The sequence below is a fragment of the Williamsia muralis genome, from assembly GCF_051487485.1.
In the GTDB taxonomy this organism is placed as follows: Bacteria; Actinomycetota; Actinomycetes; order Mycobacteriales; family Mycobacteriaceae; genus Williamsia; species Williamsia muralis_B.
In genome coordinates this window covers 55571-112866 of record NZ_JAHVCV010000011.1, presented here as the reverse complement: position 1 = coordinate 112866, position 57296 = coordinate 55571, and the positions used below count along the sequence as shown (strand labels likewise).

General features: G+C 63.2%; 56 protein-coding genes and 1 pseudogene (2 of these 57 running past the window's edge). 29 read left to right on the top strand and 28 right to left on the bottom strand.

Features of this window, described 5'->3' with window-relative positions:
• Both KXR83_RS24115 and KXR83_RS24110 read right to left on the bottom strand, forming a co-directional pair.
• Window positions 1-1589, bottom strand: the 5' portion of a protein-coding gene (locus KXR83_RS24115; RefSeq protein ID WP_437427022.1) for a class I adenylate-forming enzyme family protein. It extends 46 nt beyond the left edge of the window; only the first 1589 of its 1635 coding nucleotides appear in the window; the start codon lies at window positions 1587-1589; the stop codon falls past the left edge of the window.
• Between the two features lie 73 nt (window positions 1590-1662).
• Window positions 1663-3180 (bottom strand): class I adenylate-forming enzyme family protein, encoded by a 1518-nt coding sequence (locus KXR83_RS24110; protein WP_437427021.1) that lies wholly within the window; start codon window positions 3178-3180, stop codon window positions 1663-1665.
• Between the two features lie 286 nt (window positions 3181-3466).
• On the opposite strand from KXR83_RS24110, the gene KXR83_RS24105 reads away from it, so the two are divergent.
• The 15 genes from KXR83_RS24105 (at window position 3467) to KXR83_RS24035 (ending at window position 17330) form a co-directional block, all read left to right on the top strand.
• Window positions 3467-4237 (top strand): SDR family NAD(P)-dependent oxidoreductase, encoded by a 771-nt coding sequence (locus KXR83_RS24105; RefSeq protein WP_437427020.1) that lies wholly within the window; start codon window positions 3467-3469, stop codon window positions 4235-4237.
• Window positions 4238-4242: 5 nt separating this feature from the next.
• Window positions 4243-5493, top strand: coding sequence for a thiolase family protein (locus KXR83_RS24100; protein WP_437427019.1), 1251 nt, complete (start codon window positions 4243-4245; stop codon window positions 5491-5493).
• Window positions 5490-6689, top strand: coding sequence for an acyl-CoA dehydrogenase family protein (locus KXR83_RS24095; RefSeq protein ID WP_437427018.1), 1200 nt, complete (start codon window positions 5490-5492; stop codon window positions 6687-6689). Before KXR83_RS24100 ends, KXR83_RS24095 begins: the two co-directional genes overlap by 4 nt.
• A complete protein-coding gene (locus KXR83_RS24090; protein ID WP_437427017.1) occupies window positions 6686-7702 on the top strand; it encodes an acyl-CoA dehydrogenase family protein in 1017 nt (338 codons plus the stop codon). Before KXR83_RS24095 ends, KXR83_RS24090 begins: the two co-directional genes overlap by 4 nt.
• Window positions 7695-8483: an enoyl-CoA hydratase/isomerase family protein gene (locus KXR83_RS24085; RefSeq protein ID WP_437427016.1), complete on the top strand. Its 789-nt coding sequence runs from the start codon at window positions 7695-7697 to the stop codon at window positions 8481-8483. The genes KXR83_RS24090 and KXR83_RS24085 overlap by 8 nt, the downstream gene beginning before the upstream one ends.
• Window positions 8484-8543: 60 nt before the next feature.
• Window positions 8544-9572 carry an MBL fold metallo-hydrolase gene (locus tag KXR83_RS24080; RefSeq protein WP_437427015.1) on the top strand — a complete coding sequence of 343 codons (1029 nt, stop codon included), beginning with the start codon at window positions 8544-8546 and terminating at the stop codon, window positions 9570-9572.
• A gap of 201 nt (window positions 9573-9773) precedes the next feature.
• Complete coding sequence (locus tag KXR83_RS24075) at window positions 9774-10532, top strand: SDR family NAD(P)-dependent oxidoreductase (RefSeq protein WP_437427014.1); 759 nt, start codon at window positions 9774-9776, stop codon at window positions 10530-10532.
• Window positions 10529-11674: an acyl-CoA dehydrogenase family protein gene (locus tag KXR83_RS24070; RefSeq protein ID WP_437427013.1), complete on the top strand. Its 1146-nt coding sequence runs from the start codon at window positions 10529-10531 to the stop codon at window positions 11672-11674. The genes KXR83_RS24075 and KXR83_RS24070 overlap by 4 nt, the downstream gene beginning before the upstream one ends.
• Entirely contained in the window at window positions 11671-12750 is a 1080-nt protein-coding gene (locus KXR83_RS24065; RefSeq protein ID WP_437427012.1) for a CaiB/BaiF CoA transferase family protein, read from the top strand. The genes KXR83_RS24070 and KXR83_RS24065 overlap by 4 nt, the downstream gene beginning before the upstream one ends.
• 5 nt (window positions 12751-12755) lie before the next feature.
• Window positions 12756-13727, top strand: coding sequence for a zinc-binding dehydrogenase (locus KXR83_RS24060; RefSeq protein WP_437427011.1), 972 nt, complete (start codon window positions 12756-12758; stop codon window positions 13725-13727).
• 51 nt (window positions 13728-13778) lie between these two features.
• Window positions 13779-14942 carry an acyl-CoA dehydrogenase family protein gene (locus KXR83_RS24055; protein ID WP_437427010.1) on the top strand — a complete coding sequence of 388 codons (1164 nt, stop codon included), beginning with the start codon at window positions 13779-13781 and terminating at the stop codon, window positions 14940-14942.
• Window positions 14943-14954: 12 nt separating this feature from the next.
• Complete coding sequence (locus KXR83_RS24050) at window positions 14955-15392, top strand: hypothetical protein (protein ID WP_437427009.1); 438 nt, start codon at window positions 14955-14957, stop codon at window positions 15390-15392.
• Window positions 15389-15802, top strand: coding sequence for a MaoC family dehydratase (locus KXR83_RS24045; protein ID WP_437427008.1), 414 nt, complete (start codon window positions 15389-15391; stop codon window positions 15800-15802). The genes KXR83_RS24050 and KXR83_RS24045 overlap by 4 nt, the downstream gene beginning before the upstream one ends.
• The gene (locus KXR83_RS24040; RefSeq protein WP_437427007.1) at window positions 15799-16563 is read left to right on the top strand and encodes an SDR family NAD(P)-dependent oxidoreductase; all 765 of its coding nucleotides are present in this window, start codon (window positions 15799-15801) and stop codon (window positions 16561-16563) included. The genes KXR83_RS24045 and KXR83_RS24040 overlap by 4 nt, the downstream gene beginning before the upstream one ends.
• A 92-nt stretch (window positions 16564-16655) precedes the next feature.
• Window positions 16656-17330 (top strand): TetR/AcrR family transcriptional regulator, encoded by a 675-nt coding sequence (locus KXR83_RS24035; RefSeq protein WP_116916734.1) that lies wholly within the window; start codon window positions 16656-16658, stop codon window positions 17328-17330.
• Window positions 17331-17411: 81 nt separating this feature from the next.
• On the opposite strand, the gene KXR83_RS24030 is transcribed toward KXR83_RS24035, so the two are convergent.
• Complete coding sequence (locus KXR83_RS24030) at window positions 17412-17729, bottom strand: hypothetical protein (RefSeq protein ID WP_437427006.1); 318 nt, start codon at window positions 17727-17729, stop codon at window positions 17412-17414.
• 59 nt (window positions 17730-17788) lie between these two features.
• Here KXR83_RS24030 and KXR83_RS24025 point away from each other — a divergent pair.
• A pseudogene (locus KXR83_RS24025) lies at window positions 17789-18394 on the top strand (DUF5996 family protein); the annotation flags it as partial.
• Between the two features lie 23 nt (window positions 18395-18417).
• Here KXR83_RS24025 and KXR83_RS24020 read toward each other — a convergent pair.
• From KXR83_RS24020 to KXR83_RS24010, 3 genes are read right to left on the bottom strand one after another with little or no spacing between them, the layout of a single operon-like run.
• Entirely contained in the window at window positions 18418-18909 is a 492-nt protein-coding gene (locus tag KXR83_RS24020; RefSeq protein WP_437427005.1) for a hotdog fold domain-containing protein, read from the bottom strand.
• Between the two features lie 26 nt (window positions 18910-18935).
• Window positions 18936-19595 carry an enoyl-CoA hydratase/isomerase family protein gene (locus tag KXR83_RS24015; RefSeq protein WP_437427004.1) on the bottom strand — a complete coding sequence of 220 codons (660 nt, stop codon included), beginning with the start codon at window positions 19593-19595 and terminating at the stop codon, window positions 18936-18938.
• A gap of 16 nt (window positions 19596-19611) precedes the next feature.
• Window positions 19612-20247, bottom strand: coding sequence for a TetR/AcrR family transcriptional regulator (locus KXR83_RS24010; RefSeq protein ID WP_437427003.1), 636 nt, complete (start codon window positions 20245-20247; stop codon window positions 19612-19614).
• Between the two features lie 369 nt (window positions 20248-20616).
• Between KXR83_RS24010 and KXR83_RS24005 the strand changes: the two genes are divergently transcribed.
• The 8 genes from KXR83_RS24005 (at window position 20617) to KXR83_RS23970 (ending at window position 29022) form a co-directional block, all read left to right on the top strand.
• Window positions 20617-21651 carry an extracellular solute-binding protein gene (locus tag KXR83_RS24005; protein WP_437427002.1) on the top strand — a complete coding sequence of 345 codons (1035 nt, stop codon included), beginning with the start codon at window positions 20617-20619 and terminating at the stop codon, window positions 21649-21651.
• Window positions 21652-21698: 47 nt separating this feature from the next.
• Window positions 21699-23033 (top strand): FAD-dependent oxidoreductase, encoded by a 1335-nt coding sequence (locus tag KXR83_RS24000; protein WP_437427001.1) that lies wholly within the window; start codon window positions 21699-21701, stop codon window positions 23031-23033.
• A gap of 144 nt (window positions 23034-23177) precedes the next feature.
• Window positions 23178-23405, top strand: a complete 228-nt coding sequence (locus KXR83_RS23995) for an alpha/beta fold hydrolase (RefSeq protein WP_437427000.1) — start codon at window positions 23178-23180, stop codon at window positions 23403-23405.
• Window positions 23406-23479: 74 nt separating this feature from the next.
• A complete protein-coding gene (locus KXR83_RS23990) occupies window positions 23480-24517 on the top strand; it encodes an ABC transporter substrate-binding protein (protein ID WP_437426999.1) in 1038 nt (345 codons plus the stop codon).
• Window positions 24518-24561: 44 nt separating this feature from the next.
• A complete protein-coding gene (locus KXR83_RS23985; RefSeq protein WP_437427061.1) occupies window positions 24562-25341 on the top strand; it encodes an SDR family NAD(P)-dependent oxidoreductase in 780 nt (259 codons plus the stop codon).
• 1 nt (window position 25342) lies between these two features.
• Window positions 25343-26506, top strand: coding sequence for an ABC transporter ATP-binding protein (locus KXR83_RS23980; protein ID WP_116916722.1), 1164 nt, complete (start codon window positions 25343-25345; stop codon window positions 26504-26506).
• Window positions 26506-28233, top strand: a complete 1728-nt coding sequence (locus KXR83_RS23975; RefSeq protein WP_116916721.1) for an ABC transporter permease — start codon at window positions 26506-26508, stop codon at window positions 28231-28233. The genes KXR83_RS23980 and KXR83_RS23975 overlap by 1 nt, the downstream gene beginning before the upstream one ends.
• Before the next feature lie 24 nt (window positions 28234-28257).
• Window positions 28258-29022, top strand: coding sequence for an SDR family NAD(P)-dependent oxidoreductase (locus tag KXR83_RS23970; protein ID WP_437426998.1), 765 nt, complete (start codon window positions 28258-28260; stop codon window positions 29020-29022).
• A gap of 55 nt (window positions 29023-29077) precedes the next feature.
• On the opposite strand, the gene KXR83_RS23965 is transcribed toward KXR83_RS23970, so the two are convergent.
• The 14 genes from KXR83_RS23965 to KXR83_RS23900 all read right to left on the bottom strand — a co-directional run bounded on the left by KXR83_RS23965 (window position 29078) and on the right by KXR83_RS23900 (window position 42329).
• Window positions 29078-30025 carry an MBL fold metallo-hydrolase gene (locus KXR83_RS23965; RefSeq protein ID WP_437427060.1) on the bottom strand — a complete coding sequence of 316 codons (948 nt, stop codon included), beginning with the start codon at window positions 30023-30025 and terminating at the stop codon, window positions 29078-29080.
• 68 nt (window positions 30026-30093) lie between these two features.
• Window positions 30094-30426, bottom strand: coding sequence for an EthD domain-containing protein (locus tag KXR83_RS23960; protein ID WP_437427059.1), 333 nt, complete (start codon window positions 30424-30426; stop codon window positions 30094-30096).
• Between the two features lie 71 nt (window positions 30427-30497).
• On the bottom strand, window positions 30498-31121 hold the full coding sequence (locus KXR83_RS23955; protein ID WP_116916718.1) for a TetR/AcrR family transcriptional regulator: 624 nt from the start codon (window positions 31119-31121) through the stop codon (window positions 30498-30500).
• A gap of 42 nt (window positions 31122-31163) precedes the next feature.
• Complete coding sequence (locus tag KXR83_RS23950; protein ID WP_399510375.1) at window positions 31164-32657, bottom strand: class I adenylate-forming enzyme family protein; 1494 nt, start codon at window positions 32655-32657, stop codon at window positions 31164-31166.
• A 17-nt stretch (window positions 32658-32674) separates the two neighbouring features.
• Window positions 32675-33760 carry an NAD(P)-dependent alcohol dehydrogenase gene (locus KXR83_RS23945; protein ID WP_437426997.1) on the bottom strand — a complete coding sequence of 362 codons (1086 nt, stop codon included), beginning with the start codon at window positions 33758-33760 and terminating at the stop codon, window positions 32675-32677.
• Window positions 33760-34548 (bottom strand): SDR family NAD(P)-dependent oxidoreductase, encoded by a 789-nt coding sequence (locus KXR83_RS23940; protein WP_437426996.1) that lies wholly within the window; start codon window positions 34546-34548, stop codon window positions 33760-33762. Before KXR83_RS23940 ends, KXR83_RS23945 begins: the two co-directional genes overlap by 1 nt.
• A gap of 14 nt (window positions 34549-34562) precedes the next feature.
• The gene (locus tag KXR83_RS23935) at window positions 34563-35321 is read right to left on the bottom strand and encodes an SDR family NAD(P)-dependent oxidoreductase (protein WP_437426995.1); all 759 of its coding nucleotides are present in this window, start codon (window positions 35319-35321) and stop codon (window positions 34563-34565) included.
• Entirely contained in the window at window positions 35318-36520 is a 1203-nt protein-coding gene (locus KXR83_RS23930) for an acyl-CoA dehydrogenase family protein (RefSeq protein ID WP_437426994.1), read from the bottom strand. The genes KXR83_RS23935 and KXR83_RS23930 overlap by 4 nt, the downstream gene beginning before the upstream one ends.
• Window positions 36521-36544: 24 nt before the next feature.
• On the bottom strand, window positions 36545-37513 hold the full coding sequence (locus KXR83_RS23925) for a phosphotransferase family protein (protein WP_437426993.1): 969 nt from the start codon (window positions 37511-37513) through the stop codon (window positions 36545-36547).
• Complete coding sequence (locus KXR83_RS23920) at window positions 37510-38712, bottom strand: acyl-CoA dehydrogenase family protein (RefSeq protein ID WP_437427058.1); 1203 nt, start codon at window positions 38710-38712, stop codon at window positions 37510-37512. The genes KXR83_RS23925 and KXR83_RS23920 overlap by 4 nt, the downstream gene beginning before the upstream one ends.
• A gap of 2 nt (window positions 38713-38714) precedes the next feature.
• Window positions 38715-39866 (bottom strand): thiolase family protein, encoded by a 1152-nt coding sequence (locus KXR83_RS23915; RefSeq protein WP_437426992.1) that lies wholly within the window; start codon window positions 39864-39866, stop codon window positions 38715-38717.
• A complete protein-coding gene (locus KXR83_RS23910; protein ID WP_437426991.1) occupies window positions 39863-40240 on the bottom strand; it encodes a Zn-ribbon domain-containing OB-fold protein in 378 nt (125 codons plus the stop codon). Before KXR83_RS23910 ends, KXR83_RS23915 begins: the two co-directional genes overlap by 4 nt.
• A gap of 38 nt (window positions 40241-40278) precedes the next feature.
• The gene (locus tag KXR83_RS23905; protein ID WP_317712850.1) at window positions 40279-41067 is read right to left on the bottom strand and encodes an enoyl-CoA hydratase/isomerase family protein; all 789 of its coding nucleotides are present in this window, start codon (window positions 41065-41067) and stop codon (window positions 40279-40281) included.
• 116 nt (window positions 41068-41183) lie between these two features.
• A complete protein-coding gene (locus KXR83_RS23900) occupies window positions 41184-42329 on the bottom strand; it encodes an acyl-CoA dehydrogenase family protein (protein WP_437426990.1) in 1146 nt (381 codons plus the stop codon).
• A 92-nt stretch (window positions 42330-42421) separates the two neighbouring features.
• On the opposite strand from KXR83_RS23900, the gene KXR83_RS23895 reads away from it, so the two are divergent.
• Together KXR83_RS23895 and KXR83_RS23890 are read left to right on the top strand one after the other, a co-directional pair.
• Entirely contained in the window at window positions 42422-42805 is a 384-nt protein-coding gene (locus tag KXR83_RS23895) for a nuclear transport factor 2 family protein (protein WP_437426989.1), read from the top strand.
• 44 nt (window positions 42806-42849) lie between these two features.
• Window positions 42850-43176, top strand: a complete 327-nt coding sequence (locus KXR83_RS23890) for a hypothetical protein (protein WP_437427057.1) — start codon at window positions 42850-42852, stop codon at window positions 43174-43176.
• Window positions 43177-43194: 18 nt separating this feature from the next.
• Here KXR83_RS23890 and KXR83_RS23885 read toward each other — a convergent pair whose 3' ends face one another.
• Entirely contained in the window at window positions 43195-44232 is a 1038-nt protein-coding gene (locus KXR83_RS23885) for an NADP-dependent oxidoreductase (protein ID WP_437426988.1), read from the bottom strand.
• Between the two features lie 123 nt (window positions 44233-44355).
• Between KXR83_RS23885 and KXR83_RS23880 the strand changes: the two genes are divergently transcribed.
• Together KXR83_RS23880 and KXR83_RS23875 are read left to right on the top strand one after the other, a co-directional pair.
• Complete coding sequence (locus KXR83_RS23880; protein ID WP_437426987.1) at window positions 44356-45930, top strand: MFS transporter; 1575 nt, start codon at window positions 44356-44358, stop codon at window positions 45928-45930.
• Between the two features lie 35 nt (window positions 45931-45965).
• A complete protein-coding gene (locus KXR83_RS23875; protein ID WP_437426986.1) occupies window positions 45966-47906 on the top strand; it encodes an FAD-dependent oxidoreductase in 1941 nt (646 codons plus the stop codon).
• Between the two features lie 146 nt (window positions 47907-48052).
• Here KXR83_RS23875 and KXR83_RS23870 read toward each other — a convergent pair whose 3' ends face one another.
• Window positions 48053-48718 carry a TetR/AcrR family transcriptional regulator gene (locus KXR83_RS23870; RefSeq protein ID WP_437426985.1) on the bottom strand — a complete coding sequence of 222 codons (666 nt, stop codon included), beginning with the start codon at window positions 48716-48718 and terminating at the stop codon, window positions 48053-48055.
• 100 nt (window positions 48719-48818) lie between these two features.
• On the opposite strand from KXR83_RS23870, the gene KXR83_RS23865 reads away from it, so the two are divergent.
• Window positions 48819-49979 carry an acyl-CoA dehydrogenase gene (locus KXR83_RS23865; protein WP_437426984.1) on the top strand — a complete coding sequence of 387 codons (1161 nt, stop codon included), beginning with the start codon at window positions 48819-48821 and terminating at the stop codon, window positions 49977-49979.
• A gap of 67 nt (window positions 49980-50046) precedes the next feature.
• Here KXR83_RS23865 and KXR83_RS23860 read toward each other — a convergent pair whose 3' ends face one another.
• From KXR83_RS23860 to KXR83_RS23835, 6 genes are all read right to left on the bottom strand, one after another.
• Window positions 50047-51390, bottom strand: coding sequence for an FAD-binding oxidoreductase (locus KXR83_RS23860; RefSeq protein ID WP_437426983.1), 1344 nt, complete (start codon window positions 51388-51390; stop codon window positions 50047-50049).
• 174 nt (window positions 51391-51564) lie between these two features.
• Window positions 51565-52872, bottom strand: coding sequence for an NAD(P)/FAD-dependent oxidoreductase (locus tag KXR83_RS23855; protein ID WP_437426982.1), 1308 nt, complete (start codon window positions 52870-52872; stop codon window positions 51565-51567).
• 231 nt (window positions 52873-53103) lie between these two features.
• Window positions 53104-54447, bottom strand: a complete 1344-nt coding sequence (locus tag KXR83_RS23850) for an MFS transporter (RefSeq protein WP_437426981.1) — start codon at window positions 54445-54447, stop codon at window positions 53104-53106.
• Window positions 54448-54787: 340 nt separating this feature from the next.
• Window positions 54788-55966, bottom strand: a complete 1179-nt coding sequence (locus KXR83_RS23845; protein WP_437426980.1) for a PucR family transcriptional regulator — start codon at window positions 55964-55966, stop codon at window positions 54788-54790.
• Between the two features lie 178 nt (window positions 55967-56144).
• Complete coding sequence (locus KXR83_RS23840) at window positions 56145-57017, bottom strand: alpha/beta hydrolase (protein ID WP_437426979.1); 873 nt, start codon at window positions 57015-57017, stop codon at window positions 56145-56147.
• On the bottom strand, window positions 57014-57296 hold the final stretch of the coding sequence (locus KXR83_RS23835; protein WP_437426978.1) for an amidohydrolase family protein. It continues 941 nt past the right edge of the window; 283 of the gene's 1224 nt are visible here — the last part of the coding sequence; its start codon lies beyond the right edge, outside the window — the gene reads right to left on this strand; its stop codon occupies window positions 57014-57016. Before KXR83_RS23835 ends, KXR83_RS23840 begins: the two co-directional genes overlap by 4 nt.

The window sequence follows — 57296 nt, the reverse complement described above, 5'->3', positions numbered from 1 at the left end:
CGGTGCTTCTGGATCTTCGTGGCAGACATCGGCCATGTGTCGACAAAACGAAAGAGCTTCGGCACCTTGTACTTTGCGAGTCCGACCCGCGCGAACTCGGTCATTGTCGACTCATCGACGTGGGCACCGGGTCGAACTTCGACGAATGCTGCCGGGACCTCACCGTATTTCGCGTCCGGAACTCCGACAACTGCTGCGAGCACGATATCGGGGTGAGTCATCAGGTACGCCTCGACCTCCAGGCAACCGACATTCTCGCCGCCGACCTTCAGCATGTCCTTGGTGCGTCCGCGGAAACTCATGTTTCCACGTTCGTCGATCGATGCGAGATCTCCGGTGAAGAACCATCCGGCGGAGTCGAAACTGTCGGCTGTCTTCTGTGGGTCGTTGTGGTAGCCCGAGAACAGGTTGTAACCGCGCATGTGCAGAGCGCCGGTTTGACCGACCCCCAACTCGTCGCCGGTGGCGACATCTCGGATCTGAATCTCGATCCCTTCGAACGGCTTTCCGCACGTGATTCGATCTTCCGGCGAGTCGGTGAGTTTGCCCATCACTGCGATTCCGCCGGTTTCGGTTGACCCGTAACAACTCACGTGGCTCGTGTGAGGCAGCTGCGCTTGGTACTCGGCCAGTAGTTCTGGCGGTCCGACGGTCAACAACCCCCGCACCCCGGCAAACGTGTCGGCGTTGTATCGAGGATGATTGAGCAGAGGTCCGGTGATCGTCGGGTACGCCGGATAGAGCAAGGTGGCCTTCTCTCGCTCGATGAGGTCCATCGCCTCCGTCGGATCGAAGTGCGTCATCGAGATGAAGGTTGCCCCAGCGTTGAGAATCCCGATCATGGGCGCCTGCGCGCTGACGTGGAACATCGGCAGCGGGTTCCACATCCGGTCGGTTTCGGTTATCCGGAAAGCCTCCTCGCCGACTGCGGTTCCGAGTCTGACCACGGCTTCGTGGGTGAGGGGGCACCCTTTGGGTACCGACGTGGTGCCGGAGGTGTACATCATGATGTACGGGCTGTCGGGACGGATGGCCGATGCTCTCGCTCTCACGTCATCGGCCGAGACCAGGTCTGCCAGGGCGAGGAACTCTTGTTGGGTCTTGAAGCCTGGTGCTGACCGACTTCCGAGGACCACTGCCGTGACGAGGGAAGGCGCGCTCGGTATTTCGGGAGTGCTCCCGACTGCTGCCGAAGCCAGTTGCGGAAAGGCGGCGTGCAGCCGCGCGACGTAGTCCACGTGTTCGTCGACGACGTCGGTGGTGAAGATCAACTTGATGTCGGCGTCGGGGATGACGTAGGCGAGCTCGCGCGGAGCCAGCCGCGAATTGATCGGTACGAACAAGGCGCCGATCATGGCCGTGCCGAACATGACGTGCAGGAACTCGGGGCAGTTCGGCATGATCACCCCGACTGCATCTCCGGGGCCGATCCCCATGGCTGTCATCGACCGTGCCACCTCGAGCGCCGAGCCCTCCAGTTCCGCGTACGTCTGTCGGCTCTCGGGGAAGACAAAACTGTCGTTGTCAGGAAACAGCTGTGTGGCCCGCTGGATGAGCGCAGGCACGGTCGCAGTTGTGGCTTCGGTCACCGGTTCACCATACAATCGTTTGATTGGGGCAGCAAGACGTTCACGAACAGGTTTGCTCTGCAAGGTGTGCCGCTCATTTGAGGGCCGCACTGATCTCGTCGCGCAGCGCACGTTTTTTCACTTTTCCACTCGTTGTCCGGGGAAGAGCCGTCATGAAGTGGACCCGCTTGGGAACCTTGTATGACGCAAGGTTGACCCGACAGAACGCGATGACGTCCTCGTCGCTCAGTTCCACCTCCGGTGACCTCACCACCGCGACATTGAGCTCCTCGCCCCATGTCTCATGCGGCAGTCCGAACACTGCGCAGTCGAGGACGCCGGGGAGGGCAATGAGGGCGCGCTCGACTTCAGCGGGATAGATGTTGAGCGCGCCGGAGATCACCACATCCTTCTTGCGATCGACCACCTCGAAGAATCCGTCGGCGTCGCAGCGGGCCAGGTCGCCCGTGTGTAGCCATCCATCGATTACGGCACTCCGCGTCTCAGACGGGTTGTTCCAGTATCCCTTGAACACCAAAGGGCCTCGGATCAGGAGTTCGCCGACTTCATCGGTCGCAGCCCTCGAGCCGTCCTCGGCCTGGATCATCGCCTCGGTGTACAGGCAAGCCCGGCCCGCGCTGCCCAGTCGCTGGGCGGCTTGATCGACCGGGGTGACCATGGCGAATCCGCCGGCCACCTCGGTCATGCCAAAGCTGCTGATGAACGCCACCCCCCGTTCTGTCCAGGTCTGGAAGACGGACATCGGTACCGGTGCGGCGCCGCAGAGCACCATGCGCATCGACGACAGGTCGCGGGTGGCGAAGTCGGGGTGACGCATCATGGCCAGGGCCATGGTCGGAACGGCGACCATGAACGTGGTCCGCTCGACCTCGATCAGCTCGAGTGTTCGCGCAGCGTCGAAGCTGCGTTCGAGAATGATTGTTATGCCGCCATGCAGCGCCGGTGCCGCGATCGCCATCGCGCCGGTGAAACACATCGGCAGATTCAGCAAGAACCGGTCGTCCTGAGAAAAGCCCAGATCCACAAGCCAATTGAGCGTCGCGAAGTGGATGTTGCCGTTGCTGATGACGGCGCCCTTGGGAAGGCCAGTGGTGCCGGATGTGTAGTAGATGCAGACGGGGTCGTCGAAGCCCCTCGCGACAGAGTCGTACGAGGTGGGCGCGAGACGGCACAGGCCGTCGAGATTCTGATGCCCGTTGTCGAGCCTCCCGTCGACATCGATGATCATCGTCCGTGTCGCCTCGAGCAGTGGGCCGAGGATCCCGGAGAAGGTGGCGTCGGTGAAGATTGCCCGGGCGCCGCAGTCGTTGACCACGTTGGTCAGTTCCGGCGCGGTGGCCATGGCGTTGAGCGGGACAAAAATCGCCCCCATTCGGGTGACGCCCGTCAGGATCTCGAAGTACTCGACACGGTTGTTCAACAGGCAGGCCACGCGGTCTCCGGGCGAAATGCCGAGATCTTCGAGTGCGTGGGCGATCTGCGAGGCCCGCTGATCGAGTTCTTGCCAAGTGAGTACTCGGTCCTGGCTCCCGACCGCCACGGCGGTCGGTTTGATTCGAGCCCACCCGCTGACCCACTCCGAAAGAATCATCTCAGCTCCAGTCCGTTTTCGCTGCACTCGCGTGTAGAGGAGCTTAGACAAACAACCGTTTGACCGCCTGGGTTTTCGAAAACTGAGCATGCAATCTGTGTCGGACTGCGGTGAACAGGTAAATAACCGCCTCGGACTACCAAACGAATGGTTGCTATCGGCCCGGGTTTGATGCATTCTCGATTGACGGTGTACTCCACGGTGCGTGATGCCCGAAGTACTCGCCGGAAGTTCATATCCACGCCGGTCATCAGGTGTTCGGACAGTTTCGACAAAGGGAGTTGACGTGCAGATCGAAGGTTCGGTCGTCTTGGTCACCGGCGGGGCCTCGGGCCTCGGAGAAGGGGCTGTGCGCTTTTTGTCCGAACGCGGAGCAAAGGTGGCCATTCTCGATCTGGGTCGCTCCCGAGGCAAGGATGTCGCGGAAGGGTTGGGTCGAGGCGCCGCTTTCTTCGAGTGCGATGTCACGGATCCGGATGTGGTCGAGAGCGCAGTGCAATCGGTGGTCGATCATTTCGGCCGCATCGACGTGAGTGTCAACTGCGCCGGCGCCGGGCCGGGTGCACGCATGCTCGACAGGGCGGGGAACCCGCATCCGCTTGACCTCTACCGGAAGATCGTCGAGCTCGACCTCATCGGGTTGTTCGACGTGAACCGTTGGTCTGCAGCCCATATGGCTCGAAACGAGCCGGGTGAGAGCGGGGAGAGGGGGCTGATCATCAATACGGCCTCCATCGCCGGGTACGAAGGCCAAGTGGGTCAGGCGGCGTACGCCGCTGCCAAAGGCGGAGTGATCGCGATGACGTTGCCGATGGCTCGAGATCTGGCCACCAGCGGAATCCGGGTGATGACCATCTGCCCCGGCATCATGGATACGCCTGCCTTCGGCGACGTAGACGACTCGCTCAAGCAGAAGTTGGCCGACATCCACGTCTTTCCCAAGCGTCTTGGAACCCCCTCAGATTTTGGGCGACTCGCCGCGAGCTTCCTGGAGAACACGTTGCTCAACGGAGAAGTCGTCCGACTCGACGCCGCGACGCGACTGGCTCCGAGATGAGCTCGATGGCAGGTTCCGCGCTGCACGGTGACGCCGGCAGAACCGACCTCGACGACGTCGTGGTGGTGGGTGGGCTACGAACGCCTTTCTCGCGCTTCGGCGGCGCGCTCAGGCAGGTTTCCAGTATCGATCTCGCAGCGCATGCGCTGCGTTCGGTGCTCGACGAGTTCTCGATTGCGCCCGACCGCGTCGATGAGGTGTTCCTCGGGTTCACCATGCCGGCGGAGTATGCGATCGACGGCTCGATCCCAACCCGCTCTGCGACCATCCGAGCCGGGCTGCCGGACACCGTCCGGTCGATGACCATCGATCGAGCGTGCTGTTCCTCGGCGACGGCAATCCAGTTGGCTGCCAAGTCGATAACGCTCGGCGAGGCGGACATCGTCCTCGCGGGCGGTGCTGACAACATGGGCCGATCGTCGTTCATGTTGTCTGCAGATCAGCGATGGGGCCACAAGCGGGGCGCCCTGTCGATGAAGGACCCGATCGACAGCCCCGGAGCGGATATCGGTGGCAAGCCGGTGTCGGTCGACGCCGGGGAAGTAGCCCTCGAATACGGCGTGGACCGTACCCAGCAGGACCGTTGGGCGATGCGTTCGCAAGAACGCTATTTCGCCGCGCTCGACGCCGGGTTCTTCGATGAGGAGTTGCGAGGCATCATTGTTGCCGGTCCGCGGGGAACCGAGGTGCTGGTGGACCAGGACGAAGAGCCGCGCTGGGGCGTGACGCTCGAGGCGTTGGGCAAGCTGAAAACCGTCTACAACAGCCCGACGGTCACCCCCGGGAATGCACCCGGGTTATCCACTGGCGCTTGCGTTGTCGCGTTGGCGCGGCGCTCGCGTGCCGAAGAGTTGGGATTGCCCATCGCGGCGACCATCCGAGGGTGGCACTCCATTGCGAGGAACCCTCGAGAGATCGCTGTGGCACCCGCCCCGGCCATCTCGGGGGCGCTGAAGAAGGCGGGTTGGACCCTGTCGGACGTGGACCTGATCGAGATCAACGAGGCGTTCGCGGCGGTTCCACTTGTCTCGGCTCTGGAACTGGCCGAGGGTGATCGCGACCTGGCGGAGAAGATCCTCGACAGGACGAACGTCAACGGCGGCGCCATCGCGGTCGGGCACCCGCCAGGGGCATCCGGCGCACGGCTCGCACTGACGGCCATCCGCGAACTGACCCGACGATCCGGGGGCCGGGCCGTGATCGCCATTTGCGGTGGCCTCGGGCAGGGCGATGCGCTGGCGGTCAGCGTTCCATGACGCAATCCGTGGCCGACGCTGGGGCACTTGATTTCTCGCGCAGGGCTGAAACCTGGCTGGCGACGAATGCGCCCGGTTTCGAGGACCCCGACCCGAGGTACACCGGCTTTCCGAACCGCTCCATCGAGGAGCAGGCAGACGTCGTGGCAAACGCGCGGGCGTGGGAAGCGCTCAAAGCGGCGCAGGGCTGGGCCGGGCTGGCAGTTCCGACCGCTTGGGCCGGACAGGGCATGACCGCATACGACGCCGAGGTCTTCCGTGAGCTCGAGTCGCGGTACAAGCTCGACTACGAGACCTTTGCGATCGCCAAGATGATGATCACACCGACCCTACTTCGGTGGGGTAGCAACGAACAGAAGATGCGTTACCTGCCACGGATACTCGATGGCCGCGATGTCTGGTGCCAGTTGTTCTCCGAGCCCGCCGCCGGTTCGGATCTGGCGGCGCTGACCACGCGCGCCGAACGCACCGGTCATGGCTGGAGGTTACGGGGCCAGAAAGTCTGGAACTCCGGGGCGAACTTCGCCGACCGCGGCTACGTGCTCGCGAGAACCGCCGTGGACAAACCAAAGCATGACGGTCTGACCGCCTTTGTCATCGACATGACCGCACCGGGTGTGAGCGTCCGCCCGATCCGGCAGATTCCGGGCGGCTACGGCTTCTGCGAGGTCTTTCTCGACGACGTCGAGCTGGGCGACGACGCTGTGGTCGGTGCCGTCGACTCAGGATGGAAGGTCGCCATAACCACCCTGATGAACGAGCGCCTGGCGATGAGCGTCGCGAACGTGCCCTGGCCGGGGCTGTTGGCACTACTGGCCGAAGGTGCAGTGCACCAGGCTGATCGCGTTCGTGCCGCACGCATCTTCGCCGACTACCGGGCCGTGGAGCAGATCCACCACGAAGAGGTCCTCGCTCTGCGGGGTGACACGGCGCAACCCGGCCCGGAAGGTTCGATTCTGAAGCTGATGATCGGGCGTCTGCAAACCGAGATCGGCCGGCTGGCATGCGATGTGCTGGCTTCCCGGGGGCAGATGTCCGATCGTTGGACGGAATCGTTCTTGGGATCGTTCGGTACTCGTATCGGCGGCGGCACAGACGAAGTGCTGAAGAACGTCATCGCCGACAGGGTGCTGCTGCTCCCCAAGGAACCCCGCCACGACCTTGCGCCGGGACCATCAAACGGAGCGAGGCCGTGAGTACCGACACTGTTTTACGAGACGGACTCCGCCGGTGGCTGGCAACGCCTCCGCCGCCGCGGTCGGGGCCGCTACCCGATGAGCAGATCCTCGACGATCTGGGCCTGGGCGGTTTGATGGTCGGCCAGGACGTCGGTGGCGATGGTGGAACGCTCGGCGATGCAGTGGCCGTGCAGGACGAGCTCGGACGCGGACACGCAGAGACATCCTTTCTGGTGAGTTCGGTGATGGCCGCGACCGCATTGAATTGCGCGGGAACCGACGTCGCAAAAGAGCTTGCCGGTCTGATCGCACAGGGCCAGGCGATCGGCGCACTCGTTCCACCCGAAACATGGGACCCCGAGCACGAATCGGTCGATCGTCTGCGCATACACAACACCGTTGCGGGACCCGTTCTCGCTCATGGCCAACAGGCAGACAAGCCGATCTGGGTACTGAGCACGGTGCGACGCGATGGTGTGCTGATCCTGGAAGGTGAATTGGCGCACGCTGGGTCCGGAGGCCTTCAGGAGCTCGCCCGGGGCCGCGATGCCGAACACGCCATGGCGCGAAGCTTGTCGGCGGGCAAGATCGGCATCGCGGCGGACGTGAACGGCTCCAAAGCCAGGGCTCTGGAGATCACGGTGGGGTACGGGGCGCAACGATCTGCATTCGGTCGCAAGGTCGGCTCGTACCAAGCCTTTCGGCACAACTGTGCAGAGAGCTGGATGAGAATCCAATTGGACCGGGCTCTGGTTCGCGCGGCGGTCAATGAGTGGGAGGCCGCGAGCGGCAACTCTTACCCTCTGTCCACTGCTGCTGCCGTCGCTGCCGTCGAAAGTGCTCGTGCCATAGGCGAATCGGTAATACTGCTGCACGGCGGCATCGGCTTCACCTGGGAACACGAGGTGCACTGGCATGTCAAGCGAGCTGCGCAAGCCATCGTTCACCTCGGTGGGCCCACTCGACAGTGGGACGCGGTGTACGGCCTGATGGACCAGCGCACGGGCGCATCGCGGAGGACACATGATTGAGTTCGGTCCGGTCTCAGTGGATGTCCATGACGGAGTGGCCACGGTGCTCGTCTCCAACGGGCCGGTGAACGCGATGAGCCAGGCGGTGCTCGACGGGTTGCTCGACGCCACACACCACATTCGGGATCAAGGTGTGAACGTCAGGGTGGTGGTGCTGACGGGCGCGGGCACGAAGGCCTTCCTGGCCGGTGCTGACATAGCGGAGTTCGAAGCCATCCTCAGTCGACCTGGTGGTGCCGAGAAGCATTCCAGGGCAGCGCGAGCGGTGTTCGACGCTTGGAGCCATCTCGAACAGCCCATCATTGCGGCTGTACAGGCAACTGCTGCCGGAGGGGGATTGGAGGTCGCACTCATCTGCGACCTGATCGTCGCTGACCCGGACGCCCTTCTCGGCTTGCCCGAGGTCAGACTCGGCCTCATTCCGGGTGGTGGCGGAACCCAACGCCTTCCGGCACGAATCGGCGCTGCGGCCGCCGCTGAACTCATGCTTCTGGGAACGCTGGTGCCGGCCGAGCGAGCCTTCGAGCTCGGGCTGATCAACAGGGTCTCCGCCCCAGGACACGCGCTCGGCGAAAGCGTGGAGATCGCACAGAAAATCGCCGGCCTCCCGTGGCTCGCCGTCCGAAACATCAAACGCGCACTCAGTGTTCACACCCGCGTGGATCCGAGTCGACTCGATCACGAACGAGGTCTCTTTCTCGAAGTCTTCGACTCGGCCGACATGAGGGAGGGTATGGCGGCGTTCCTGGAGAGGCGCGACCCGTCGTTTGTGCATCGCTGACACCCCATCAAGCGCATCGGCGATCAGATGCCGAGTAGATACCCAGAGGAAGTGCAACAAGTGATTGGCAGAAACGATGACTGGTATCGCGGCGGTGTCGAGGTGATCTCGCCCAACACCTACCGAATCCCTTTGCCGCTGCCCGAGTCCGGTCTGGCTGCCATCAATGTCTATGCGCTGGTCGATGATTCCGGCGTAGTTCTGATCGATTCGGGCGCTGACACGAGCGAATCACGAGCTGCGCTGACTGCTGGACTGTTGACGTTCGGGGGCACGTTGCAGGACATCAAGCAAATTCTGGTCACGCATCTGCACTACGACCACCTGTCGCAGGCGATAGCGCTCCGCGAGGAGCTGGGTATCCCACTCGCGCTGGGGATCGGCGAGAAGGAAGGCGTGCTCGACATGGTTGCGGCGCCCGTGCAGATGCCGCAAAATCTCGCGGTCAGGCTGCTCAGCGCGGGACTGGGGGACGAGGTCACCTCGCTCCTGGACGCCGGCGGCCCGATCGAACATGGCCTTTGGGGTCTACCAGATTCCTGGATCGAGGACGCTGCGCAGCTGGCGATCGGTGATCAGCGTAATCTGCTGGCGCTCAGGACACCTGGCCACACGAGAGGCCACGTGGTCTTCCACGAACCCGCCACCGGGCTGTTGTTCGCGGGTGATCATCTCTTGCCGGCGATCACCCCGTCGGTCGGATTCGAGCCGGTGCCCGCGCGCTTTCCCTTGCGCGACTACCTCGCCTCACTCGATTGCACAAGCGAGGTGGCCGATTCCCGGGTCATGCCGGCACACGGCGCCTGCGGATTCGCATCACGTCAACGAGTCGAGGAGATTCAAGCCCATCACCGTCACCGCCTCGACGAAATCTACCAAACGGTAGATGGTCGGACAAATGTATGCGCCCTCGAATCGGCGCGAATGCTGCCGTGGCGGAGTAAGCGGGTGTCGTTCGACTCCTTGGAGGGCATGGACCGCCTACTTGCTGCCAGTGAGACTCTCGCTCACCTGGACGTCTTGGTGGACCAAGGCCGGTTGACCAGGCGACTGATCGACAATGTGTGGCGGTTCAGTGCGGCGGCTTGACCTGCGTCCTCTGCTTTTCGCAGCGATGGCTTTTCTGACCGCAAACAAGCCTGATTCGGCTGGAAGACTGCTGGAACTACCAACCGGTCGTATGGTAAATTATCGACATACCGGGACGCGAGTGGACTTGTGGACCCAAGAGTGCCCATTGCGCATCGATCCCTTTCGGATCAGACGACTGCGATCAAAAGGAGCAGGAATATGAAGGTGGCCGGCGCTGTCGGAGTTGTCACGGGCGGTGGGGGAGGCCTCGGGGCCGGGGTGGTTCAGATGCTCGTCGACAACGGCGCGCAAGCGGTCATCCTCGACCTGGAATCGAGTCCGTCGGCTCAGCTGGCCGCGACGTCTCCGGCCATCACCTTCATCCCGACCGATGTCTCCGACCCGTCGGCGGTCGAGGCAGCCGTCGAGCATGTGATCGCTGACAAGGGTCGAATCGACCTGTGCGTGAACGCTGCCGGCATCTCGCCCGCCCAGCGGGTTGTCGATCGCAAGGGACGCCTGCATTCGCTGGACACGTTCTCACGGACCATCGACGTCAACCTCGTCGGGACGTTCGACGTGATCCGACACGTGGCGGGAGCCATGGCCAAGAACACCCCGGGCGTCGACGGCGAGCGCGGGTTGATCGTCAACGTCTCGTCGGCCGCCGGTTTGGAGGGCCAAACCGGCCAGGCGGCGTACACCGCGAGCAAGGGGGCTTTGATCGCGCTGACCCTGCAGCTGGCGAGAGATCTTTCGATCCACGGAATTCGGGTGATGTCGGTGGCCCCCGGGATCATGGATACGCCGATGCTGGCAGGTATTGATGAGGAGCGGCGCGCTGCCCTGGTCGATCTGCACACTTTCCCCAAGCGCCTGGGAACACCAGCCGACTTCGCGACGCTGGTGAAGTGCTTCATGGAGGTCACCCTTCTCAACGGCGAGTTCGTACGCCTCGACGCTGCGACTCGGCTATGACCCTGCGGCGCAGATTGTTCGACGCAGAGCACGATGCCTTCCGCGATTCCTTTCGCCGGTTCATCGACGCGGAGGCAGTTCCGAATGTGAACCAATGGGAGGCGGCGGGCGTCACGCCCCGTGAGTTCTGGAAGAAGGCAGGCGCACTCGGGTTCCTCGGGTTCGAGGCACCAGCGCAGTTCGGTGGAGTCGACATCCACGATTTCCGGTACAACGCGATCATCCAGGAAGAGGTCGCAGCGAGTGGGATCGCAACCGACGGTTTCGCTTTGCACAACGACATCCTCGCGCCCTATTTGATCGAGTACGCCGATGAGGATCAGCGGAGTCGTTGGCTCCCCGGTTTCGTCTCAGGTGAACTGGTCACTGCCATCGCGATGACGGAACCCGGAACCGGTTCGGACCTTGCTGCCATCACCACGAAAGCGACGTACGACGGACACCACCTTGTTGTGGAGGGCTCGAAGACGTTCATCACCAACGGGTCTTCGGCCGACCTCGTGCTGGTACTTGCGCGCACCGGCGAGCGTGAGGGACGAGGCATGACGCTCGTGGCGATCGAACGCGGCACCAGAGGACTGATCCAGCAAGCACCGTTGAAGAAGGCCGGACGCAAGGGGCAGGACACCGCCGAGATCGTGATCGAGGGGTGCCGGGTGCCGCGCGCCAACATCGTGGGTGTCGCGGGCAACGCGTTCGATCTCGTCAAGCGAAGCCTTGCTCGCGAACGCCTGTCGATAGCGGTGTACGCAGTGGCGAGCGCCCGCGAAGGACTGCGACTGGCACTGGAACACACCCGTGCACGCAAGACATTTCGACAGCCGATTGCATCTCACCAGGCAGTTCTGCACGGGCTGGCGAGCATGCACACCGACATCGAAGTGGCGCAGAGTCACGTCGATGCCTGTGTTGTCGCGCTGAACGACGGGGAGCTGACGGCGCACGATGCCGCCGGGATCAAGTACTGGGCCACTGATTTGGAAAGCCGAGTGCTCGACCAGTCCTTGCAGTACTTCGGGGGTTACGGCTACATGGACGAATACCCGATCTCGCGACGGTGGCGTGACGCGCGCGTTCAGCGAATCTACGGTGGAGCCAACGAGATCATGCGAGATATCGTCGGACGGCAGCTGATCCGATGACCGAGGCCGAACAGGTGTGGTCACCCCTACGTGGTGTGAACGTGCTGGACCTGACAAGCATGCTTCCGGGTGGGACGGCCACGCGATTGCTCGCCGACCTGGGTGCCGCGGTGACGAAGATCGAGCCCCTGGCCGGCGATCCGGTCAGAGCGCTGCACCCGAGGGTCCTGCCGGACTCGTCTGTGCAGCATCAATACCTTGATGGCGGAAAGCGCTCTGAACGACTCGACCTGAAGGACCGTGCTGGGCGCGAACGGGTCCGGGAGTTGGCGGCCGGTTCACACGCGGTCATCGAGAGTTTTCGGCCGGGAGTCGCCGATCGACTGGGAGTCGGTTATTCGGACCTGTCGGCGGGCAACGATCGACTTGTCTACGTGTCGTTGTCCGGTTACGGGCAGAGCGGGCCACGGGCCGCCGCCGCGGGGCACGACGTCAATTTCGTGTCGCTCACGGGAGTCCTCGGTGGCGCCGAACAGATGCCGACAGTTCAGATCGCGGATGTGAGCGGCGGGATCCTGGCGGCGTTGGGCGTCGTCACGGGCTTACATTCGGCGCGCACACACGGCGCCGGCGTCCATATCGATCTGGCCCTCGCTGATTCGGCGCTCCTGGTCGCTGGACTGCAGACCGTCGCTGCCCTGGCAACCGGCGGTGACGGGAGCACCGGCGCGCCCTTGGACGGCAGCCTGCCCTGCTACCACATCTACCGTGCACAAGACGGGCGCAACGTATCGATCGGGGCTCTCGAGCCCAAGTTCTGGAGGCGTGTCGCCGAACTGCTCGACGAGCCGGATTGGGTTGCGCGGCAATTCGATCCCGAGCTCGCCGCCGTCGTCGGCTCGCGTATTGCCACACAGCCGGGTGCTCACTGGAAAGATCTCCTGGAACGAGACGACACCTGTGTCACCGTCGAACAGACGGCAATCGAGCTGATCGAGGACGCGCATTTTGTCGGACGTGGCGCCGTGCACTCCGACTCCGCGGAGGGGTCGCCCCGGTGGACGCTCGGGTCGCCTTTTCATCTTGTCCCCACGACGAACGCTCGTACGTCACCCATACCAATCGAAGGGCAGTGAGTCAGATGAGGAAAGCTATCGCGCGGGAGATCACTGGCGAGAACCTGAGTTCGACTGTGGCGGTCGTTGACTGCGCCGAACCCGAAGACCGCGCCGGGTGGACCCGCATCACTGTGCGCGCTGCGGCACTGAACCAACACGATCTCTGGTCGATGCGCGGTGTGGGTACCGCCCCCGCGGATTTTCCTCTCGGATTGTGCTCGGACATAGCCGGATCGACGCCGGATGGGCGGGCGATCCTTGCACATTCGCTCGTGTCGGACCCAGCTTTCTCTGGTGGTGAGTTGTTGGATCCGAACCGGAAGATGCTTGCCGAGGTCACCGGCGGAGGCGCTGCTCAGTACGTGATGGTGCCCGACCGCAACGTGGTGGACAAACCGGAGTCGTTGAGCTTCGAGCAGGCCGCGGGTATACCGACGGCGTGGCTGACCGCCTACCGGATGTTGTTCATCGCCGGGCACGCCAAACCTGGTGAGACGGTGTTGATCCAGGGAGCCGGTGGTGGAGTTGCGTCCGCAGCGATCACGCTGGCCTCCTCTGCCGGACTTCGGGTGTGGGTGACCACCCGCGACGAGGTGCGAGCCAAGAAGGCCGAGACCATCGGGGCCTCACAGACGTTCGAGTCCGGCTCACGTCTGCCCGCGCGGGTCGATCTGGTTCTCGACACCGTGGGAGCCGCCACGTGGGATCACTCGATGCGGTCGGTGAAACCTGGTGGAACAGTGGTGGTCAGCGGCGCGACCACCGGCTGCAAGGTCACGCTCGACCTCAACCGGGTGTTCTTGCCTCACGTCCGGATCCACGGTTCGTCGTTGGGAACTGTCGCGGATCTGCAGGCGGTGGTCTCTTACTGTGCGGTCAAAGGTATTGCGCCGGTGATCGATTCGACATACCCGTTGGACAGGGCGGCGGATGCGGTTGCGCGCCTCGAGAGTGGTCAGGCTTTCGGGAAGGTGATCATCGCACCGTGGCAGTAGCCATCGGTACAACACAAGCATGAGCAATTCTCAACAAGGGAGCTGGAAACAATGGAATTCGGATTGACCGACGAACAACAGGATTTTGTCTCATCGATTCGTGACTGGGTGGACTCAGAGGCGCCGAAATCGGCGGCCTTGGCATGGGAGAAGGACGAGTCCAAGTTTCCCGAAGAGCTGTGGGACAAGATGAGCAAGGCCGGGTTCCACGGCATCGGCTTGTCAGAAAAGTATGGTGGCCAGGGTGGAGACATCGTCACGCAGATGTTGTTGGCGCGTGGGCTGGCTCGGTCCCTGGCGGGTTTGACCTGGGTCTGGGGCATCACCTCGTTCGCCGGCGGCAAGTCCGTCGGCATCTACGGAAACGAAGAGCAGAAGAGCTACTACCTGCCGCGAATCTGTGCCGGCGAGGACAAATGGGCCATCGGTTTCACCGAACCCGGTGGTGGGACAGACCTTCTCGGGTCCATGAAGACCAAAGCACGCAAGGTCGACGGCGGCTGGGTTCTGAACGGCCAGAAGACCTGGAGCTCGATGTCGCATGTGGCCGACTACATCTTGCTGCTGGCTCGAACCGACGACACCGTCAGCAAGCGAACGCAAGGCCTGACGCTCTTCATCCTCCCGACAGCCAGCGACGGTGTGAAGATCAACGAGATCCCGAAGCTGGGTATGCGTTCGCTCGGGTCCTGTGACGTCTTCCTCGACGATGTCTTCGTGCCCGACGCGAACGTTCTCGGAGAGCCGGGTAACGCCTGGTACATGCTGCTCCCCACCCTCAACAACGAGCGGGTCATGTTGGCGTCGTTCTGTGTGGGCATTCTCGACGGCGTACTCGAGGACGCGCTGCAATACACCGATGAGCGAGAAGCTTTCGGAGGAAAGATCTCTCGATTCCAGGCACTGCAACACCATGTTGCCAACATCGCGATGTGGCGAGACCAGGCCGAGCTGATGGTGTTCAAAGCCGCGTGGTTGCAGGCGACGGGTCAGGAGGCCGGTCAGGCGTCGAACATGGCGAAGGTCGTGGCGTCCGAGCTTGCGGGCCAAGGTGCCGACCTGGGTCTGCAGATCCTGGGCGGAATGGGCTATTCGGCAGAGACGAACATGCAGCGCTATTGGCGAGACGTCCGCCTCTTCCGAATCGGACCCATCACCAATGAGATGGCCCGCAACGGAATTGCTGAGGGCTTGGGTATGCCCAGGTCGTTCTGACGGTGTGTCGCGATGAATGACTCCACTGGACCTGCGGGCGACCTGATCGGCACGTCCGTGCCGGGCGGCACGTACGAGCTGGCGGGCTTCGAAGACTGGATCCTCCGAGACACCGTTTATGCAGGCGAGTCGGACCATGCGCATCCGATCGCCGCGTTCATCGGAGCGCAGCGGGGGATGGGCGTGAGCGTCAGCGAGTTCTTCACCCTGCTGCGCACCTCGATAGACGACGGACCTGTGTTGGCGGAGACGACGATCGAGCTCGAGGAGGACATCGCCCGAGATCGCACATATCGGGTGGAAGGCGAGGTGCGCGATGTCCGCCGCAAGCACGGCGCTGCCTTCGGTGACTTCGACCTCATCACGTGCGAGTTCCGGCTTGTGGACGATCGGACTGTGGCGGCTCGGGTGACCAATGTGTATGCGGTCAAACGAGGAGGCATCCAGTGACAGCCCCTGAGCCCCCATCGATGCGATGGAGTGTCGACGAGGTCGATGGACAGCGAATGAAGACCCTCGCTCTGCTGCTCGGGGACCCGAACCCGATCCACCTCGACGGTCGTTCGGCCGCGAGGCTCGGATTCGGTTCCAAGCAGATCAATCAGGGTCCGTCGACGATCGCGTTGATCTACAACATGTTCGAGACCCACGCGCCGGACGCTCGGGTTTGTCGTTTGAAGGTGAGACTGCTGGGCAACGTGGTGGCGGGCCAGACGGTGGCCGTCACCGGCCACCGCGTCGAGGCGGACCAGGACGAAACCCAGACTGGCCCGGCTGTTTACCAGGTCGAGGTGAGTGCCGACGGAGTCGCAGTTGTCGCGGGCCGAGCGGAACTGGAATCCAGAGGAGAAGAAGGATGAAGAAGCCTGTAGCACTGGTGACCGGTGGATCTCGCGGAATCGGCAGGGCAATCGTGGAGCGTCTGGCCGAGAGCCATGACGTGGCTTTCACGTTTCGGCGCGATAGCGACGCGGCGGCAGAGGTCGTGAACTCTGTTGCGGCGGCCGGGGGTGTGGCGATCTCCGGACAAGCGGACCTCTCCGATGCCAGTGAGGCCGCTCGAGTCGTTCAGTGGGCCGAAGGTGTGCTGGGACCGATCTCGGCGTTGGTCGGTAATGCCGGGGCGGCATCGCGCGGCAAGTCGTCGGTAGAGAGCTCCGACGACGAGTACCTGCGATTGTTCCAGCTGTTCACGATGTCGAACGTCGCCCTTTCTCGCGCGGCCATCGGATCGCTACGGGAACAAGCGGGCAGCATCGTGTTCATCTCGAGCACGGTGACAGATCTCCTGCCGGCGGGTACGGCACCGTACGCCGCAGGCAAGGCCGCGCTCGACGCCACGGTGGCGGTCATGGCCAGGGAAGAGCGCGAGTTCGGCGTACGGGTCAATTCGGTGGCGCCGGGGCTTGTGGCAACGGATATGGGCGACAAGCTCGCCCGGGCCGCCTCAGGAGAAGCGAGCGCCTCGGCATTGGACAGCCGTTCCCCTTTGGGTCAGGTCTGTCGCCCCAGCGACGTCGCAAACGCAGTGGCCTACTTAATCGGTGCGGACGCGTCTTATGTGACCGGGCACCGCCTGATCATCGATGGTGGCGGCCCGAATCAATCGCTTCTCCCGTGACCGCGCCATACTCTTCATTTCGCGTCTCGCCGTCGCGGTAAACTACTGACTGTCTGGTAGGTTACCGGGCAAAGTGTATTGGGGGGTGGACAGTGGCCGAAGACAAGCCGCGAGCCAGGGCTATCAAAACAGACCAGCCGTTGAAGTTGAAGATGCCGCCGTCGGCTCGCAGGGTCACCGAGACCAGTTCCGGCCGCAAGAACAGCGACGAGCGGTGGACGGAAATCCTTCAGGTATCGGCGAAGATGTTCTCCGAACGAGGATATTCAGCGACGTCACTGCAGGCGATTGCCGATGAGCTGGGGATGTTGAAGGGCAGTCTCTACTACTACATCCGGACAAAAGATGACCTTCTGTACGAGGTCATCCGAACTGTCTATTGGGAGGGCGTCGCCAACTTCCACCGGCTCAGCTCCGGTAAGGGCACCGCGGCCGAAAGGCTGGCGAAGGCCATCGAAGGGCACGTGAAACACCTCACGGACAACATGATCGAAACAACCGTCTTCCTGCATGAGTTCGAGAGGCTGCCAGAGGCCAGGCGGCTGGAGCTCTCGACGATCTCTTACGACGACCTGGTGCGCGATCTCATCGTGGATGGTCAGCGCGACGGGAGTTTCAAACAGGACATGGACGCCACCCTGGTGTCCATGGCAATCCTGGGTGCAACGAACTGGGTCTACCGGTGGTACCACGAGTCGGGCCCCAGGAAGGCCACTGAGATCGGCGAGCTCTACGCTCAACTGTTCATCGCCGGCCTATCCCGGTAGGTGCACCGGCGCGTTGTCAGGCGCACACAAACGAAAAGGCAGGCGAGCGGTGAATCCGCTCGCCTGCCTTCTTGTGTGCTGCTACTTGCCCCAAAGTGCGCTGTACTGTTCCTCGACGGTCGGAACAATCGGGGGGAAGGTCGAGATGTCGGCGGGGATGGTCTCTTCATTCCACACGACCCTGGGTGTCGGCTTCATCGACGCTTCCACCGATTGACCGGCGAAGTGTCGTGCCATTGCATCGGTTTGCTGCCACACGATGTCGACCAGCGGAGTCGGGATGGTGTAGACCTGCTGACCCTCTTTGATCATCTCGAGGTTCGTGGTACCGCCGATGGCACCGCCGATCTTGACCTTGTCTGCCAACCCGGCGGACTTGAGTGCGGACGGTAGCCCCACGGCGAGTGCGTCATTGGACAGGAAGAGCCAGTCGATCTTCGGGTTCGCCCGCAGGAACACCGCGGACCGTCGCCGATTTCTACGCCGAATACACCGGTCACCTCGACGACCTCGGTTTCGACATAGCGCTGGTCGGCACCCCCGTCGAACTGCCTGAGGCGATTCCGTTCGCCGAGGACACCGTGCATGCCTCGTACGACGCGGACGCCATGTCTCGCTTCTGGCGGTCACTTGTCAGTGCACACGGTGTCCTGTCGAAGTTCCGGGGTGAGTTCCGAGGAAAGTCATCACCCGTCCACTTCTTCTGGGGCGCATTCGATCTCGCCGTCACACGGTTCTCGGGCCGACCTGCGCCCAGGCATCCCGGCGGTATTCCGAACTGCCCGGACTGGGTCATGCACGAGGCCTACAGTGACGAGGTCTCGAGCGCAGGGTACTGGCCCGGTGGCGCTGAGGAAGGCGTCTTCTACGCGTACGCGTACCCCCATCCCGACGGGTACGACACCCATCCGGCCGTCGAAGCTCCTGCGTTCTGGGACGCCGCACTGGGGGAGTACGTACTTCCGTACCATCTCGTGCGGCAGTCACCCGATCCCGACGCCATGGTTTTGAACTTCCTCGAACAAACACATCGCGCGGCGGCGGAAACGGCGGGCTGGGCTTAGCTGCTGGTCGGCCTGCCGCCTCGCTAGTGCGTCTTTTTCGAGACGTGCATGGTGATGGTGGCGGTCACAAAGACGTCGTTGTGAGCGTCGAGAATGTCCACGGGCACAACGAGTTCAGTGGGTTCGTCGGTGAAGGCGGGAATCGAGTCGAGTCGGGCCACCGACGTCACCGCGGTGGTGGCTTTGGCCTTGTATTCGACGGTCATGCCCACTGGTATCCACCGGTGGGTTGATGGCACGGTGGCGTCGGTCATCATGCCGCCGGCGAGTTCGGCCATGTTGCAGGATGCGATGGCGTGATAGCTCCCGAGGTGGTTGTGCACGCTTCGCCGATTCGGTGCGGTGACTCGGCACAGCCCGGGGCGCAGTTCCTGGACCAGCGGATGAACGCTGCGGAAGTAGGGCGCCTTGAAGCAAAGCGCCTGGGTGAAGATCCAGTTGCCCAACGGCACACGTTGCAGCTTGTTCCAGATCTGCAGGTTGGTGCCGGTAGGTGCGGTGGTGGTGGAGGTCATGGGCTGTCCTGAGTTCGCCGGCGGTATCAGTTTCGGCCTTGTTGCAAGGCTGCGGTGACTGCGGTGTACATGGTGGTTTTGATCGCCCCGAGGGTGTCCGGGCTTTTGCCGATGATGGGCGACAACCGGGTGATTGCGACGTCGACCAAGTCGGATTCTGGTGCGGTGTCGTCGACGATGCCGGAGGTCAGTGCTTCTGCGCCGCCGTATCGGTGGCCGGTTGTCATGGCCGTCACTGCAGTCTGCGGGCTGAGTTTCGCTTGGATCAGCGCGGCCATCCCGGGCGTGAAGGGGATGTTGATGTCGACTTCAGGGAAGCAGAAGTAGCCGCGGTCGTCTCGCATCACCCGGTAGTCGTGTGCGGTCGCAAGCATGGCTGCGGCGCCGAAGGCGTGACCGTTGATCGCCGCCACAGTGGGCAAGGGGAAGGTCAGGATTCGGTTGAACAGTGTGTGCACCTGGTCGACGTACCATTCGGCGCGGTCCCCGTGTGCCAGAAGCCAATCGAGGTCCAGGCCGTTGGAGTAGAACTTGCCCGAACCTGTGGTGATGAGTCCTTGGGCATTGCTGTGTGCGGCGCTCAGGTGCGTATTGACTGTGTCGAGCCAATCCGGCGAGAACCTGTTTTCGTCGTCACCGAAGTTCAGTACGGCGATCTTGTCGCGGTACTCCAGGGTTGCGGTCATCGGGCGTCCTTTCGTTTCACTTCTTTGAAGATCTGGCTGGGGGAGGGGGGATGGACAGGACGCCTCGCACGGCGCCGGCGAGCCGCTCCCTTGCCTGGGAATCGGGAATGTGTTTGCCCCGCAACAGCAAAGCGGTGGGCAGTTCGACAACGCAGTCTCGGATGATCGCAACAGTCTGCCGGTCGGCGCGGTCCCACAGCGCCCGGGAGAGTTCGATGAACAGGTCGCCCAATGTCTTGTCGAGTGTGCGCAACTCGTCGGCTATATCAGCCGGAATGTCGCCGGAACCCAGGAGTTCCTCGCGTCGCACGGTGAGGAGAAACCGCGCCGAAACAGGGTGCTCGATGGAAAACAGGGCAGGGGTGTCGGCGGCCGCAACAACAGCCTCGATAGCGCTCTCGCGGTCAGAACCGTCGGCCAGTGCCCGGGCAACGGTGTCGCATTGCAGTGCGAGGAACTGTCCGGCAGCGCGTAGCCACACCCGCCCGACCAATCCGGCTCTGGACCCAAAGGCATTGTATATCGCGCCATTTGATACCCCGGTTGCCTCGGAAAGGGCGCGAACGGTGACAGCGGACGGCCCGGCATCGACGGCCAACTTCTCGGCGACATCCAGCAGGTGGTCGTGGTCGTGAACACGGGGGCGGGGCATGAAGTCACCATAACAGAGCGCGTGCTCTGAAACTAATCGCCACACTTCCTCCGACTTCAGTCACTCCCTCCGGTTGCAACCGGAGGAACTCGACGAAGTCGGAGGAAACGCGACGAACGGGCCGGCAGGTCGCTCCCGCCGCCTCCGGCCATCCTTCCTCCAACTACAGCCCCGCCCCTCCGACTCCAGCCACACTTCCTCCGACTGCTGCTACTTCCTCCGGTTGCAACCGGAGGAAGTGAACGAAGTCGGAGGAATCGCGACGGACGGACGCGGCAGGTCACCAACCGCGACGTGATTGACATCACCCGAACCACAGCCCTAAGCTCCTGAACCAAGATCGGTTCAGTTTCCGGCGAAGGGTTGACCTTGAGATCTCTCAAAGTGGGGGCTGTCGCGTTGGGCGCGGCGCTGACCATGCTCGTATCGGCATGTGGTGGCTCGTCCCCATCCGGACCTGTCGAAGGCAATTGGGACGAAGTTGTCGCCGCGGCGAACAAGGAGGGTTCGGTGGTGCTCTATTCGACGCAGCATCCCGAGAACCTGGAGAAGCTCAAAGTTGCTTTCCAACAGAAGTATCCGGACATCGCCCTGGAGTTCGTCCGCGGCACCGACGTGGAGATGAACCCGCGGGTGGAGACCGAGAATCGGACCGGCAAAGGGACCGCGGATGTCCACATGGTCTCGGATCCGGCGTGGATCACCAATGCTGCCGACTCGGGTTCGTACTCCACCGAGATCCTGGGGCCGGCATTCGGCAATTCGGAGTACGAACGTGACCGCAGTGTCATCAACGACCGCTTCTTCTTGACGAGCGCAGCAGTCTTCGCCCTCGGGTGGAACACCAACGCGCTGCCGGGCGGCCTCGCTTCTCCTGATGATCTGTTCGACCCCGCGCTCAAGGGGAAGGTCGGCGTGGTCAACCCTGCCGGCTTCGCGGCCGTGGTCGACGAGTACCAGTTCTTCGAGAAGAACTGGGGGTCGGATGATTTCAATCAGCGACTCGCTCAGATGGATCCGCGGGTGTATCCGAGCGCACTGGGTATCGCGCAGGCTCTGAGTTCGGGCGAGATCTCTGCCACGCCGATGGTCCAACCACTGTTGCGTGAGGTGGCTGCCGGTGCGCCAGTGGACTGGGCGCTGCCCGACCCCGCGTGGGGAACCCCTTGGTACTCGCACGTGCTGTCGTCGGCGCCGCACCCCAATGCCGCCCAGGTGCTGGCGGACTTCATGGTGACGGTCGAGGGACAGACCGCGCTGTCATTCGGTTACGGCAGTGCTCTGCCGGACATACCCGACTCGGTGGCACGGGCCCAGGACATTCCACTCCCTGACATCGCGGCACTGTCACCGGAAAAGATCGCCCAGTTCCAGGAGCAGTGGGAAAAGTCGTTCCTCGGCTAGTGCACCCTCTGAATCCGACATAGGCCTCACCGGAAGGACTTTGATCGATGCCCGGGACTTCTTGTGACCTGTTGGTGATCGGCGCGGGGATGGCAGGACTGACTGCGGCGGCCAGAGCCGCCGTCGCGGGAAGGTCCGTGACGGTTGTAGAAGTCGGAGACGACGTCGGTGGATCAGCCAGGTTTGCCGGCTATGCCTGGACCGCACCCGACCGAGAGGTCATGGCACAACACAATCCGCATGGCGACCCGGCTCTGCGTGATGCACTCGTCGACGGATTTGCCGGGGGGATCGACTGGATTCGTTCCGTCGGCGTGACGGTCGGTCCGCCACAACCGATCCTGGGGTTCGGCCGGGGGCACAAGTTCGACACCAACCACTACCTCGACACGTGCAAACGACTGGTCCTCGACAACGGTGGAAAACTGTTGCTGCGGAGCGCAACCGAGAAACTGATGACCGACGGGGACCGAGTCATCGGGGTACGGGTGCGCGATCCGGATGGCACAGCGGACATTCGAGCGGGAAACACGCTGCTGGCCACCGGTGGGTTTCAGGGAAGCGGGGACCTCCTCGCACAATATGTCCACCCCGAGGCCGGCACGATGCCGCTTCGATCGAATCCCAACAGTGTCGGTGCCGGCCTGCGGCTGGCGCAGCAGATCGGCGCCGCGACAGGTGCCGACGACGCGGGGTTCTATGGGCATCTGATCCCCGCCGGCGTCGAGTTCAGGGATTCCGGCGACTTCGTGGATCTGTCGTTGTATTACAGCGAACACGCCCTGTTGTTCAATACCACCGGTCACCGATTCGTCGACGAAACCCTGGGCGACCACCTCACGACGATGGCGCTACTGGACCAACCGGAGGGTCGGGGTCTGCTGGTCGCCGATGCGCGCGTTCATCGGGAGTGGATGGTGGCCTCGTACGTAGAGGGTGCCGTGGCCGTCGACAAGTTTGCATTGGCGAGCAAGCGTGGTGGGCGTGTGGGCATGGCCGAGGACCTGTCAGATTTCGAGTACCTGCCCGACGAGTGGGGGTACGACGGTCTTGCCATCGCCGAGCAGATCGTCGATTTCAACAACCGAGCCCGAAATCAGGGCGAATTGATCCCCGGCAGATCCCACGACGCGCTGCCGCTCGACGAACCGCCGTACTACCTGATCGAGGCTGCACCGGCGATCACGTTCCCCTTTTGCGGGGTGATGATCGATGCACGAGCTCGGGTCCTGGACCCGAGTGGCAAACCGATCGAGGGGTTGCTGGCAGCCGGTTCCGATACCGGAGGTTTGTGGAACCGCGCGTACGCGGGCGGTTTGGCCACGGCGCTGGTGTTCGGGCTCGCAGCCGCTGAAACCGTTCTGGCGTCGCCGAGATCGTGATCCCAGTCGAAGAGTGTGCAGGTCAGACGCTCGTCGCAAAATGAAGTGTATTCAGTTCAAATTAGTCGCCGCTGGTGATTGACATCACAGCGCAACCAGATTAGGTTCAAACTGACATCAGTTCAGTTTGGCGAAAGGCGAGTAATGTCCTTCCTCTTGGTACACGGCGCCGGTATGAGCGCGACGTGCTGGGATCGCCTCACTCCGCTGTTGACGGGCCGCGTTGTCGCCGTGGATCTACCTGGTCGTGGCACCCGGGCCGCGCAGGATCTCCGCACGATGACCCGGGCAGATCTGCACCTCGACTCGGGCCACATGGCGATGATCTCGATTCCGGAGACGCTCGCGAAGACGCTGAATCACATCGGCTGACAACCAGTTCGACTGCTCGACCCCCATCGGTGAGAACCTCACTCAAGAGGTTCGGAAGAGAAAGCCTTGTCACAATGAGATCAATCACGAAAGCGATTGCGACAGTTGCCATCGCGGCGTCCACCTTCGGTCTGGCCGCGTGTGGGGGTAGCTCTTCCTCCTCCGGTCCGGTGGAGGGCAGCTGGGACGATGTCGTCGCGGCCGCCAACAAGGAGGGCAGCGTGATGCTGTACTCCAGCCAGAAGCCGGCGAACCTCGAGGCGCTCAAAGTAGCGTTCAACGCGAAATACCCCGACATAGCAATGGATTTCGTTCGCGGAACCGATGCGGAGATCAATCCGCGGATCGAGACCGAGAACAAGACCGGCAAGGGCATCGCCGACGTACACATGCTCACCGACGCCGGGTGGATTCAGAACGCAGCGGACTCGGGTGCGTACTCTGCCGATCTGGTCGGCCCTGCCCTGGACGCGCCGGCCTACGAACCGGACAAGAGTGTCATCAACGACCGCTTCTTCCTCACCAGCGCAGCCGTGTTCGCCCTCGGCTGGAACACGAGCGCTGTACCCGGAGGGCTCAATACGCCGCAGGACATCTTGAACCCGGCGTACAAGGGCAAGATCGGCATCGTCAATCCGACAGGGATCGCCTCGTACGTCGACCTGTATCGGTACTACGCCAAGACCTACGGCGAAGACTACTGGGAGCGGCTCGCTGCTCTCGAGCCGCGCGTGTACCCCAGCGCGCTCGGTGTGGCGCAGGCGTTGACGTCCGGCGAAGTTGTGGTTTCCCCGTCGGTGCAACCACTGGTCACCGAGGTCGAGGCCGGCGCACCCGTCAACTGGAAGCTCCCCTCCAACCCTTGGGGCACACCCTGGTACAGCCAGGTCGTCGGCGTCGCACCCCATCCGAACGCTGCGCAGGTACTCGCCGACTTCATGGTCACCACCGAGGGGCAGACAGCACTCAACCCGGGCTACGCCGCTGCGCTGCCTGACATCCCGGGCGCGGTGGCCAGGGCGCAGGAGATCGCGTCACCGGACGTCGCGGAGCTGACACCAGAGAAGGTCGAGCAATACTCCGAAGAATGGCAGAAGCTCTTCCAGAGCTGACCGAACACCACACGACACCCCCGATTCCGAGTCGAAAGGACGCCATGAACACCTCGTCACCACAGTTCCGTGGAACCAACGTGTTGATCACCGGCGCGGCAAAAGGGATCGGGGGCGCGTGTGCACAGGAGTTCGCGCGGCGAGGGTCGACCGTCTGGCTGACCGACGTCGACGATGCGGCAGGCCGGGATCTGGCCGACGAACTGGGCCCCGACGCCCATTACCTACATCTTGACGTGACGTCGGAATCCAGTTGGATAGCAGCAACTTCTGAGATATCGCGCCAGGCATCCCTGGATGTACTCGTCAACAGTGCCGGCGCGGCGATCAAGGCTCCACTGGTGGACACCTCCCTGGATCAGTTCCGCGCGATGGTCGATCTCAACTTGGTCGGCACATTCCTCGGAATCAAAGCCGCAGCCTCGGCGATGTCGGCAGGTGGTTCCATCATCAACCTCGCGTCACTGCGCGGCGTGCTGGCCACGGCCGAACTCGGGGCCTATGGTGCATCGAAGTTCGGTGTCCGCGCCCTGACCAAGGTGGCAGCGCTCGAACTCGCAGACCGCGGAATCCGGGTCAACGCAGTATGCCCGGGCAGTATCGACACCGCGATCACGGCGTCGGCGGGTTTCGCGGCCGACGACGTGGAGGCTTACGTGAAAAGCATCCCGATGCAACGTCGCGGCACTCCTGCCGAAGTTGCGAAGGTCATCGCGTTCCTGGCCGGAGACGACAGCAGCTACGTCACCGGCACCGACATGCTCGTGGATGGTGGCACCGCCGCCGGTGTCCGCACTCCGAAGAAATCAACGCAGAAGGTATGAGATGACCTCAGAATTCAGAGTTTCCGGTCTGACCAAGACCTACGGATCGAACGTGGTGGTCGACCAACTCGACCTCACGATCGAGGAGGGGGAGTTCCTGGTCCTGCTCGGTCCCAGCGGCTGCGGCAAGACGACCACCTTGCGGTGCCTGGCCGGCCTCGAAACTCCGCAGGACGGCACGATCGCATTCAAGGACCGGACCGTGTTCGACGGCAAGGAACATCTCAATGTTCCCGCGCACAAGCGGAACATTGGCATGGTCTTCCAGTCGTACGCCCTCTGGCCACACATGACCGTTCGTAAGAACATCCAGTACCCCCTCAAGGTGCGAAAGATGAAGCAGGCGATGGCCGACGGCGCCGTCGAGGCGGCGGCCGACATGGTCGACTGCGGGAAATTGCTCGACCGGTACCCGTCGCAGCTCAGCGGCGGGCAGCAACAGCGTGTGGCGGTGGCCCGTGGTCTGGTCTCCCAACCCGACCTCATCCTGTTCGACGAGCCACTGAGCAACCTCGATGCGCGGTTGCGCGATCAGGTCCGTTCGCAGATTCACCAGCTGCACCAGAACCTCGGCTTCACAGCGGTTTTCGTCACGCACGATCAGTCGGAGGCGTTTGCCCTCGGCGACCGGCTGGCGATCATGAAAGCCGGAAAGATCGAGCAGTACGACGCCCCGGAGCACGTCTTCGAGAACCCGGTTTCGGAATACGTGGCGGCATTCATCGGAATGGGGAATCGCTTGGAGTTGCGGCGGGGCCACGACGGGTGGATCACCTCGGGAGGCGACTCGATCGATCTGCGCCATTCCGTGGTCCGCGGCCTGGCCGACGAAGGGACCTCGGCAGTCGCCCGCTTCCGGGCGGACGACCTGCACCTGCACCAATCGATGGCGGAGGTACCCGCCGGCAATGTTGCACTGCATGCCGAACTGGTGACCTATGAGTACGGTGGCCGCCACTTCGATGTCACCGTCAAGAGCGGCAGCGAAGAGCTGACGTTGCGTGCCAATGCTTCCGAACACAGCGCCGCCCTTCGAAGCAGCAAACCAGGTGCACCGATGGTCGTGAGTTTCTCGCCGTCGACCCTTCGGGTGTTCGCCGGTGACGAGGCCGATCGCGCGGCGGCAGCCGAATTGGCGACCACCCGGGCCAAGGAGACGGTCTGATGGCCACGCTCACCGCCGAACCACAATCGCCGCCGTCACCGCGGCCACGGCCGTCGTCACGGGCAGTCATCCCGGCGCAGTGGCGTGGACGGATCTGGTACGGCGCACTGTTGGCGATACTCGCATATCTGGTGCTCCTGCCGATGATCCGGCTGCAGCTCTTGGCATTCGAGAACGGTGGCCAGGGTTACCGCACCACGTACGGTCGCTTCGACATAGCCGAGACGATCTGGACGACGATCGCACTGGCACTCGGATCCCTCGTGATCGCGATGGTCCTCGGAACCTTGCTCGCATTTGCTGCGAGCAGGCTGCCGGCGAAACTGGGATTTCTGCGGATCATTCCGATCCTTCCCATCGTCATGCCGGCCGTCGCGAACATCGTCGGCTGGGCGTTCCTGCTCTCCCCGGGGCCGGGATACCTGAACGTTCTCCTGCGAAAGTTGCCTTGGTGGAGCGGGTCCGACACCGGGCCGATCGACGTGTACACCGTGCCGTGGATCATCATCCTCACCGGATTCGGGCTGACGTCGTTCGTCTACCTGTTCGTCAGCTCAGGTATGCAGAACATCAGCTCCGAGCATCTGGAGGCCGCCCAGGTGAGCGGGTCGTCAACCTTCGGCGTGTTCTTCAAAGTGGTACTGCCACTGCTCCGGCCGTCTCTGATCTACGGCGGCGGCATCGCATTCCTGCTGGGTCTGGGTCAGTTCACCGGCCCCTTGCTGCTCGGTCAGAACAGCGGAGTGAAGGTGCTCACCACGGAGATGTACCGACGTGTGTCGGAGTCGCCTTCGGACTTTGCGGCCGCCGCGGCCGCCGGCTCACCACTGGTGATCTTCGGTATCGCATTGGTCCTGATCCAAAAGGTGATGCTGGGCAACCAGACCCGCTTTGTCACCCACGGCGGCAAAGCCTTCGCACCGCCAACCGGTAAGGGCACCTGGGCAACGGTCACCATCTCGCTGTTCGCTCTGTTCGCGCTGGTGATCCCGCTCGTGGGGCTGATCATCGTCTCGCTGACCCCCTACTGGTCCGGATCCCTGTCCTGGAGCCTGTTCACCCTCGACAACTTTCGGGAGCTGCTGCGCACGGACGCCATCGTCGAGTCCGTGATCACCAGCGTCGTCACGTCGCTCGGTGCGGTTGTGATCGTGGTGCCCATCGGTTATCTGATGGCAAACCTCTTGGTCCGCGGCCGGCGATTCAAGGTCCTGGCGCTGATCGGCGACCTGATGACCGCCCTGCCCCTTGGCATTCCGGCGGTGATCTTCGGTGTCGGATTCCTGCTGACCTACACCGAGCCGCCATTCATCCTGTACGGCACCCGGACGGTCATCATCCTGGTGTACATCGTGCTGATGCTGCCGTTCGCGACCCGCATGCAGATGACCGCGATGCTGGCACTGGGCAACACCTACACCGAAGCGTCCGCGACCAGTGGTGCCTCACCATTCGTGACGAACATGCGAATCATGCTGCCACTCATGCGGCCCACGATCCTCAGTGCGGTTGCCCTGATGTTCATCCTGCTCACCCACGAGTTCGCAGCGTCGCTGCTGGTCCGTGCGTCCACGACGCAAGTGATGGGAACGCTCTTGTTCGACATGTGGCAGAACGGCACCTATCCGCTGGTGGCAGCCATGGCGTTACTCATGACGGCGGTGACAACCGGAGGTGTGGCGATTGCCATGCTGATCGGTGGCCGCAACGTGCTCAGCAAGCTCTGAGCCGACCCAGAAGGCGAAGAGTCAATGACTGATGGCAGAACGCGTTTGCAGGACAAGGTCGTGTTGGTCACCGGCGCGACCGGAGGAATCGGCGTCGAGATCGTGCGCCGACTCGCCTCCGAGGGCGCCAACCTGGTGGTGACCGATCTTGCGCTCGACGGTTGCGAGAAGCTGGTCGCAGAGCTGGATTCTCCGCAGGACCACCTGGCGCTCGGTCTCGACATCGCGTCCGAGGCGGAGTGGGTTGATGCCGTAGCTGCGGTGGCGCAACGGTTTTCACGACTGGGTGCGGTTGTCAACAACGGTGCCATCGGAAGCCTCGAATCTGTTGTCGATGAGAGTTTGGACAGGTACAACAGGGTCATCGAGGTCAGCCAGACCGGTACCTGGCTCGGGATGAAGCACGCGGGAGCACTGGTCGAGCAGTCCGGTGGCGGCTCGATAGTCAACATCTGCTCGATCCTGGGCACAGTTGGTGGGATGGGGAACAGCTTTGCCTATGCCGCAGCCAAGGGAGCGGTCAGAACCATGACGAAGAACGCCGCCCTGCACTGGGCGACCAAAGGTGTGCGCGTCAACTCGATCCACCCGGGGTTCATCGAGACTCAGCAGTTGCTCGAGCGGTATGAAGGCACCGAACGTCATCGCGCGATGCTCGCGAACACACCGATGGGCCGGCTCGGTCAGGCGACCGAGGTCGCGGCAGCGGTCGCATTCCTGGCCGGCGACGACTCCACGTTCATCACCGGTAGCGAGCTGAATGTCGACGGTGGCTGGACAGCCGCCTGACAGCGAGTGTGAGGACGACCGGCCGGCAGCAGCAGATCGGATGGATTGCGTGCCGTCACCGCACGGTGAAGACATCCACTCCTTCTCGATGTTCGACCTTCAGCCTGCCGCGCTCGGCGAGTACGTCGAGGTGTGCCAACGTCTCGCACGTGGCGACCATCTGGTTGAAGTTGTCGAGAGTATCGAATGGACGCTCGCGGCGAGTCCATGTGAGTGCCTGTGCGACTGCGAGTCCCGTCGGTTTGCGTAGCGCCTCCACGGCCGCGATGGTGGCCGCGAACCGTCGCTCGTGGTGCGCGAGAAGTTCGTGGACTCGCGCGTGCACACCCGATCCGGTGTCCCCGTGAGACGGCAACATGATGTGGTCATGGTTGTCGAGCATCAACTCGAGTGACCGGATGTACTTGGCGAGGGGCAGGTCCCAATCACCGAGCTCGAAACCGATGGACGGGGTGATCGTCGGCAACACGTGGTCGCCGGTATAGCTGACGCCGCGATCCGCATCATGGAACACCATGTGCCCCTTGGTGTGCCCGGGGGTGTGAACCGCAGTCAACGAATGGCTGGACAGGTGAAGGGGTCCGGCGGTCAACCAGGTGTCGGGCGGTTCCCAGTCGTCGGCCACAAATGGCTCGCCTACGGAGTCGGCGTACGCCCGTTCGGCAATCCGATGTGCCCCTGCCCGTTTCAGTTCGCGCAGTGAGCTTTCCGGGACGTTGGTCCCGAGTCGGGCAATCGCCTCGATGCCGACCACCTCGCCGCTGCCGAGGTGAACCCGGCATCCGTGCCTGCGCCGAAGTTCGACGGCAAAGGTGTAGTGATCACGGTGTACGTGCGTCACGTAGATGTCATGTATCTCGTCAGGTGCGCGCCCGATCATTGAGAGCGCGCGCATCAGCTCGCCGTAGGTGCCCTCGCGATGCCAGCCGCCATCGATGAGCGCAAGGCCGCTGTTGGTCTCGAGCGCATAGACATTGATCGCCCGCAGGCCGTCCCCGGGCATCTGCAGGGGGATTCGATGGATGCCGTCGGCCACGGGGAAGCAACCGGGCTCGGACCACGGCGTTGGGGTCACGAGGTGGAGACGAGGGGAACCAGGGTCTTCTCTTCGCCGTACCAGATCATGCGGCGCCCGCCCATGTCGCCGACGTTCGCCACGGCTGCTTTCCATTCCGGGCTCGCCAGTGCCGCTTTGAGTGCCTCGGGGGACTCGAAGCTCAGGACCGACAGTCCATCCCAGCCTGCCGACTTGTCGTCAAAGGTTTCCTGCAGATCGGTGTGTTGCCAACGCAGTAGTCCAGGCAACTTGTAGGTGGGTTCGGCATGCTCGCCGCGCCACCAATCGATGAACTGTTCGTGAGTCCAGGCACTTGGGCGTGTCCCCAGGACGATCAGGTTATACACCATTTCTCCTAACTGAATTCTGTTCATTTTCGAGGACCGACGATACCGCTGAGGGGCCCGGTGAAGGGGTACTAAGGCCGCACGATTCTCAGAGCGGCACCGGTGACCGTCGTGTTGATCTGGTCAAGGGTGAGTTTTCCCTCGGGTCGGTACCAGCGCCACACACTGATGATCAGCGGCAGGACAAGTCGTCCGAGCATGCGAGGGTCTTCGTCGATGAACGCCCCGCTCTTGATTCCGGACGCGATGAGCGCGGTCCATTTCACCTCGATCTCGTGAACGAGCTCGCGGCAGCGGATCCGCTCGGCTTCTTCTTTCTCCGACTGCCGCGGTGTAGCGAGTAAATCCATGTGGTTCTGCAGGATTCGGCGCTGTAAGGCGTCGGTCGGAGAAGCTTCTAGTGCTGCCGTGATCGCTGCCCGCAGTGCCGCTTCGGGATCGGATTCGGACGCGGTGGCAGCGTCGAAACGTTCGACTGAATCGGCCAATTCGAGGCGCATGATCGTGAGCAGGCAGTGCGCTTTCGACTCGAAGTAGTGGTACAGCGCCGTCTGCCCGATACCGACAACGTCGGCAATGGACGCCCACTTGGTGTGCTCGTACCCGACCTTGCCGAACTGGTCGATCGCGACCGCGAGGATGCGGCTGCGTTTGGACCGCGGACTCTCGCGTCGCACAGTGGCATCAACCGTCATCGTGGACCCCCGGGGACGTTGTCTGGAATGTGTTTTTTCACGTTACCCCAGTTGACTTGAACTCGGGTCGGCTCGTGCTACCAGTTTGGACGCCAATCCAACCGCGTCAGGCCGCGACAGCTTGCCCACCCGATTCTGTGGCAGATCCTCGACGGTGAAGAGGTATTCGGGCCATTTGAACTTGGGGAAGTCGGACTGGGCCAACTGGTCGGTGACTTCTTCAAGAGTCAACTGCGGGCCCCCGGTGACCACCAGCGCGGCGGCCCTCTCCCCGAGCAGGTCATCTGGAACGGGCACCACGCAGACCTGGACCACTTGAGGAATGGACGCGATCGCCGCTTCGAGCTCGTTGATGTCGATGTTGCGGCCCCCGCGGATGATGATCTGCTTCTGGCGGCCCATCACGCGGATCGAACCCTCCGCGGCGATCTCGACGAGGTCCCCGGTGGGCAGAAAGCCGTCCGCGGTCAGCTCAGGCGGTGCCGGGGTGCCGCCGCGGGCATAGCCGACGAACAGTGAAGGTCCTTTGACCTGTGCATCGCCGATCTCGCCAGGTGCCACCGGAACCCCGGCCGCATCGACTGCTCGCACGATGGTTCCGGGGAAGGGTCGACCGTCGCGGCCGAGGCGGATCGCCGGCGGGTCATCGAGCTTTGGGGTGGTGTGCCCGAGGCACTCCGACATTCCGAACACCCGCAAGAAGGTGGTTCCGAGGTGTGTTTCGGCTTGCAGCAACGCTCGCTCGTTCATCGGTCCGCCGCCGACCGTCATCGCGCGCATCGTGGACAGTGCGCCCGCAGCGTTCTCGACCACGGACAGCTGCAGGGCCATGGTCGGCACGAGCATGGTCCATGCCACGCGTTCGCGGGCCATCACCTCCAACGCGACACTGGGTGACCACTTGCCGACCGAGACCATGGTCCCGCCGAGATAGGCCGGAAGGTACATCCCGAAGCAGTAGGCGGCCACAGACGACAGCGGCACAAACGCGCCGATCGGTTCTCCGGCCTGGAGCCCGACCACATCGATGGTGCTCTGGCAGGCGTAGCGAATCGCTTCCTCGGACTGCACAACGCATTTGGGGCGCCCGGTCGACCCTGATGTCATGGCGATTGCAGCACCGCCGCACCATCGATCGGTGTCTCTGAACGTCTGTCGAGATCGGATGCGATGCGAGCCGAATGCGTTGCCCAGTACAGGGAAGTCTGTGTCCGAGACGGCCCAGTGGGTCAGCGATTGCACGTCGGCCACAACCAGATCCGGGTCGATGTCTTCGATCGCGAGCTCGAACTCGGACTCGGCGGCGTGGGGGCTGAACACCGCGACCACACCACCACGCAGACCGACCGCCAGCGCGGCCGCCACGGTGTGCCAGGTGTTGTCGGCCTGGATGAGAGCAGTCGGAGGGCGGAGGTCGACGGCAGCGATCCGGTCGGCCAATGCCTGGGCGGCCGCAACGACGTCGGAAACGCTGTGGCTGCCCAGATCGTCGACGACAGCGATCGCGTCCGGGGTGGACGCGGCCCTGGCGAGCATTTCCTGTGCGAGTAGCTTCACTGCGCTGTCTCTTTCTCGAGGCTTCGGTGTCGGGGAGCGGACGGGATGATCACCGCGCGTCCGGCAATCGAGCCGGTACGCAGCAATCGGTACACGTCGGGGGCCTCGCTCAAAGGGTAGGTCTCGGTCTCGGCGTGGAGGCGGCCTCGGGCGGCGAGGTCGACCACGGCTGCCAGGTCGGTCCTGGTGCCCCAGAAGGGAGCACTTGCGTGCCATCCGTTGACCAGGCCGACGTCTTTGCCGACCGTGAGCCGGCCTCCTCCGCTGCCCACCATCACAACCCGGCCGCCGGGTGCCAACAAGTGCGCAGCCGGTTCGACCGTGGTCGGTGCCCCGGCGAAATCGAAGATCAGGTCGGCGCCTCCGAGTCCGGTGACGGCGTCGGCGGCGTCAGCGACGGTGAGATGAGCGGTGAGCGCTCCCAACGTCTGTGCCAGAGCCAGTGAACTGGCCCGGGTGTCCACGGCGACGATCTGGCTGACACCCATGTCGCGGAGGATCTGGAGTGCGAGATGCCCGAGCCCGCCGATACCGATCACCACCGCGACGGTGTTCTCGTCGATGAGGTCGGCGTTCGTCCGGATCGCGTGGTACGCGGTGAGTCCCGCATCGGCGAGTGGGGCGGCCTCGGCGTGGCTGAGTGAACCGATCGGCACCAAGACGTCAGCCGATGGTACGAGCATGAGCTCGGCGAGTCCGCCCGGCCGGCCGAGCCCGTTTCCGATCGGCGCGAGCCTGCCGCTGGCGTGTGGTGCCAGACGCAAACAGTAATTCTCCCGCTCGCGCAGGCAATTGCGGCAACTCCGACAGGACCAGATGCCCTGGACCACAACGGACTTGCCCATCCAAGTCGGGTCGGCTGCCGGCCCGGCCGCGACCACCGTGCCGGCGACCTCGTGTCCGAGTGTCAGCGGCAGGGGGTAGTCGAAGCGGCCTTCATCGGCGTCCATGACGTGCAGATCCGAACGGCACAAGCCGACAGCGCCGACCTCGAGGAGCAACTCCGTGCCCGTGGGTTGCGGGTCAGGGACGGTCCGCAATTGCGGCGGGGCGCCCCATCGGGTGAGTTGGACCGCCAACATCAGCGGGCCGTCCATCCGCCGTCGACGACCAGGGCCTGCCCGGTCATGTAGGACGAGGCATCCGACGCGAGGAAGAGTACGGCGCCATCGATCTCGCCGTCGGTTCCGCCGCGGCCGAGCATCGTGTTGCGGCGAACCCAGCCCGCCGACTTCTCGTTCTCGAAGAGTCCGTCGGTCATCTCGGTGTCGAACCAACCAGGGACCACGGCATTGACCCGGATGCCGCGGCGACCCCACTGCCCGGCGAGTTCTCTTGTCAGACCGAGGGTTCCGGCTTTGGAGGCTGCATAACTGGCTCCCCCGATCGGTGCGGTGGACACCAGGCCGATGACCGAGGAGATGTTGATGAACGAAGCGTGGTCCCCTTCGGGCATCTGCGTAGCGGCGTAGGTGGCCAGATGGAATCCTGCGACCAGATTGAGTTCGAGGATCGAGTTGAATCCGTCGACGGTTTCGTCCTCCGCGTTCGGCGGTCCGGGCCGTCCTGCGTTGTTGACCAGGATGTGAAGGTGCCCTGAGTCGCGATGCGCTCGGTCGACCAGGGCTTGCCGCTCGGCGTCGACCGTGACATCGCACCGAACCGGGACGATGCGATGGTCGGCCGCGGCCAACTCTTCGAGTCGATCGAGCCGCCGCGCGGCGGCGTACACGGTCGCGCCCGCAGCCGCGAGGGTGCGGGCGAATCCCAGCCCGAGGCCCGACGAAGCGCCGGTCACAATTGCCGTGCGGCCGCTGAGGTCGAACAGTTCACCAGGTGTCGCGGCGGGGGAGAATGTGTTGGCTGTCATTGTTTCTCGTCGTTTCAGTAGACCGCGGTCCGGCCACCGTCGACCGGGATCACGGCGCCGGTGGTGTAGCCCGCAGCGTCACCCGCGAGGTGCGTCACGAGGCCGGCGATCTCATGAGGATCCCCGAGGCGCCCCGCCGGGAGCCGGTCGATGATCTTGCCGATGAACTCATCGTCCCAATTCTCCGCCATGTCGGTGGCGAATCCGCCCGGCATGATGCAGTTGACCCGCACTGTCGGGCCGTACTCTTGTGCGAAAGCCATCGTGAGAGCGTTGAGTCCGTTCTTGGCGGCCGCATACATGGCTTCCGGGGGACTCGGACGTACAGCGCCGATGCTGGAGATGTTGATGATCGAGCCGCCTCCGTTGTCGACCATCCTCGCCCCGGCCACGGCCATGAGCCGGAACGGTCCCTTGAGGTTGACTTCGATCGTCTTGTCCCACAGCGACTCCGTCACCGACACGAGATTCTCTGCGAGTGGGGCGATGCCGGCGTTGTTCACGACGATGTCGAGACTGCCGTACTCGGCGATGATCTGGTCCACGGCGGGTTCGATCGAGTCCCACTGTCCGACGTGGAGTGCGAACGGGTGGGCGCTTCCGGGTCCCGAGTCACCGAGGCTCGCGACGGCGGCCTCACATGCCTCGAGTTTGCGGCTGGAGACGATGACTGTGGCCCCTGCGTCGCGCAGGCCGCGGGCGATGGCCAGTCCGAGGCCGCGGCTGGCGCCGGTCACCAAAGCGACCTTGCCGTCCAAATATGGTGTGCTCATTTGTATTTCTTCACCTCGAGGCGGGCGATGGTGCGCAGGTGCACCTCGTTGGGGCCGTCAGCGATCTGCAGGGCACGCGTGATGGCATGCAACCGGGCGAGGATCGTATCGTCGCTCACCCCGGCGGCGCCGTAGGTCTGCACGGCGCGGTTGACCACGTTGTGGGCGACCTCCATGGCTGCGACCTTGATGGCAGCCACTTCTGAGCGTGCCGAGGCGTTTCCCTTGGTGTCCATCAGCCAGGACGACTTGAGAACCAGGAGCCGGATCTGATCGATTTCGATGCGGCTGCGGGCTATCCACTCGCGAACGACTCCCTGGTTCGACAGCGGTCCGCCGAAAGCGACGCGCTGCAGCGACCGGCGGCACATCATCTCGAGGGCACGTTCGGCCATACCGATCGCGCGCATGGCGTAGTGCATCCGGCCCGGTCCAAGACGTCCCTGCGCGATGGCGAACCCGTCGCCCTCGTGTCCGAGCATGTTCGCCGCAGGCACCCGGACGTCGGTGAACTGAACTTCGCCGTGTCCCAGACGGTCTTTGAATCCGAACATCGGGAGGTCACGCAGCACCTCGACACCGGGGGCATCGGCGGGCACCAGGATCATGCTCTGCTGCCGATATGTCGGCCCATCGGGATCGGACTTGCCCATGAAGATGATCAGTTTGCAATCCGGATCGAGGACACCGGACGTGTACCACTTCCGGCCGTTGAGCACGTACTCATCACCATCACGCAGGATGGTCGACGTGATGTTCGTGGCATCTGAGCTGGCGACATCGGGCTCGGTCATCGCAAAAGCTGATCGAATGCTGCAGTCCAGCAGGGGTTTGAGCCACTGCTCCTTCTGGGCGTCGGTTCCGAACATGGCGAGGATCTCCATGTTCCCGGTATCGGGCGCCGAACAATTGATCGCCTCGTTGCCGATGATCGAGCGGCCGACGACCTCCGCCAAGGGGGCGTACTCGAGATTCGTGAGACCGGCGCCGAGGCCGTCGTGCGTCATGAACAGATTCCACAAGCCGAGTTCACGCGCCTTCGCCTGCAGATCACGCATGACCTGCGGTTGCTCGTGAGGGTTGTCGTTGGCGGCAATCTGCGCGTCGTAGACCTTTTCGGCGGGGTACACGTACTGGTCCATGAAGCTCTCCAGCGTGACGAGCAGTTCCTCGGTGCGAGGCGAATAGGAGAAATCCACGGTGAAACTCCTGGGGGTTGAAGGTCAGCGAACGAGTAGTGCGGTGCCGGTGTCGATCAGGCGGTTGATGGTGGCCGGCAGCTTTTCCTGATCGGGGTCGTGATGCCGACCCTCACGGTGCCGCCGCAGATTGTGTCCCATGATGGCCGCCATCTTGAGGCGCCCGAGGGCGTCGAACCATGTGAGTTCGGGTAGCGGTCGGCCGCCAGCGGTGTAGAGCTCGATGAGCTCGTCGGTCGAGGGCAGTCCGGAGACCTCACGGCCGACTCCTGGAAAGTTGCTGCCGTCGGCGAAGACGAAGAACCAACCCAGTTCCACTCGGGGGTCGCCTGCACTCCAGATCTCCCAATCGATCAGTGCCACCGGTTCGGTTCCCTGCGACAGGATGTTGCCCAGTCGGTAGTCACCGTGTACCAGTGCGGGTTTGATCGGTTCGGGTACGCCGCTCTTCAGCAGCTCCAGGAGGGCGTCCCCGCCGACCACCAGTTCGGGCGGCACTGCGGCCAGGGTGCGCGCCCACCGCTCGAGTTCGGCGGCGGGAGTCAACGGCTCGTTGATGCCTTCGATCACGGTGAAGTCGATGTCGTGCAGCCGCGGAAGGATCTCGGCGGCCCGGCGCATCCGGCTCGCCGCGAGTGCCGGCTCGACCTCGGGATCGTCGAGCACCGGCTCGAGCGACTCACCCGCAACGAACTCCATGGCAAACCATGCCGGTTCGGTGCGGTCCACTGCAACGACGCGCGGAACCGGGACGGCTGTGTCCGCCAGCGCCTGCAGGATGGTGGCCTGTCGCAACATGTCATGTCGGCCGATCGAGCGCTGGCCTTCCGGAACTGCCTTGATCACGACGTCGCCGCCATCGGTCGACACCCGGTACGTCAGTCCAGAATGGCCGCCGGGCAAGGTCTCGAACCCCGTCATGACGAGACCGCAGTCGGTCAAGAGCTTCTCGGCGACGTGATCTCGAAGGGACGGTGAGGTCGGCGCGGTCATGGGCGTGGCTCCCGGGGTAAGCCGAGTACACGCTCGGCGATGATGTTGTGCTGGATTTCGTCTGTGCCACCGGCAATCCGGTATCCGGGAGCGCCGAGAACGTGCTCGGACCATGCGTACGTGCCCCAGACTCCGGAGTCGGACGTCAGGTCGCGGCCGAGCAGAAGACGGACGACCTCGGAGGTACGGGCCATGGTGTCGGTGGCCAGCAATTTGCCCAACGACGCCTCGGGTCCGGGATCCTCACCTGCGACCACTGCTCCCGCGACCCTCATGTTGCTGATCCGCTGCACGTAGCTGCGGGTCACGAGATCGGCGACACGGTCCTTCTCCAGGTCACTGAGCGGACGGCCCAGGTTACGGGCCAACTCGACGGCCTGGTCGGCGTTGGCGAGTCCGAGATTTCCACCGTCGAGGCGCTCGGCGGCCAAGACGGTGAGCGCCACCTGCCAGCCTTTGCCCACCGGGCCGAGTCGGTGGGTGTCGTCGAGTTGCACCCCTTCGAGGTAGACCTCGTTGAACGAGGCGCCGCCGGTCATCTGGCGGATCGGGCGGACGGTGACACCGGGGGAGTTCATCGGGATGAGAAAAACCGTGAGGCCGTGGTGTTTCGGGACGTCTGCATCGGTTCGGCACACTGCGACTCCGATGTCGGCGACTGTCGCGCCGGAGGTCCAGACCTTGTGTCCGTCGATGGTCCATGAGCCATCGGACTCGACGGCCCGGGTTCGGACGGCGGCAAGATCTGAGCCTGCCTCGGTCTCGGAGAACAGCTGGCAGGCGATCAGATCGGTGCGCAGCATTGCTCGGACGTACTGATCTCGCTGGTGAGGCGTTCCCCACTGAGCGATGGTGGGAGCCACGAGTTGCTGTGTCACCGAGAACATCTCAGTGCGTTTGGGGACGTCGAAGCCTTCTTCGATGCGGCGAAACGCCAGTGTGTACGAGAGGGGTAGGTTGCGGCCACCGTATTCGGTCGGGGATGACAGTGCGCCCCAGCCGGCGTCGAATTTGGCTCGTTCGTACTGTGAGATTCGATCGGTGTGAGCCTTCTCCTCGGCCGCGGTCCAGCTCTCGAAAACCGCGACCGAATCATCGCCCACACCCCAGGGAGCTTCGGTGCGAGGCGCGGCGACGCTGTGCAGCCATGCCTTGGCCTGCTCGGTGAACTGGCCGAGGTCGGGGAGAGTTTGCTCCATGCTCATACCGTCAACACCGTGCATGCGCTGATCCCGGGGGCACCGTAGACATGGGTGAAACCGGCCTTCGGAGTGCCGAATACCTGGCGCGCGCCGGCTTCCCTGCGTAGCTGGGTGACGATCTCGTGGACCTGCCGAAGCCCTGATGCACCGATGGGTTCACCGTTGGCGATGCACCCGCCATCGGTGTTGACCGGTATGCGGCCTTGGATCTCGGTTGTACCGGCGGCGATCAAACTCTCTTGCTCACCCGGTTCGCAGAAGCCGCACTCGGCCATGTGCATGATCTCCGCGCCGCTCTCGGTGTCTTGCAGCTGCGCGACGTCGATGTCGGACGGCCCGATACCGGCTTGCTCGAAGGCGGCGTACGCGGCGTCGGCGCTGACGCTGGTGGGTTCACCCTCACCCTGGACCGCGGGGCTGAAGACCTCAAAAGATCCAAAACGTCTGGTGCGGTGGGAGATCGCGCGGAGCTGAACGGGACGACCACCCAACCTGCGCACGGCCGCATCGCTGGCGACGATCACCGCCGCGCCGCCCTCGCCTGGCGAACAGAACATGTAGCGGGTGAGGGGATCGTTGACCATGTCTGCCGTCGCGATCGCTTCCACGCTCATTGCTTCGCGTCGCCAGGCGTTCGGATTGAGAGCGCCGTTACGGTAGGCCTTTGCGGCCACCCGGGCCAGGGTGTCGCGGGAGATGTTGTGCTGGTGCATGTATCGAAGAATTTTCGACCCGAAGAATTGGGTTGTCACCATGAGACCGGCTTCGCCGTATCCGTCAGGCAGGCCCCATTCGGCCGGCTTGGGGTCGAAGGCACCGCGCGGGTGTTTGTCGAATCCCACGGCGAGTGCGATGTCTGCAGCCCCGGCGCGGACTGCGTTGACCGCAGAGAACAGTGCGCTACCGCCGGTGGCGCAACCGTTCTTCACGTTGGTGAACGGGATGCCGGTGAAGCCCAACTCCGCGACGAGCGTATCGGCCAGGCCTGACCCGTCGCTGCCACCGAAGGCCACCTGGACATCGGGCCACGTGAGCCCGGCGTCGTCCAGGGCGTTACCGATCGCGGTGACCGCCATCTGGCGGCCGGTGATGCCCGGCTGCCGACCGAACTGTGACAGCCCGGCGCCGATGATCGAAACAGTCTGCGTCACCGTCGAACTCCAGACGGTGGTGTGGTGCCGACGGCAAACCGGGGCACCGGTGAGATGGAAACCAGGCTCACCGGTGCTCGGTCCAGTTCAGCGAAGTCGTCACAATCGAGGATTGCTTGAATCTTGATTCCCTCAGGGAGTTCCACATATCCCACCGCGAAGGGCGAAAAGCCCTCAGCGGGTGGGATATACGGTGGAGATTTGGGCGGGAAGCGCTGAATCGTGTACGCCCAGACGGTGCCGTGCGTGCTCAGCTCCACCGCGGTCGTGGTTCGCGTGGCACATCTGCTGCACATGTCGTTGACAGGGAAAGCGACTGTGCCACAGACGCTGCACTTGCTTCCGTCGAGCACCGCGTTCGGCGTCTCGCCCATTTCTTGTCCTCTCCGAAGTGGTGGTGATTGTCAGCCGATCAGCGGCCGACCCACTTCGGCTCGCGCTTTTCGAGGAATGCGGTGACACCTTCCCGGCCGTCTTCGGACTGCAGCGCATTGCCGACTGCGAGGTGCTCCATGACCATGAGGGACTGGATGTCTGCGTCCAGGCCGCGGTCGATCGTCATCTTCGTGAGCTTCATCATGAACGGGCTCTTGTCGGTGAGCTGGGCGATGAACTCTTCGACCGTCTGGTCGAGTTTCTCGGCCGGGGCCGAGGCGTTGATGAGGTCGAAGTCGGCCGCCTCGATGCCCGAGAGGAGCTTGCCGGTGAGCATCAGTTCCTTGGTCTTGCGGATGCCGATCATGCGGGGCAGACGGTAGATCGGGCCGGCGCCACCGAACAGTGCGCGTCGGATGTGGAAGTCGCCGATCTTGGCATCGTCCGCGGAGATCGCGAAGTCGCACGAGATCATGAGTTCGAAGCCGCCCGCGGTGACGTAGCCCTCGAGCACTGCGACCGACGGGGTGTTCATCGAGTACAGGCGGTCGCAGACCTTGGCGGAGAGGACCGCGACGTCCATCGCGTTGGTGCTGCCGACGTAGTCGGACAGCAGGATGTCCAGGTCGAATCCCGAGCAGAAGGTGTTGTTCACCCCGCGGAGGACGAGGACCTTCAGGTTCGGGTCGGCGTCGACCTCGGCGATGATCTCGTCGAGCCGGTACAGCAACTCAGGGGTCACCGCGTTCTTCTTGTGCGGGCGGTTCAGCCACACACGGGCGACGTCTCCGTCTTTCTCCAACAGGATGTGGTCGGTGTCAACCATCTTGTACCTCTCGTTTGACTTCAAATTGAACTGGATTCACTTCAGTTTTACTCGCTAGATGCGACAGCGTCAATAGCCTTGGCCGCAGAAACCCGATTGAGCGGGCCCGTCGACGATCAGATGCCGATCAACTCCGCTATACGTGCGCGATGTGAGCGCGAATCACCCTGCAGCGCCTCGTTTCCCAGCGCTCGACGGAAGTAGGAGTGGACGGGATGCTCCCATGTGAAACCGACGCCGCCGTGGAGTTGGATGGCCTCGCTCGCGGCCTCGATGGCAGCGTCGGTACACACCGCACCGGCTACTGCGACGGCCAACCGTGCATCGTCGGGATCGTCGGCAAACACCGCCGCGGCGTAGCGTGAGGCCGATCTCGCGCGTTCCAGCGTCATGAGCAGGTCTGCGAGTCGGTGTTTGATGGCCTGGAAGGAGCCGATCGCGCGACCGAACTGTTCTCGCGTCAGAACGTGGGCGAGGGTCAATTCGAGCAACCGATCGGTCATCCCGGTGTTCTCGCAAGCCAGTGCGAGTGTGGTGAGGTCGGCGATCCGGGTCCGAAAGGCCTCGATGTCGTCAGGGCCGATCAGCGGAATGGCCGAGACGCCATCAAAAACGATGTCGGTCTGACGTCGGGTGGGGTCGATGACCTGGCGGTCGGTCCGAGACGTGGTCTCGGTGGCAGCGGCGAAGACCCGACGTCCGTCGGGGGTTTCGGCGGACACGACGACCACGTCCGCCGCGTTGCCGGCGACCACATGTGTTGCGCGGCCCACCAGCGACCACTGGCCGTCGGTCTTCTCGGCACGCAGCCCATCGTGTGCGGGGTCAAGCGTGCTCACCGCAACGACGAGTCCGTCGTTCATGGCTTGGGAGAGAAGTGGGGCAATGGCGCCGTCTGCGGCGCCGAACAAGAGTGCCTGCGTTCCCACGATGGCCGATGACAACACCGGCTCGCATATCAGGGAGCGGCCACATTCCTCGAGAATGATGCCCAATTCGACAGTGTCGTAGCCTAATCCGCCGTTCGACTCCGGTACGGCGAGGGCTGCGACCGACATCTCGTCCACCAGTCGTTCCCATAGGTCCCGGGAGAAGCCGGGCTCGGTCTCGGCAATATCGCGCGTCGAATCGACGTCGCTGTGTTTGGTCAACAGGCCGCGCACGGCCGACCGCAGTTCCCGCTGCTCTGCGCCGGGCGTCAGGGCCGGCGGTTCCGAGCGGGGCCAGGGATCGGCGGTGGTCGACGAGGGTTGGTCAGTCATGTCGGTCCAGTCGAGTTGAGTTCAGTTTGGTGACCTGAGACTAACCCGGGGAGGTCTCGACAAGAAGGGTTTTACTGAACTAAGTTCATTTCATGAGCATTTTGATCGAGGATTATTACGCCGCGGTGGACAGTGGGGCGCTCGAGGAAGCGGTGTCGCTGCTGTCCGAAGACGTTCAGTTCGCGATGGTGTTGCCTTCGGGGACAAATCGCGGCTCGGGGCGTGAGGCCATGCTCGACTATCTGCGAAACCGGCCGAAGGTCAACCGCAAACACAAGCTGCTTCGCGTGGCCGCCGACGAAGATGTGCTCTTCGCGCACGGCGCGGTGACGGAAAACGACACCACCACAACCGGCTACTTCGTCGGCGTGATGCATGTCGACGCCAACGGCTGCATAGACCGCTACCAAGTGTCGTTCGATGCCGAGTTCGGGCTGCTGTCCGATGTGGCCACTGCTGAAGGAGCATCCAAGTGAGCACGTCGATTCCGACCCCCGTGCTGGCACGCTGGTTCGAGTACATGGATTCTGATGACCCCGACCGCGTCCTGACGATGATCACTGACGACTTCATGATGTCGGTGCAGTTCTCCAAGGGCGGCGGCCAGTCTGCGGAGTTCGTCGGAGATCGCGACGGACTCATCGCGTATCTCGCCCAGCGCGAAAAGAGCACGCTGGTGCATCACATCGACAGCGGCGCTGTGGTTTCTGATGTCGAACTCGTCCTGGGACGCACCACCCGCAACGGCGATTTCGAGGCGTCGTTCAACGCGACCGCTCAGCTCGATGCGGCCGGCAAGGTTCGCCGGTTGCTCATCGCGCGAACGCCCGAGGTCGCCTTCAACTGAACGCAACGCCTGCGCTGTTCACTCACCCAGCCGGCACAGCGTCTTGCCGGTGTTGTCTCCGCGCAGCATTGCGGTGAGCGCCGAGGGCGCTTCATCGAGGCCATGAAAAACCAACTCGCTGTACTTCATTCGGCCATCGCGGAGGTAGCCGGCGATCTCTGATCGCATGTCGGCCGCGAGGTGATTGAACGAGCCCGCACGATATCCCTCGATCCGAACGCCTTTCGAGACGAGTTGGAAGAGGTTCGAAGGTCCGGGCGACGGCGTGGTGTTGTCGTAGTCGGCCAATGCGCCGCACATGGCGACCCGGCCGCCGGGTCGCATGTTGTCGAGAGCTGCGGCTAGGTGGTCAGATCCGACACTGTCGAAGTAGACGTCGATCCCTCCGGGCGCCGCTCGCTCCAGGAGTTCGGTGATCGGACCGGCGTGATAATCGAACGCGGCGTCGAGCCCGAGTGTTCGTTCCAGATAGTCCACCTTCTCCGCGCTGCCGGCAGAACCGATCACCACCGCGCCACGCTGTTTGGCAAGCTGCGCCGCGATGCTGCCGACGGCTCCGGCTGCGGCCGACACCCACACTGTGTCACCCGGCTGGAGGTCGGCGACCGCGATGAGTCCGGCGTACGCCGTCAGTCCCGAGCTGCCCAACGGTCCGAGAAACCACTGCAGTGGCAGGTCTTCAGGGTCGAGAGAAGTCAGACCCCCGTAGCCGCCGATGGTGCTGCCGTCGGTGCCGATGACTGCGTAATCGCGGTATCCGTACATGTGCGACACGATGTCCCCGGGCGCAAAGTCGCTGTTCTCGGATCTTTCGACCACGCCGAGCGCCAGCCCGACCAGCGGTTCACCGGGTTCGAAGGGCGGGAGATATCCGTTCGGGGTCGTCGATTTGAGCCGGATCCGGATCGACGGGTCGATCGAGAGCCAAGTGTTGCGAACCAGCACCTCGCCGGTGGCCAAATCGGGCAGTGGTGCGTTGGTGATCACGAGGTCACCGGTCTCTAGCGGTCCATCTGGTCTGGAGCCCAGGCACAGCAGGCGGTTGTGCGACGGCATCTGAGAGTCTCCTGTTCCGGTCACAAACGGTGGAGTGACATGACTTCAGTTCAGGATATCGTGCGGTTCTCACCCGCAGGCGGGTTTGCTGAACTAAGTTCAGTTTGAGCGAGGAGGCGAACAATGGTCGGCACGACGCAAATGGGTTTCTTCGCACCCCTTCGCGTTCGGCGCCTCCGCCTGCTGCTGCTCGTGGAACTCGGTGCCAGCGTCGGCGTATGGATCCTGGTTCTCGCGGCACAGTGGATCCTGACCGAAGCAGGGGAGTCCGCGACCACGGTCTCGGCCGTTCAATTCGCGATCAGCATCCCGTTCTTCCTCTTCGCACTGCCGATCGGGGCAATAGCCGAGTACACGAGCCATCGCCGACTCCTCGTCTCGACCTCCGTGGTGCTGCTGATCGCTTCGGTTGCACTGGTCGCCCTGGATGTACTCGGCTATGTCGGCGTCGGCGTGCTGATGGGCAGTGTCTTCGTCGCCGGGACGGGGCTGGCCATCGTCGCCATCGTCTGGCAGGCCCTGCTGCCGCACGTCGTCAGCCGCGACATGATGACGGTCGTTCCCGCGATCGACGGCGCCGTGTTCAACGGTGCGCGGGCGATCGGCCCGCTGATCGGTGGAGCGATCCTCGCCGGTCTCGGCTCCACGTGGGCATTCGCTTCGGTCGGTGTCCTGTTCGCAGGCTGCGCCTTGATCGCGGCCTGGCAGGTGCCGGCCGCAGCCGGTGCCGGTGCGGCACGCAGCCCCATCGGCAAGGCAGTGTCCGGCGGCCTGCGCTTCATCCGCCACTCCCGGTGGACGCGGCGATTGCTCCTGCGGCTGACCATCTTTGGGGTACCGGCCAGCTGCCTGTGGGCGCTGTTGCCCCTCGTCGCACATGATCGCCTCCACACCAACACGTTCGAGTTCGGGGTGATGTCCGGCGCCATCGGTGTTGGGGCTGTGGCAGGCACGATTGCGCTGATGCCCCTGCGGGCCCGGATGAGTTGGAACCGATTCGTCGCCTTGGGCTCTGGCGCCTACGCGGTCGTTCTCGCCGGGATGGCGTGTGTGACCCGCCTCGACGTGATGCTGGTGCTGATGGTGGTTGTCGGCGCTGCCTGGGTGGGTGTCCAGAGCACCTGGATGATCGCGGCCCACCGTGTGGTCCCGTCCTGGATCAAGGCGCGCATCATCGCGTTCATCATGCTGATGTTCCAGGGCAGTCAGGCCGTCGGGGCAATCATCTGGGGCGTGCTAGCCGATGCCGTCGGTCTGGTCCCAGCCGTTTCCACCGCAACAGTGCTCATGGTCGTGGCCGCGGTCGGCGTCCTGCGGAACGGGATCTTCCCCAGTGAAACCATTGCCCCGGATCCGGCTGACGTGACGTGGTCCGATCCACCGACCGATGGTTACGGCGACCGGCCGGTGACGATCGAAACCACCTACTTCGTCGCGGAAAACAGGGTTTCTGCCTTCCTTCAGGACTTCGCGGAAGTACGGCGCTCACGGCTGCGTCTGGGAGCACTGCGATGCAGGATCATGCAGGCCGCCGACCTCTCCGATACGTACGTCGAGTACTGCACGTTCAACCACTGGGCCGACTACGTCTCCCAGGAGACGGTGCGACTCACCGTGCCGGAGCAGCGCTTACGGCGGCGTGTGGAAGCAACACTGCGGTCCGAACCGGTGACGCGAGTACTCGTTGCCCCCGAATGAGCATGTCAGCCAATACGATTGAAAGAAGAGGTCCGATGACAGCTGAGTTCCCTCATCTGTTCTCCCCGATCGAGATCGGCGGGATGACCATGAAGAACCGGCTGGTGGCGCTGCCGGCCGGAACGAGCATGGCCGAGCGGGGTGTCCCCACTCACGGCGACACCGAGCATTTCGAGCGGCTGGCGGCAGGCGGTGTCGGTCTGATCGTCGGAGGGGCCACCGTCGTGCATTCCACCACCACCCTGCGTTCGCGCAAGCTGATCGAGGCATACATCGACGACTACGTGCCTGCCACGGCGGCGAAGGCCAAGGTGATCCACCGGCACGGTGCCCGCTTCGTGGTTCAACTGTGTCACCTCGGTCGGGAGTTCATCGGCGGAGAATCAGACGCGCCACCGTCGGCGCCGTCACCGATCAAGACGGCCCGCGACGCCTACCCACCCCACGAGCTCACGATTGCCGAGATCGACGACATCATCGAAGGCTGGCGGATCTCCACGCAGAACGTGGTGAAGGCGGGGGCCGACGGAGTCGAACTGCATGCGGCGCACGGGTACCTGCCGGCTCAGTTCATGTCACCACTGACCAACAAGCGCACCGACAGTTTCGGTGGCTCTTTCGAGAATCGAATGCGCTTCTCCAGGCTGGTGATCGAGGCAATGCGCTCGGTGGTCCCAACGGGTTTTGTTCTCGGAGTGCGTCTCAGCGGTGAGGAAGAGATACCCGGCGGGATGAACATCGATGATTGCGTGCGGATCGCGGAGGATCTGACCGACCTCGGGATCGACTACTTCAGCATCACTCATGGCACCCGCGGGAAGTATGTGAAGGACTCGTCGAACGAGGACGCGGTGGCCATTCCATCTGCATCGAGGGTGCGCGCGGCGACCGGAGTGGCGACCCTTGTCGGACAACGTATTCGGGACGCGGCCACTGCGGATCACGCCATCAAGTCCGGCCACGTCGACATGGTGGGAATGGCACGCGCACTGATCGCCGATCCCGATCTACCGATCAAGTCGCAGAGCGGCAGGCTTGACGAGATCCGGGGGTGCCTGGGGATCAACCAAGACTGCAGGGCATTCGATCCTCACCTTCACTGCGCGGTCAACGCAGAGATCGGTCGCGGTCGCCACCCACAGATGGGGGTGAAGGTACAAAAGCCGAAAGAGGTCTACGTGATCGGCGGGGGCCCTGGTGGACTCGAGCTGGCGCGTGTCGCCGCCGGTCGCGGGCACCACGTCACCGTCTTCGAGCAGCACACGGTGCTGGGAGGTGCCATCCGCGTCGCCGCTGCAGCGCCCCACCGGGCAGCCCTTGGTGATGTCATCGACTACCTCCAGCGAGAACTCCGCCGGCTGAAGGTCGATGTGAACCTCTCAGCCGGTATCGAAGTCGACGATGTGGACGACATCCTCGAGGTGGCAGATCACGTCGTCGTGGCCACTGGATCCCGGCCCGCAGACCTGCCAGTCGGCCTGCACAGCCGACCAGCGGCGACCGTGGACGACGTGCTGTTGGGGCGACTTCCCGATGTGGTGAGTCGACGAGCGGTCGTCTTCGACGAGGGGGATGGATTCTGGCCCGCCTACAGTGCAGCGGAGGCACTTGTGCGGCAGGGATGGCACGTCACCTTTGCCACCCCGCTGACCGGACTGGCCTCACGTGTGCCGGCCGAGAGCGCTGGACCACTACTACGCCGACTCGGGACGTCAGGGACCGACTTCAAGGTCGGGCACACCCTGGTGGTCCCGGAAAAGTCGTCGGAAGCATTGCGCTTGCGGCCGGTCTTCGGAGGCGCCGACATCGAGTTCGACGACGTCCTCACGGTGTGGCATCAACCGCGGGTACCGATGCCGACGCTGGGACTCGAGGCAGGGCCGTCGGTCAGCATCATCGGTGATTCGGTGACGCCCCGTCGACTGAGTCACGCCATCGCCGAAGGCTACCGCGTGGGTGCCGAAATCGGGGCCTAGGTACGGGGGTCTACGTCGGGTCATTGCCTGGCGCCGTTCGGACGGGTCGGATTCGGCGTTGCGTTGGGACCAAGTTCTTCACCGAAGGCGCGTCCGGAATTCCGCTCGATGGGGTGACGATGTGCCGGGACCGCGGTCTGACGCGACTAGCCGAGATCGCCGATCGCGTCGTGTAGACGCGGAAGAATTGAGTCGAGCGGCTGGTTGGTGGACAGGATCACAACCGCTGAAGTGGTGGAATCTTTCGCGCTGATGTGGAGGACTGTGCGGGCAGTTGTCATCGCGTCGGTGAACTCGTGATGCGCGTCGGTGATCTCGCCTCGTAGCCAGCGGCGCAGTACGTGATTGTGGGCGGCGACAACCGCGTGTGCAAAGAGTTCGTGACGAAGCTGTGCGGTGGAGTCGTTTGCTGTTGGTTGCAGGTGACGGTTGAACAGTCGGACGTATTTGGAGACGGTGGCGACCTCGTAGTCACGCAACGCGGGAACAGTTCGGGTAAGCCGGTAACGCGCCTGCGCCAGTTCACCTTCGGTGAGGTAGCTGTCGAAGACCGAACGCGCAACGTCGATGACCGCGGACGGCATCATCTCGGGATCGGTTCCGGCGAGATGGCTGTGGGCGCTGTGCTGCAGTGAGTCATGGTCGGGGAACACGATGGCTTCTTTGGACCCGAAGTGGCGGAACAGCGTTGTCCGGCCAACTTTCGCGCGTGCAGCGATGTCGTCGACGCTGGTCGCGTCGTATCCGTGCTCTTCGAACAGCGCAAAGGCCGCCCGTGCAAGGCGTTGGCGGGTCGTCTCTGCTTGGGGCATGCCCGTTCCTGTCACTGGTACTTGGTACCACACATGTGGTACTAAGTACCGTAGAAGGCGCCCGAGGTTCGCGCGCACAGTGATCACGAGGAGTGTTCTGATGGCCGGCAACCCCGATTTTGGTCTGTTCAAGCTCGGCGAAGAGCACGACGAGCTACGTGCGGCGATCCGGGCTCTTTCCGAGAAGGAGATCGAGCCCCACGCTGCTGATGTGGATGAGAACTCTCGTTTTCCGGAGGAGGCGTTGGCGGCGTTGACGGCGTCGGGTTTCAACGCGATCCATGTGCCTGAGGAGTACGACGGTCAGGGTGGTGATTCGGTGGCTGCGTGCATCGTGATCGAGGAGGTTGCGCGGGTGGATGCGTCGGCGTCGTTGATTCCTGCGGTCAACAAGTTGGGCACGATGGGCTTGATTTTGAAGGGTTCTGAGGAGCTCAAGCAGCAGGTGTTGCCGTCGATTGCGTCGGGTGAGGCGATGGCCTCGTATGCGTTGTCCGAGCGTGAGGCGGGTTCGGATGCGGCGGCGATGAAGACTCGCGCCCGCGAAGAGGGCGACAACTGGGTGCTCAACGGGTCGAAGTGTTGGATCACCAACGGCGGGAAGTCCACGTGGTACACGGTGATGGCGGTGACCGATCCGGAGAAGGGTGCCAACGGTATTTCCTCGTTCATGGTCCACAAGGATGATCCGGGGTTCACTGTCGGTCCGTTGGAGAAGAAGCTGGGTATCAAGGGTTCACCGACGGCGGAGTTGTATTTCGAGAACTGCACCATTCCTGGGGATCGGATCATCGGGGCGCCGGGCACCGGTTTCAAAACCGCGCTCGAAACCCTCGATCACACCCGTCCGACGATCGGTGCGCAGGCGTTGGGTATCGCGCAGGGTGCTTTGGATCAGACGATTGCGTATGTGAAGGAGCGTAAGCAGTTCGGTAAGTCGATCAGTTCGTTTCAGGGTGTGGAGTTCATGCTCGCGGATATGGCGATGAAGATCGAGGCTGCTCGTTTGATGGTGTACACCTCGGCGGCGCGGGCCGAGCGTGGTGAAAAGAACCTCGGCTTCATTTCCGCAGCGTCGAAGTGCTTCGCCTCCGACGTGGCCATGCAGGTCACCACCGACGCGGTGCAGTTGTTCGGTGGCTACGGGTACACCCGCGACTTCCCCGTCGAGCGGATGATGCGTGATGCCAAGATCACCCAAATCTATGAGGGCACCAACCAGATCCAGCGTGTGGTGATGTCACGCGCACTACTGCGCTGACCCACCTGACCGTTCGTTGAACGCCTAACCCAGCACGTTCATCAGAGTTTACGCTTCGAATGCTCTATCACAGCCGAAACACCTTGCCGGGGTTCATGATCCCGTGCGGGTCGAGAGCGCTCTTGACTGCCCGATGCATGTCCATCACCGGTGGAACCAGTTCCTGTGCGAGGCCGTCCATCTTGAGCAAACCGATGCCGTGCTCGCCGGTGACGGTGCCGCCGTACCGAATCGCCGCGTCGATGATCTCCGCGAACGCGGCTTGCGCTCTTATCCGGGCGTCCTCGTCGTCGTTCGGCGTGATGAGCAGCGGGTGCAGGTTGCCGTCACCGGCGTGGGCAATGGAAGCGATGTGCGTGTCGTACCGCAGCCCGATCTCCTCGATCCGCGTGAGCATCTCGGGGACAACGGCTTTCGGAACGCAGATGTCCTCGGTGAGGACGGGCCCGAGGCGTTCCAGCGCAGGGTAGGCCAGTCGGCGGGCCAGGAACAGCGCGTCGGCCTCCTGCTGGTTCGTGGATTGGGCGCTCCACGTGGCACCCGCGCGTTCGTAGCACGCAAGCATCCGCTCGGCCTCGATGTCCCCGACTGCGCCTGGAGTGTCGATGCGGCCCAGCAACAGGACGTTCGCGTCGGCGGACAGGCCCATGTTCTTCCAGGCGTCCACTGCCACGAGGCATTGCCGGTCGATCAGCTCGAGTGCAGACGGTGTGAGGCCGTCTTCGGCGACCGCGCGTACCGCGTGCCCAGCGTCGACGGTGGAGTCGAAGTATCCGACGATGGTGCGCTGCGGTTCCTGCAGCGGGCGCAGCTTCACTGTGATCTCGGTGATGACACCGAGGGTGCCCTCGGAGCCGACCATCAGCCCGGCGAGGTCATAGCCGGCAACGCCTTTGGCTGTGCGGCGGCCGAGCCGCACAAGCTCGCCGGTGCCGGTGACGACCTGCACGCCGAGGACGTAGTCCCGGGTGACGCCGTACTTGACGCAGCACAGACCGCCGGCGTTGGTGGCGACGTTGCCACCGATGGTGGACCAGGCGGCGCTGGACGGATCCGGCGGGTACCAGAGGCCTTCCTCGGCGCAGGCAGCGCGGAGGTCGTCGTTGACGACGCCCGGTTCGACGACGGCGAGGCGTTCGAGGGAGTTGACCTCCTTGATGGTGTTCATCTTGTCGAAGGAGACGATGACGCAACCGTCGATGGCGTTGGCACCGCCGGACAGTCCGGTTCCCGCGCCGCGGGTGACCACGGGGACGTGTCGCACGATGCAGGCCCGAACGACGGATTGCACCTCCTCGGCGCTGCGTGGCCGGACGACCAGCAGTGGCGCGCCGTAGGGCGCCCATTCGGCTTCGTCGTGTAGGTACGTAGCGATGACGTCGCGGTCGGTGACGAGGCGATCTGCGGGCATCGCCGAGGCCAGCTCATCCGCAAGCTCCGTACTACAGGCAAAGACTTCAACAGGACTAGCGCTCAACGTAATCCAATCCGACTGTCGAATCGACGGGTCGAACAGCCATCCTGTTCGACAATGGGTAGATGGTGCCTTCGTGCGAAGGCGAACGGGTCGACGACTTCCTGGCGCCTAACCCAAGACAGTTCCGGTCGACTCGGTGTTGAAATCCCGGCGACGAGAAAACGAACCAAGATTGATGGTCGAACCCGTATGCGGGCCCGTGTAGGACACTGGATCTGCATCATGGTCGCGCCCGGCCTCGACCTCCTCGATGAGGGTCGCCAGGAATCGCCCGGCAACAGGTGCGTTCTTGAACTGATTGCCACTGGTTCCCATCGCGACATAGAAGCCCGGCCGATCGGTCCTGTCGTAGATCGGGGTCCAGTCCGAGGCGGCGTCATATACGCCGGCAATTCCCTTGGGCTGAAACGGCACCGACAAGTGGGGAAGTCGCCGGGCAGCACGCAAGACTTGCGCCTGGAAGCGGTCAGCGGTGCGGTTCGGGTTGGCGCTGTCGGGGTCATCGATCCACTCCAGGGGGTCGCACTCAGGTTCGGTGCCACCGATCAAGAATCCTCCCCCCTGCTCTGGCCGCATGTAGGTCCCCAGGTCGAGGTCGGCGATCATCGGGCCGAGTCGGACATCCTGGTTGTAGCCCGCAGGTGCCGCGACATGATGGACCTCCTGCCGAAGGGGGCGCACGGTGACCGTGAAGTCGGCCCCCACCCCTGCCATCGCGTTGAGGGCGCCCGACCACGGGCCGGCGGCGTTGACAACTATCGGAGCCTCGACCGTGTCGCCGTTGTCCAGGTGAAGAATCCACCGCTCAGACGGCTGTTGTTCGATGTGAGTGACTTTGGTACGGAACAAGTGGACGGCCCCGTTCGCAACCGCGGCAACTCCGAGGTTGGCGGCGGCGAGTTGGGGATCGTCGACGAAGCCGGCCTCTGGGGTGTAGACCGCTCCGAGAGAAGAGTCCGTGTCAGCGTAAAAGGCCTCCGACTGAACAGGTTTCGGTGGATAGTAGGAACCGACGTCGATTCCTGGAATCCGATTCGCCAATGTGTCCGAGTCCCACAGTTCGTATTTCACGCCGATCTTGTCGAAGAGCCGTACTGTGCGTTCACGCGGGGCGATGTCCACATCGAGGAATACCATGCCGCATTCACGGAAACGGGCCAGATCCGTTATGTCCACACCGCCCAGGTGCTCGGGCCAGGCCCTCCAGCAATGTGCCGCCTCCCAAGCTGCGGCCATCCCGTCGAAGGTGGAGTAATTGAATCGGATCACCGCGCTCGAGGCACTGGTGGACCCGAAGCCCGATCCGCCCTCTTTGTCTATCACCACCACGCGGTAGCCACGAGCAGCGAGTTCGTAGGCAATGGAGTTTCCGATGACCCCAGCTCCCACAATTACCGCGTCGGTCCCTTTGGGCATCGTACCTCCAGATGATTCATAGCGTTGCGGACACGGAAGTGCCCAGAAGACAAATGATTTCGAACAGACCGCATGGTGAAGACGGCAACCCGACACACATCACAAGCTTCGCGAAGGCCGGCGGGCAAATCTATCTACATTTGTGGACATTTCGGTTACGGCAACGCCAGGTTTGTAGCGCCGACAGACTCTGTCCACTCGGGAGTGGGTATGTTCCGGAACCAACGTCCGTCACCTCTGTTGGAGACCTGTTCGAAGATCGGCGCCCTTAGTCTCGGGAATACCGCGAAATATGAATGGGCACGCGATCAGCGCGATTGCGGTGCCGTAGAACGCCGGTGCGAGCTCGCTGCCCGTGCTGTCGACCAGTGCTTGACTGACCAGTGGTGCCGTGCCGGCGAAGACGGCGTAGGCAAGGTTGTACGGAACTGCCGTTCCGACGTACCGAAGTTGCGCTGGGAGGAGTTCCAAGATCGGGAGCAACCCGGTGGTCAGCAGACTTGCACCCATCATCAGAATGGCCAGCGCGGTACCGATCACAAGAAGGTTGCCTGTGCCGATGAGCAGATAGCAGGGAACAAGGGCGAGCGCTGTACCCACCGCTCCGACACGGACGAAGGGGCGGCGCCCCACCTTCTCGACGAGTCCACTCAACGCGATCACCACGGGGACCGGGATGACCATCGCGATGGTGGTCAACACCAGTGCGGTGTCAGTCGAGATCCCCGCGGACATCACCAGGTAGGTGGGCATATAGCCGAGCATCATGTGGTTGAGTACCCCGAGGCACGCAAAGAACATGAACAGAGTCACCACTTTGCGACGATGCTGAACCAGCAATTCCCTCATCGGGAATCGTCGTGTGGAGTTCTGGTTCTGCGCCGCAACAGCTTCGAACACCGGTGTCTCCTCGACGCCGAGGCGCAGAAGCAGTCCTGCGATGGCGAGTGCGCCACCGATGAGGAATGGCCATCGCCATCCGCCACCATCGAACGCGTCAGCGCCCATTGACCGGTACGCGAGGATGGTCAGGGTTGCGCCGACGAGCCCGAGTGATGTGGATCCAGCGAAGACAGCCAGGTAGAGGGGCCGTCGTCCGGGTGGCGCATGTTCAACCGCAAAGGTCGCGGCACCGGCGAATTCGCCACCGGCAGAGAAGCCTTGGATCAGCCGGCAGGCTAGAAGAAGCGCGGGAGCGGCGGCCCCGATCGTTGCGTAGCTCGGCAGTAGACCTATCGCGGCCGTAGCCACACCCATCAATCCGATTGCCAAGGACAGAGAACCGCGTCGGCCGAGACGATCGCCCATGGTTCCGAAGAACAGCGCTCCGGCAGGCCTGGCGAGGAACGCGCTTCCGTAGACGGCGAAGACGGCCAGCAGTGCGGAACCGCCAGAGTCCGGCGGAAAGAAGACGTCAGCAAGGGTCACAGCCATTAAGCCATAGATCGTGAAATCGAACCATTCGACGAAGTTGCCGGTCGACGCGGCGAGCAGAGCTCGCCGCCGCGTGCGTGTCAGTTGGCGCGAATCCTGCACCCGGACGTGTTCGGCCGAATCTTCCACATTGCTCGACATCGGGGCCCTTTCGGATTGGACGGGGGATGGTTGATGCGCGGTTGTTCCTGTTGCCGACGTGAAAAGCGTTATCGGTCAACTGAAGTGATGTGACTTCCCGGGAGCTGGAAGTTCGACAGGCGGTCACACGAGGTGCTTACCGCTCTGTGCCGCGACCCTGCATCGTGGACAACACTAACCTCAGAACGTGACCTGCATCATGGGCAATTGTTCAACCATGGAGCCTGTGTATTGCGCAATTGTCGCGTTGAGGCGCGGTTTCAACGCGTGTCTATGTCCGGAGGTCGATCAGGCGTCAGACCTACTGCCAGCAAGCAGTTTTCGTCCCGACGTCGGGCCGCTAGAGGGGCCAGCTGGTGGTTGACACGGTGTTGGCCGCCGCCAGCGCTTTCATCTTCAGTCCCAAATGCAGTGTGAGGCGGTCATCCCCGTTGTCGAGACTGCAGCCCGTGACCTGCTCAATGCGTTTGAGTCTCTGATAGAGCGTCGCTCGATGGATGCAAAGCAGGTTCGCGGTGCGCCTGATGTCGCATGCGTTGTCGAAGAATGTATCGAGGGTCTTCACGAGAACCTGCTGCCGGTCAGCGTTTTCGAGTGCCCTCAGCGGCGAAACGTCTGCAGCGGAAGCAATTTCGTCGCTCGACAGTCGTAGGAGGATGTCGTAGGGGCCTAGATGTCCCCATCGCGCAATGTCCCCTATCGAAGGAATCAGCAACGCAGCACGAACCGCGACGACTGCCTGTCGATAGGCGCGGAATACCTGACCGAGTTCGTTCACCGTGTCGCTGACACCGAGTACGAATTGGCCGTCCTTTCCACTCAGCTGCCGGAAGCGCGACGTAATACGCTGAGTGATGGACCTCAGTTGCAGTTGACTCAATGGTTCTGGGAGGGCGAGCAGTAGCCACGCGCGAGATCTGTCTGCCACCATCAGGCCGGCGCCGTCCGGAAGAGTGTGGAGCCCTTCCTGCACCGCTGCTTCTACTGCTACGCCGTCCGACGTTTCGGCCGGGTGTGCAATTCCGCGTTGTACTGCGATGACCTGGTAGTGCGTCGCGTGGTCAACGAGCAATTGCTCAGTGTGAACATCCTCAACTGCCCGTCTCCTGACCTCTTCGGTTGAGGTGACGAGGTTGCGAAGTACTTCCTCGCGACGAAGATCTGATCGTTCACGGAGTAACAACCGTTCGTAGAGGATCACGCCCGCGCGTGCGGCGGTATCCTCCGCCATCTCGACGTCGGACTCTGTCAGGGGATTTGCCTCGTTGTCGATAAGCCAGAGGAAGCCGAGCAGCAGACTCTTGCAGCGGACGGGCACACAAAGCCGGTTCTCGCTTCCGGGCACATCGAGATGGGCGCGGCCCGGTTTGGTCCACGTGCCAATTCCGAGAGCGAGGAGAGGCCGGGTCACTTCGTCGGGTACCGAACGATTCAGGATGGAGGTGATCCGCAGGGAGTCTTCGTCGCCGAAGTGTCGACTGGCGGCGAGGAGCCGGATCGAGGGGTCGTCGATGGCCACAGACCGGTGGAGTCGACCGGCCAGCTCGTCGACGAGCGACTGCAGGTCGTTGGTGGGCATTGCACTCTCCTCACAACACGCGAGAGGCGCTCCCGCACATCAGTGCAGTCGTATCAGCTGTGTTACTGCGGTCTTCGGTCGGGTACGTACGTCCGACGACTCGCGGCCGAGGCCACAATCACCGGACGTGACAGTTCTTCAGATAGCTCAAGAAGGATGCCTGTACCCCGGTCGCGTGCGTCTCGTCGAGCATCGACGTCGAAATGGAGTCTGAGCGACTGCTGGCTCGCAACTCTTCCAGCGCCCTCAGGACATTGCGGGCGATGCCGCGGTACACGGGCATATCACCCAGGACCTCGACCTTGTTCAGGGTGACGTGTAGGCGGGGAGTGCCCAACTCGCCGTTGTCGCGTTCCTGGTGAGTGCGAATCAGGTCGAACAACTGACTGTCCGGACTGCTGATGCCAGGAGTGCCGGCGCCGACCGTGGCGAACGGTGTCCCGCCACGAAGCCACGCGTACAGAGCGAAAAGTCCTCCATACGAGTACCCGAACAGACCGTGACCGGTGTCGCTGACACGAAGGCGCGATTGCAACCGCGGGTGGAGCTCGCTCGTGAGGAAGTCGAGAAATGCGTCGGCATCGCAGTCCGATAGTCGTTCCATATAGGCGTCTATGTCTTCTTGGCTCATCATCCCTGTCTCGCGAGCCGTGGCCAACGCAGCCACCACGTCATCGCCCACCGGCTCCCCGGCGGGAACGAGATCACGGTTGCGAAGCCGGGACCAGTCGGACGCGTCATCGCCGGCATAACCGACGCTCACCTGGATGTAGGGCGCAATGTTCAGAAACGGATCTTGTTGCGCGACGACGAGCGGCGCCGTGTACCCGACCGTCCAGTTCCCGTCCAATACGTAGATCAAGGGCAGCGTTTGCGCCGAGTCTTCGTAGCCGGGAGGAGTGGTGATCCAGACACCGAAGCGGCGCCCCGACCGGGACGTCACTTCGAGGTAGTCCGTGTCAGCCAGGCAACCGTGCAACATGGTGCTCATCGAATGTCCTTTGCTATCGCGCCGCTCTTGACAACGAGAACGGCCATGTCCGGGTTTGCGAAGACACTTGCATCTTCGAGGGGGTCGCTCTGCCACACGACGAGGTCGGCTCGCATTCCAACACGCACCATTCCGACGGTTTCGCCCACGCCGAGGATGTCCGCGTTGACGCTCGTTGCAGACACCAATGCCTGCATCGGGGATTCCAGCTCCGAGCGCACTTGCAGTTCCGCACCCCTTCGTTGCTGGTTCGGACCGATGAGGTCAGAACCCAGACCA

Coding starts and splice junctions, on each gene's coding strand:
- KXR83_RS24110 (WP_437427021.1), bottom strand. CDS start 3,180: ATGATTCTTTCGGAGTGGGTCAGCGGGTGGGCTCGAATCAAACCGACC.
- KXR83_RS24100 (WP_437427019.1), top strand. CDS start 4,243: ATGGCAGGTTCCGCGCTGCACGGTGACGCCGGCAGAACCGACCTCGAC.
- KXR83_RS24095 (WP_437427018.1), top strand. CDS start 5,490: ATGACGCAATCCGTGGCCGACGCTGGGGCACTTGATTTCTCGCGCAGG.
- KXR83_RS24085 (WP_437427016.1), top strand. CDS start 7,695: ATGATTGAGTTCGGTCCGGTCTCAGTGGATGTCCATGACGGAGTGGCC.
- KXR83_RS24075 (WP_437427014.1), top strand. CDS start 9,774: ATGAAGGTGGCCGGCGCTGTCGGAGTTGTCACGGGCGGTGGGGGAGGC.
- KXR83_RS24070 (WP_437427013.1), top strand. CDS start 10,529: ATGACCCTGCGGCGCAGATTGTTCGACGCAGAGCACGATGCCTTCCGC.
- KXR83_RS24065 (WP_437427012.1), top strand. CDS start 11,671: ATGACCGAGGCCGAACAGGTGTGGTCACCCCTACGTGGTGTGAACGTG.
- KXR83_RS24060 (WP_437427011.1), top strand. CDS start 12,756: ATGAGGAAAGCTATCGCGCGGGAGATCACTGGCGAGAACCTGAGTTCG.
- KXR83_RS24055 (WP_437427010.1), top strand. CDS start 13,779: ATGGAATTCGGATTGACCGACGAACAACAGGATTTTGTCTCATCGATT.
- KXR83_RS24050 (WP_437427009.1), top strand. CDS start 14,955: ATGAATGACTCCACTGGACCTGCGGGCGACCTGATCGGCACGTCCGTG.
- KXR83_RS24040 (WP_437427007.1), top strand. CDS start 15,799: ATGAAGAAGCCTGTAGCACTGGTGACCGGTGGATCTCGCGGAATCGGC.
- KXR83_RS24020 (WP_437427005.1), bottom strand. CDS start 18,909: ATGACCTCCACCACCACCGCACCTACCGGCACCAACCTGCAGATCTGG.
- KXR83_RS24015 (WP_437427004.1), bottom strand. CDS start 19,595: ATGACCGCAACCCTGGAGTACCGCGACAAGATCGCCGTACTGAACTTC.
- KXR83_RS24010 (WP_437427003.1), bottom strand. CDS start 20,247: ATGCCCCGCCCCCGTGTTCACGACCACGACCACCTGCTGGATGTCGCC.
- KXR83_RS24000 (WP_437427001.1), top strand. CDS start 21,699: ATGCCCGGGACTTCTTGTGACCTGTTGGTGATCGGCGCGGGGATGGCA.
- KXR83_RS23995 (WP_437427000.1), top strand. CDS start 23,178: ATGTCCTTCCTCTTGGTACACGGCGCCGGTATGAGCGCGACGTGCTGG.
- KXR83_RS23990 (WP_437426999.1), top strand. CDS start 23,480: ATGAGATCAATCACGAAAGCGATTGCGACAGTTGCCATCGCGGCGTCC.
- KXR83_RS23985 (WP_437427061.1), top strand. CDS start 24,562: ATGAACACCTCGTCACCACAGTTCCGTGGAACCAACGTGTTGATCACC.
- KXR83_RS23980 (WP_116916722.1), top strand. CDS start 25,343: ATGACCTCAGAATTCAGAGTTTCCGGTCTGACCAAGACCTACGGATCG.
- KXR83_RS23975 (WP_116916721.1), top strand. CDS start 26,506: ATGGCCACGCTCACCGCCGAACCACAATCGCCGCCGTCACCGCGGCCA.
- KXR83_RS23970 (WP_437426998.1), top strand. CDS start 28,258: ATGACTGATGGCAGAACGCGTTTGCAGGACAAGGTCGTGTTGGTCACC.
- KXR83_RS23965 (WP_437427060.1), bottom strand. CDS start 30,025: ATGCCCGGGGACGGCCTGCGGGCGATCAATGTCTATGCGCTCGAGACC.
- KXR83_RS23955 (WP_116916718.1), bottom strand. CDS start 31,121: ATGACGGTTGATGCCACTGTGCGACGCGAGAGTCCGCGGTCCAAACGC.
- KXR83_RS23950 (WP_399510375.1), bottom strand. CDS start 32,657: ATGCTCGCCAGGGCCGCGTCCACCCCGGACGCGATCGCTGTCGTCGAC.
- KXR83_RS23945 (WP_437426997.1), bottom strand. CDS start 33,760: ATGTTGGCGGTCCAACTCACCCGATGGGGCGCCCCGCCGCAATTGCGG.
- KXR83_RS23940 (WP_437426996.1), bottom strand. CDS start 34,548: ATGACAGCCAACACATTCTCCCCCGCCGCGACACCTGGTGAACTGTTC.
- KXR83_RS23935 (WP_437426995.1), bottom strand. CDS start 35,321: ATGAGCACACCATATTTGGACGGCAAGGTCGCTTTGGTGACCGGCGCC.
- KXR83_RS23925 (WP_437426993.1), bottom strand. CDS start 37,513: ATGACCGCGCCGACCTCACCGTCCCTTCGAGATCACGTCGCCGAGAAG.
- KXR83_RS23920 (WP_437427058.1), bottom strand. CDS start 38,712: ATGGAGCAAACTCTCCCCGACCTCGGCCAGTTCACCGAGCAGGCCAAG.
- KXR83_RS23910 (WP_437426991.1), bottom strand. CDS start 40,240: ATGGGCGAGACGCCGAACGCGGTGCTCGACGGAAGCAAGTGCAGCGTC.
- KXR83_RS23905 (WP_317712850.1), bottom strand. CDS start 41,067: ATGGTTGACACCGACCACATCCTGTTGGAGAAAGACGGAGACGTCGCC.
- KXR83_RS23900 (WP_437426990.1), bottom strand. CDS start 42,329: ATGACTGACCAACCCTCGTCGACCACCGCCGATCCCTGGCCCCGCTCG.
- KXR83_RS23895 (WP_437426989.1), top strand. CDS start 42,422: ATGAGCATTTTGATCGAGGATTATTACGCCGCGGTGGACAGTGGGGCG.
- KXR83_RS23890 (WP_437427057.1), top strand. CDS start 42,850: ATGGATTCTGATGACCCCGACCGCGTCCTGACGATGATCACTGACGAC.
- KXR83_RS23885 (WP_437426988.1), bottom strand. CDS start 44,232: ATGCCGTCGCACAACCGCCTGCTGTGCCTGGGCTCCAGACCAGATGGA.
- KXR83_RS23880 (WP_437426987.1), top strand. CDS start 44,356: ATGGTCGGCACGACGCAAATGGGTTTCTTCGCACCCCTTCGCGTTCGG.
- KXR83_RS23875 (WP_437426986.1), top strand. CDS start 45,966: ATGACAGCTGAGTTCCCTCATCTGTTCTCCCCGATCGAGATCGGCGGG.
- KXR83_RS23870 (WP_437426985.1), bottom strand. CDS start 48,718: ATGCCCCAAGCAGAGACGACCCGCCAACGCCTTGCACGGGCGGCCTTT.
- KXR83_RS23865 (WP_437426984.1), top strand. CDS start 48,819: ATGGCCGGCAACCCCGATTTTGGTCTGTTCAAGCTCGGCGAAGAGCAC.
- KXR83_RS23860 (WP_437426983.1), bottom strand. CDS start 51,390: ATGCCCGCAGATCGCCTCGTCACCGACCGCGACGTCATCGCTACGTAC.
- KXR83_RS23855 (WP_437426982.1), bottom strand. CDS start 52,872: ATGCCCAAAGGGACCGACGCGGTAATTGTGGGAGCTGGGGTCATCGGA.
- KXR83_RS23850 (WP_437426981.1), bottom strand. CDS start 54,447: ATGTCGAGCAATGTGGAAGATTCGGCCGAACACGTCCGGGTGCAGGAT.
- KXR83_RS23840 (WP_437426979.1), bottom strand. CDS start 57,017: ATGAGCACCATGTTGCACGGTTGCCTGGCTGACACGGACTACCTCGAA.